Origin of the sequence: Nocardioides fonticola, from assembly GCF_039536805.1 — a bacterium.
In the GTDB taxonomy this organism is placed as follows: Bacteria; Actinomycetota; Actinomycetes; order Propionibacteriales; family Nocardioidaceae; genus Nocardioides; species Nocardioides fonticola.
Map to the genome: position 1 here is coordinate 57,672 of NZ_BAAAZH010000016.1, position 52,633 is coordinate 110,304.

Here is a 52,633-nt window from a genome sequence, read left to right on the forward strand (position 1 = left end):
CGTCGCGTCGCCCGGGCACGATCGCGACGGCCACCGCGGTGGTGAGCGGGACGGCGAGCACGAGGCCGATGCTGGTGACCAGCGTGCGCACGATCTCCTGGGCGATCTCCTCGGTCGTGAGCAGCTCGGCCAGCGGTGGGGCGTAGAGCTGGATGACGAGCAGCACCGTGAGGGCGGCGCCGGCGTAGGCGAAGGCGATCGTGTAGATGGTCGAGGCGATGTGGTCGCGCCCGATCCGCATGCCGGCGTTGAAGAGCCGGAACCGCCCCATCGAGGGGGCGGCCTCGCGCAGCTCCCAGACCGCCGAGGCCTGGGTGATGGTGACGTCGTTGAGCACGCCGAGACCCGCCACCACCATCGCGCAGGCGAGCAGGCCCTGGAAGTCCAGGTCGCCGGCGTAGGAGGAGAGGATGCCGCCGCTCTCGTCGCTGATGCCGGTCAGATGCGTGCCGCCGATGGCGAGGACGGCGAGCCCGGCGGTGGCCAGCAGTCCGGCGAGCGTGCCGAGCAGGGCGGTGCTGGTGCGCAGCGAGACGCCGTGGGTCGTGTAGAGCACCACGAGCATGATCGCGGCCGATCCGGTGAGGCCCACCAGCACCCCGGACTCCCCGACGAGCAGCGCCGGCAGCATGAACCACCAGATCACCGCGCCGCCGAGGGCGAGGCCGCCGATCGCCAACAGTCCCCGCCACCGTGCGACGGCCACGACGACGAGCACAAACAGGCCCCCCAGCAACCACAGCGGCGTGCCGCGTTCGGTGCCGAAGTAGCTGAACCGCACGGGCTGCTGGTCGGTGGCGGGCGTGGCGATGAGCCGGACGCCGTCCCCGCGTCCCAGTCGCGAGGCCGCCACCTCGGGTGGCACGTCGACCTCGACCCGGCGGCCGGCGTAGGCGCCGTCGTCGATGCGCACCGTCAGCCCGGTGTCGCTGGTCGACTCCACGGTGGCGGAGGGGTAGGTGACGCCGGGGGCGGCGAATGAGGTCTGGCTGCGGATCGCGTCGGCGGCGTCCTGATCGGGCCAGAGGGCGACCATGCCGATGCCGGTGAGCACGAAGGAGACGGCGAGCAGACCGAGCAGCACCAGCCGCGGTGCGCGTGCGATCTCGATGTCGGAGCCTGCGCGGTGGCTGCCGTGTCCGTGGCCGTGCCCGTGACCCATGGGGCTCAGTCTGCCGCGCCCCCGGGCATGCTCAGTTGGCGACCCCGGTCGGCACCGTGGGGCCGCACATGTAGTCGCCGGGCGAGACCTGTCGCCAACTGCCGCCGGAGAGCTGGATGACCTTCATGCATTCGCTGGTGCGTTTGGCGCCGACGTGCATGGGAGCGTGCAGGCCGTTGCCGGTCCAGCCGTCGACGCCCTTCAACGCGGCCACCAGGGACGCACGGGTGAGCTTGCCGCCGAGCTTGGTGGCCTCGGCGACGAAGAGGCGCGCGGCCGACCAGGCGAAGAGGCCGTAGTAGTTGGGCACCGCTCCCGGCCGCACCTGGTTGAGCCACTGGCGGTAGAGCACCATCTCGGGGTTCTTGGTGTCGTCGAAGAGGTCGATCATCGAGTAGACGAAGGACTTGTCGCCATCGGCGCCGACGGTGTCGACGTAGTTCTGGTCGTAGATGGTGGGGTCCTCCAGGTACACCGGCACCCGGTAGTTCTGCTGGGCCATCGCCTGCTGGAGGCGGACAGCGAACTGGTAGGGCCCGAAGTACTGCACGAACTTCGTGCCCTTGTCCTTCATCTGCTGCACATAGGGCGCGTAGTTGAACTCCGCGGTGTCGATGCCCTGCACGATGTCGAATCGGAAGCCCTGCTTGGTCATCCCGGCGGCCCAGCTGCGCGCGTTGACCGAGGCCGCCTGCACGTCGACGTAGAACATCGCGGCCTTCTGGGTGGCCTCCCGGTACTGGGCGAGGAAGAACTTGCCGACGACGCCGGGGATGACGTCGGGCTGGATCGTGTAGGCGGCGAAGCAGGTGGTGCAGGCCGCGCGCTGCGGCGTCGTCACGAAGGCGCGGATGTCGGGGATGCCGCACTTCTGAGCGGTGGCGGCGCCGCCCTGGTCCTGGGAGGACACCGACCCCACGACGGCGAAGGCCTGGTCGCAGGCCTCGGAGTAGACCTGCTGGTCGCCGCCGGCGTCGGAGCGGGTGTCGAGCGCGTCGAGGGTCAGGCTGCGCCCGCAGAGCTTCTGGCCGCTGGCGTTGTAGTACGCCACGAACGCCTTGGCGGCGTCCTGTGCGGCCTGGAAGAGGCCGGGCACGGGCCCGGAGATGTCGGCGGTGTTGGCGAGGGTGATGGTGTCGTCGGTGATGCCGGTCTGGTTCGCGAATCCCGCGCAGTTCCCGGCCTTGACGCCGCTCGTCGGCGATTGGGCGCCACCGTCCCTGTCGATGGACGTCGAGGTGCCGTCGTCGCCGCCGGCCGTGTCGTCCTCGCCCTCCTGGACCGCGGGCCCGTCCGCGTCATCGGGTGCCGCGGAGTCGGGGTCGGCCCCGACGTCGGAACCCGCGTCGGCTTGCCCGTCGACCGGCGCGAGGTCGCCGCCGCTCACCGTGCCGGTGCCGTTCGCGCGGGCCACCTCATCGGGCTGCAGCTGGGACCCACAGGCGGCGAGCGAGAGCGCGATCGCAGCGACGGCGGCGGCGAGCAGGGGGCGCGGGGATCGCATCGGAAGGCTCCTGCGGGAGGGGGCGGGAGGCGGTGAGAACGTGTTCTAGGCGGCCCACCCTGATGCGCCGTCTGGCGAATGTCAACGGTCGTCGATCAGGTCGTCCGACCGCCCTGGACCTGGCATGGAACCCCTTGTGCCGCGACGAGAACGTGTTCTAAGTTGGACAGGTGTCCAGTCACGTGTACGGCGAGCGGCGCGACCTCCAGGCGCGCCGTACGGATACCGTCGAGAAGCTCCTCGACGCCGGTCTCGCCGAGCTCGTCGCGGTCGGCCACGAGGCGTTGACGGTGCGCACGGTCGCCACCCGGGCCGGGGTCTCGCCGGCCACCGCCTACACCTACCTCGCCTCGAAGAACCACCTCTTCGCCGAGCTGTTCTGGCAGCACCTCGCCCGCGACGCCGAGCACCGCCCCGAGGGGGACGACACGCTGGCCCGGGTGCGCAGCGTGACCCGTCGCATGGCCACCCAGCTCGCCGCCCACCCCGAGCTCGCCGCCGCCGTCACCCCGGCCCTGCTCAGCTCCGACCCCGACGTCGAGCGGCTGCGACTGCGCATCGGCGGGGAGTTCGTGCGCCGCTTCACCGAGGCGCTCGGCCCCGGCGCCGACCCGGCCGTGCTCGAGACCCTCGTGCTGGCGTTCTCCGGCGCCCTCCTCCAGGCCGGCATGGGCCTGATGACCTACACCGAGATGGGCGAGCGGCTCGACGTCGTCGTCGCCACGATCCTGAGGGGCACGCCATGACCGTCGCCGAGAGCGCCCCGCCGCTCGTCTTCGACCCCTACGACTACGCCTTCCAGGCCGACCCGTACCCCACCTACGCCCGCCTGCGCGCCGAGGCGCCGCTGTTCCACAACGAGGAGCAGGACTTCTGGGCGCTCTCGCGGCATGCCGACATCGCCGCCGCCGTCCGCGACGACGCCACCTTCTCCAACCGCATGGGCGTCTCGATCGACCGCACCGCCTGGACGCCGCACGCCCACCTCGTCACCTCCTTCCTCGCCCTCGACGGTGCCGAGCAGCAGCGGCTGCGCTCGCTGGTCTCGCGTGCCTTCACGCCGCGACGGGTGCGCGAGCTGGCACCCCGGGTGCAGCAGCTCACCGAGAAGTACTTCGACGCCGCCTTCGCCGACGGCGCCACCCACGACTGGATCGGCGAGGTCGCCGGGCGGCTGCCCATGGACGTCATCTCCGAGATGATGGGCGTGCCCGAGGACGACCGCGCCGAGGTGCGCCGCCAGGCCGACCTCGTCGTCCACCGCGAGGACGGCGTCCGCGACGTGCCGCCGCGGGCCATCGAGGCCTCCATGTGGCTGATGGACTACTACGCGGAGATGCTGCGCCAGCGCAAGGCGCACCCGACCGACGACCTCACCTCCGCGCTGCTCGTGGCCGAGATCGACGGCGACCGGCTGCTCGACTCCGAGATCACCGCGTTCCTCTTCCTCATGGTCGTCGCCGGCAACGAGACCACCACCAAGCTGCTCGGCAACGCGCTGTTCCATCTGGCCGCGCATCCCGACCAGCAGGCGCAGGTGCTCGCCGACCCGCAGCAGCTCGACCTCGTCGTGCCGTGGATCGAGGAGACGCTGCGCCACGACACCTCCAGCCAGATGGTGGCCCGGCACCTGCTGCGCGAGGTCACCGTCGAGGGGGTGACGGCACCGGCCGGCGCGAAGCTGGTGCTGGTGCTCGGCTCGGCCAACCGCGACGAACGCGTCTTCACCGATCCCGAGGTCTTCGACCTGCACCGCCCCAAGGCCGAGCTGGCCAAGATCCTCTCCTTCGGCGGCGGCCGGCACTTCTGCCTCGGTGCCAACCTCGCCCGGCTCGAGGCCCGCGTCGTCCTCGAGGAGTTCGTGCGCCGCGTGCGGCACTACGAGGTCGACCGCGACGCCGCCCGCCGCGTGCATTCCGTCAGCGTGCGCGGCTTCGCCAGCCTGCCTGTCCACCTGGAGCTCCGATGAGTGCGGGTCGGTGGTCGAGGTGCGGGGCGCCCCGGCGCCGAGCCGCGAGACCCGGTGAGTCGGATGGCGGCGGTGACCGTGGTCGTGTGGGTGCGGGGGTCTCGTGGCTCCTCGCTGGCGCTCGTCGCACCTCGACCACCGGCTGCCCGGGTGCGGGGGTCTCGCGGCTCCTCGCTGGCGCTCGTCGCACCTCGACCACCGGCTGCGCGGAGGTGACGAGATGACGAAGTACACGCGGCCCGAGCGCCGTCCGGCCGTGGTGACCGGGGCCTCCAGCGGCATCGGCGCCGCCACCGCCGTCCGGCTCGCCGCCGCCGGCTACCCGGTCGCGCTGGGCGCCCGGCGCGTCGATCGGCTCGAGGCGCTCGTGCAGCAGATCCGGGACGCCGGCGGAGAGGCCGTGGCGCATCCGCTCGACGTCACCGACGACGCCTCGGTGGAGGCCTTCGCGGCGAAGGCGAGCGCTGACCTCGGCGACATCGAGGTGGTGGTCTCCAACGCCGGATCGTTGCGGCCGGGGCGCATCGACGAGGCCGCCTCGGAGGTCTTCACCGCCGAGCTCGACGTCAACGTCGTCGGCGCCCAGCGCGTCGTCCGCGCCTTCGTGCCGGGCATGCGCGCACGCCGCCGCGGCGACATCGTCTTCGTCTCCTCCGACGTCGCGGTGCGCGCGCGGCCGTTCATGGCCGCCTACGCCGCCGGCAAGTGGGGCCTGGAGGGCCTCGCCCACGCCCTCCAGATGGAGTTGGAGGGCACCGGCGTGCGGGCCTCGATCGTGCGGCCCGGACCGACCTGGAGCGAGATGGGCATGGACTGGTCGGCCGAGGACACCGAAATGGTGATCGGCGGCTGGATCCGCTTCGGGTTGGCCCGCCACCAGCACTTCATGCAACCCACCGCGCTGGCCGACGCGATCGCGATGATCGTCGACGCCCCGCGCGGCGTCCATCTCAACCTCGTCGAAGTGAACCCCGAAGCCCCCGTGGAGGACGCATGACCACCCGCTCCCTGCCCGGTCTCGTCGACGTGCCCGAGGTCTCCTATGCGGTGCCGGACGACGGCACGCACCACCTGGCGGAGTTGCGGGTCGACCCGATCGGCCTGCTGGAGCGGGTGCGGGCGGAGTGCGGCGACATCGGCAAGTTCCGGCTGGCCGACCGCGAGGTCGTGATGGTGACCGGTGCGGAGGCGAACGAGCAGTTCTTCCGGGCGCCGGACTCGGTGCTCGACCAGGCCGAGGCATACCCGTTCATGACGCCGATCTTCGGCAAGGGCGTCGTCTTCGACGCCTCGCCGGAGCAGCGGCAGCAGATGCTGAAGAACCAGGCGCTGCGCGGCGACATGATGCGCGGGCACGCTTCGACGATCGAGACCGAGATCCGGCGCATGGTGGCCGACTGGGGCGATGAGGGCGAGATCGACCTGCTCGACTTCTTCGCCGAGCTGACGATCTACACCACCTCGGCCTGCCTCATCGGGCGTCCGTTCCGGGAGGAGCTCGACGGCCGGTTTGCCGCGGCGTACCACGATCTGGAGCGCGGTACCGACGCGCTGGCGTACGTCGACCCTTACCTGCCGGGGGTGGAGTCGTTCGAGGTGCGCGACCGGGCGCGGGAGACGCTGGTGGGGTTGGTGCAGGGCATCATCGACGCCCGCAAGGCCCGAGGCACGGTGCCGCGGGAGGAGCGCGACCTGCTGGACGTGCTGATCTCCATCGACATGTCCGCCGACTACATCACCGGCGTCTTCATCTCGATGATGTTCGCCGGCCACCACACCTCCTCGGGCACGAGCGCGTGGACGCTGATCGAGCTGATGCGTCACCCCGACGTGCTGGCTGAGGTGGTCGCGGAACTCGACGAGCTGTACGCCGACGGGTCGGAGGTCTCCTTCCAGGCGCTGCGCTCGATCCCGAGGCTGGAGGCGGTGCTGAAGGAGGCGCTGCGGCTGCATCCGCCGTTGATCATCCTGCTGCGGGTGGCGCAGGAGGACATCGAGCTGGCGGGGCATCTGATCCCGGCCGGGACGATGGTGGGCGCCTCGCCGCGGGTCTCGAACCGGATGGCGGAGTACTTCCCCGATCCGCAGGTCTTCGATCCGGGGCGCTACCTGGACCCGCGGCAGGAAGACAGGCTCAACCAGTGGACCTGGTTGCCGTTCGGTGCCGGCAAGCACCGGTGTGTGGGCAACGCGTTCGCGATGATGCAGATGAAGGCGATCTTCTCGGTGATCCTGCGCGACTTCGAGTTCGAGATGACCCAGCCCGCGGAGGAGTACCGCGACGACGTCTCGAAGATGGTCATCCAGCTCGCCAAGCCGTGTCGCGCCCGCTACCGCCGTCGCGTGCCCGTGAGCGGACGGTGAGCGGCATGGGTTTCCGCGTCGTGGCCGACCTCGGGCTGTGCCAGGGCCATCAGATGTGCCAGGGGGAGGCGCCGGAGGTCTTCGGCTTCGAGCCCGGCCTCGACCAGGTCGTCGTTCTGCAGGAGTACCCCGACCCGATCCAGCGGCCGGCCGTGGAGGCCGCCGTCCAGTACTGCCCGGCGATGGCGCTGCGCCTCGCGTCGGTGGAGGAGTGAGATGACCGGAACGCGCGACTTCACCCGCGACGAGCTCGAGGAGTTCTGGGCGTCGTGGCTGGCGATCAACCGCGAGGCCGAGCGCATCGGCGACTGGCGCATCATGGCCGAGCACTATGCGGAGGACGCCACGTACGGCTGGATGTACAGCCACGACGAGCACTTCATGGCCGTGGGCCGCGACCAGATCCGCGACTGGGCCATCGGCATCGAGATGGACGGTCTCGACGGGTGGCACTACGACTACCAGGCCACGGTGATCGATGAGCGCACCGGCATGATCGTGGGGTTCTGGAAGCAGAAGAGCGGCATCCTGGACGACGCCGGGGAGGAGTTCGAGATCCTCGGCATCGGCGGCTCGTGGTTCGGGGTGGAGCGCCAGAGCGAGGGCGCCGACGCCGGGCAGCTGAAGATCGCCTGGCAGCGCGACTGGTTCGACATGCCCTCGACCGCGCACACGTTCCTGTCGATCATCTCCGCCGGCAAGGCACCCGAGACGCTGCTGAAGCGGATGTCGGTCAGCGGCCTGGGCGTGCCGGGTCACTACCGCTACCGCGAGATGCCCTCGACGGTGTGGCCGCCGCCGGTCGAGGCCGGCGAGTTCCTCGCCCAGGCCCCCGCCCCGGCCCCCGCCCCGGAGGCCTCGGCATGAGCGCGCTCCCGCCCCCGGCGCAGCTGCTCATCGACGGCAAGCTCGCTCCCGCCTCGGACGGCGCGACCTACCCGATCCTCAACCCGGCCACGGGCGAGGTCATCGGTCAGGCGCCCGATGCCACCGCGGACGACGTCGAGGCCGCGATCGCCGCCGCCCGCCGCGCGTTCGACGAGACCGACTGGTCGACCGACCACGCCTTCCGCGAGCACTGCCTGCGCCAGTTGCACGCCGCGCTGCTCGAGGACGCCGAGGCCTTCCGTGCGCTGACGACGGCCGAGGTCGGCATGCCGAGCTTCATGATGGGCGCCGCCGGGTTCGACGTGCCGGTCGAGGGCCTGAAGTGGGTGACGGATCTGCTCGCCGGGTACGCCTTCGAGATCGATCTCGGCGAGGCCGCCCCGATGGGCATCCGCTCGCGGCGCACGGTGCGCCGGGAGGCCGTCGGCGTCGTCGCGGCGATCACGCCGTGGAACGTGCCGACCCAGATCAACCTGGCCAAGATCGGCCCGGCGCTCGCGGCCGGCTGCACGGTCGTGCTCAAGCCGGCCCCCGACACCCCATGGCTCGCCTGCGAGCTGGGGCGGCTGGTGGCCGAGCACACCGACATCCCGCCGGGGGTCTTCAACGTCGTCAGCCCGCGCTCCAACGAGGTGGCTGCGCAGCTGACCAGCGACCCGCGGGTCGACATGGTCTCCTTCACCGGCTCGACCGCCACCGGGCGCGCGATCATGGCGGCCGCGGCGCCCACGCTGAAGAAGGTCTTCCTCGAGCTCGGCGGCAAGTCTGCGGCGATCGCCCTCGACGACGCCGACGTCGCGGCCGTGGCAGGCGGGACGGCGTTCGCCGCCTGCATCCACGCCGGTCAGGGATGCGCCATCACCACGCGGCTCGTCGTCCCGCGCGATCGGTACGAGGAGGCGGTGCAGGTGGCCGCGGCGACGATGGAGTCGATCGGCATCAAGGATCCCGCCGATCCCGGGGCGATCTGCGGGCCGGTGATCTCGGCGGTGCAACGCGACCGCGTGGAGTCCTATCTGCGCCTGGCGATCGAGGAGGGCGGCACGTTCGCCACCGGGGGCTCGGTCGTCGATCAGCCCGGTTACTGGGTGCAGCCCACCGTGGTCGCGGGTCTCGACAACTCCTCGCGTCTGGCGCAGGAGGAGATCTTCGGGCCCGTGCTGGTGGTGATCCCGCACGACGGCGACGACGACGCCGTCCGCATCGCCAACGACTCCGCCTTCGGGCTGTCCGGCTCGGTCGATTCCGCCTCGCTCGAGCGGGCGACCGCGGTCGCGGCGCGCATCCGCACCGGCACCCTCGCCGTCAACGGCGGCGTCTGGTTCAGCCCCGACGCCCCCTTCGGCGGCTACAAGCAGTCCGGCATCGGCCGCGAGATGGGCGTCGCCGGCTTCGAGGAGTACCTCGAGACGAAGACGTTGGCCTTCCCCGCCTGACCCGCCCCCCGAGAAGAAGGAATCCCATGAGTTTCGAGAACAAGGTCGCCGTGGTCACGGGTGCTGCCCAGGGCATCGGCGAGGCCTACGCCAAGGCGCTCGCCGCCCGCGGTGCCGCCGTGGTGATCGCCGACCTCAACGTCGAGGCGGGCGAACAGGTCGCCAAGCAGATCGAGGCCGACGGCGGTCGTGCGCTCTTCGTACGCACCGACGTCAGCGACGCGGCGTCGGCGTCCGCGATGGTGGCCGCCACCGTCGAGGCCTTCGACGGCCTCGACCTGCTGGTCAACAACGCCGCCATCTACGGCGACATGGCCTTCGACCTGCTCATCAGCGTCGACTGGGACTACTACCGCCGGTTCATGAGCGTGAACATGGACGGCGCGCTGGTCATGACCCGCGCCTGCTATCCCGAGATGGTGAAGCGCGGCGGGGGAGCGATCGTCAACCAGAGCTCGACGGCCGCCTACCTGTACTCCGGCTTCTACGGGCTGGCCAAGGTCGGCGTGAACGGCCTGACCCAGCAGCTGGCCCACGAGTTGGGCGGCATGCGGATCCGCGTCAACGCGATCGCACCCGGACCGGTCGACACCGAGGCCACCCGCACCCAGGCCGGCGACGCCGCGAAGGACATCGTGCGCACGAGCCTGGCGATCAAGCGCATGGGCCAGGTCGAGGACATGGTCGGCGCCTGCCTCTTCCTGCTCTCCGATGACGCCGGGTGGATCACCGGCCAGATCCTGGCCGTCGACGGCGGCCAGACCTTCCGGGCCTGAGGAGCGCGCACGATGGGTGACTTCGAGGGACTGCCCGAGCTGCGGCGCCGCGGTCTGGAGAAGATGGAGCAGGTCTACGGCTTCGACATGACCGACGGCACCGGCGACTTCTTCCGCTACACCGCCGACCACCTCTTCGCCGACATCTGGCAGCGCCCCGGGCTCTCCGACCGCGACCGGCGGCTGCTGCTCATCGGCATGCTCACCGGCACGGGCGCCCACGACGTCCTCTCGATCCAGGTGCCGGCCGCCCACGCCGCCGGGGAGCTGGACGACGACGCCCTGCGCGAGATCGTCGTCTTCCTGTGCCATTACGCGGGTTGGCCGAACGGGGCGCGGCTCAACTCCCTGGTGGAGGAGACCATCGCGAAGGCCGCCCGGGCCCGGGCGAAGGCGGCCGCCGCTGCCAGCGCGGAGGACGGCGCTGACGGATCGGTCTAGACCGATCCGATGATGGAGGTTTGGCCCGCAGCCGGCTCGGGCAGATAGGTGTCAGGCACCCACGCATGACGAGCACCGCCCCCGCGCCGCCGCCCTCGAGGCAGGCAGCCGGGGGCGGTCCCCGTTTCCTGCGACGATCGCGCCCGCTCATCCGTTCGGCCGGTGTTCAGCGTGGTTCAGGTCGCTTGCAGGTGCGATGGGCCATAGTCGTGCCATGTTCGACCTCATCAACGGGCTGCCGTGGCACCCTCTCGTCGTCCACGCCGTCGTCGTCCTGCTGCCGCTGGCGATGCTCGGCACCATCGCGATCGTGGTCCGGCCCGCGTGGCGCGTCACCTACGGCCCCCTGGTCGTGGCGTGCGCGGCGGTCGGCACGATCCTCATCCCGGTGGCCACCTCCAGCGGCGAGTCCCTGGAGAAGCGGGTGGGCGATCCCGGTGAGCACGCCGAGCTCGGCGAGCAGCTCATCTGGTTCGCGATCCCGCTGCTGCTGCTCTCCCTGGCCCTCGTCGTCCTCGCGCGGCGTCAGGCGGCCGGTCAGCCGCCGATCGGTCCCTCGGCCCTGCCGACGATCGTCGCGGCGTTGGCGGTGGTGGCGGCGCTCGCCACGACCGTGCAGGTCTACCGCATCGGCGACTCCGGAGCGAAGGCCGCCTGGGGCGACCAGGTCACCTCGACCGTCCAGCCCGGCGCGGGCGACGACGACGACTGACCGCGTTCCACCCGGTCCCGAGGGCCCCGTCCGCAGCTGCGGACGGGGCCCTCGTGCATCCGGGGCCCTCGTGCGCGGGGCTGGGGCGGCAGGGCGCCTCAGGAGTCACCGGGCGCCCGGTGACTCTGTCGTTGGTCAGCTGAAGTTTCGTACGCCAACCGACAGACTCACCTGACCAATTGATGGTCATCCACAGCTGCGGGGTGGCTGATCCGGGCGGGCCGGGTCGCCCGGGGCCACGGGTGTGAGGACAGGGCCCGACCCGCACTCCCGCCCCACTCGCGGTCGTCAGTCCTTCACCAGGCGCAGGGCCAGCTGCGGGCAGGCCGTCGCCGCCCGCTTGAGGTGGACGACGGCGGCGTCCGGCACCTGGCCGCGGCGCACGATCGGGAAGCCGTCCTCGGCCAGCTCGATCATCTCCGGTGCCAGGCGGGCGCACAGCCCGTGGCCGTCGCAGCGGGTCCAGTCGATCTCGACGTGCATGGAGTGCTCCTTCTCGGGGTGGCGCGGGGTGGCTCGGGGTGGCTCAGGTGGCTCAGGTGGCTCGGGTGGCTCGGGTGGGCGGGCCGGTCAGCGGGCCGGCACGGGCAGGACGCCGCGGACGGGTCGGCCGCAGCCGCCGTGCCGATGGGCCTCGAGCTCGTCGGGCAGGGTGCGCAGCGCGGAGGCGACGAAGGCGGCCGAGCCGTCGGGGTGGGCGCAGGCGCCGCGTCCGGGCAGCAGACCGGTCAGTCGCAGTGCGCGGTCGACGCCGGCGGCACCCTCCCGGCCCGTCGCGATCGCCTCGACGACCTCGGCCAGGGCCGGGAGTCCGAAGTGGCAGGGTCCGCACTGGCCGGCCGACTCGCCGGCCAGCCATCGGGTGACGCGGGCGACCTCGCCCAGCGGGCAGGTGTCGGCCGGCAGCCGCACGAGCACCCCGGCGCCGAGCGGCAGGCCGGCGGCCTTCAGGTCGGCGCGGATGAGGCGGAGGTCGCCGAGGTCGGCGCAGGTGGTCCAGGCGCCGTGGTAGCCGCCGACGAGCACGGGGCCGGGGCCGTCGCCGAGCAGGCCGGCGACCGGCAGCCCTGTCGGCACCTCCAGGACGCCGGCCCGCGGCACCTCGCCGAAGACCGTCACCAGGGTCGTGCCGGGTTCGACCGGCGAGCCCACGCCCGCGTACGCGGTGGTGCCGAGGAGGGCGACCAGGGCGATCTGGGCGAAGGTCTCGGCGTTCGAGGCGAAGGTCGGCCGCCCGTCGACGCCGCTGACGGCCGGCAGCACCCGCCGTCCCGGCGGCACGGCGGGTCCGCCGCTGAGCGCGCGGGTCACCGCACGGATCTCCCCGCTGACGAACCCGTGGTCGGCCCCGGTGCGCACGATCGAGAACAGATCGGCGTCGGGCCGCTCCGCGCGCGCCGCCTCCAGGGCCTCGACGGCGTCCGCGTCGTGCACGAGCAGCTGCACCCGTCGGGTGCGCAGCGCGCCGGCGACGACCGCGGCGCCGTCCAGCACGAGGTGCGGGGCCAGGCGCATGAGGGTGCGGTCCTTGAAGCTGGCGGGCTCGCCCTCCGAGCCGTTGACGACGATCTCGGTGCGCGGCCCGGACGGCGTCCCCGCGAGCTTGACGGCCACGGGGAACCCGGCGCCGCCGCGGCCCAGCAGCCGCACCCGTTCGAGGTCGGCGACCAGGGCGGAGTGGTCGAGGCGGCGCGGGTGGCCGTGGATCGCCGTGTGCTCGGCGTGACTGACCGGGTGGTCGCCGCGGGTGCCGGCCAGCAGCCGGGCGCTGCCCAGCGCGATCGCCGGCGGCCGGGTGGCGGGGGCGGGAGGGTGCAGCACGGTCATCGGTCGACTCCGATCGGGACGGACGGACGGGTGGCGGCGAGGCTCTCGCGGCGCTGCTGCGCCAGCGAGGAGCGGCGGGTGTCGCCGGCGGCGAGCACCCGGGCGGCGATCGCCATCGCGACGGCGGCCGCGCAGCCGCCGTAGATGAGCAGGCCCCACCAGGCGCCGGTGTCGGTGCCGGCCATGAGGCCGTGCAGCATCGCGGCGCCCCAGGCGAGGTAGGCGGTCAGGTGGACGGCGCGCCAGGCGCGCTGGCCGCGATCGGCGCTGATGCGCGAGCGCAGGGCGCCGGTGGCAGCGACCACGAGGAAGAGGTAGGCGGCCACCGTGCCGATGCCGAGCGCGATCGCGTCGTAGCCGGCGGTGAAGGGCACCAGCACGCCGGCGACGGTGACCGTCACGTAGCTGTCGATGACGATCAGCGCCGCGTGCAGCACGATCATCGCGAGGGTCACGACGCCGGCCGAGCGGTGCGCGTACTGGCGCAGCAGCCGACGGTCGAGGTCGCGGCCGGAGCGGGTGGCCCCCGGCGCGGGGGAGAGGGACGCCGTGGCGCCGAGCACCACGCTGACGGTCGCGGTCAGCACGGCCATCAGGCCGGAGGCCCGCACGAGCGACCAGATCAGTTCGGCCGAGGTCATCACGCCACCGCCGTCCGGCTCGGGACGCCGGGCCACGACGGCGTGGTCACCACGCGGCCGTCGTCCATGACCAGGCGCGCGGCCTCGCCCTGGAGCCGGTCCCACGCGGCCTCGCCCCACACGATCGCGGCGGTGCTCAACGCGTTGGCCGCAGCGCAGTCGCGCGCCCACACGGTCGCGGTGCGCACCGGACCCGTGGCGGGCAGCCCGGTGGCGGGATCGACGATGTGGTGGCGGGACCCGCCCGCCCAGCGACGCGCGACCGTCGAGGACGTCGCCACGCCGCCGCGGTCGATCGCGACCTGCTGACCGGCGCCGCCGGCCTCCTCGGAGACCAGGATCGGCCACAGCGTGCCGCCGGCCACGGCCAGGTCGCCGCCGATGGAGACCAGCACCCCGGTGCCCAGACGCGCGGCGAGCCGGTGGGCGGCCTCGTCGGCGGTCCAGGCCTTGGCGGTGGCGTTGAGGTCGAGCCGCACGCCGGCCGGCAGGCCGACGCGCCGCAGGTCGTGGTCGAGCAGCACGCGCGACCAGCCGGGCGCGGGAGCGGCGGCCAACGGCGGCACCTCGCGGCGCTCGCGGACGACGGCGATGTCGGCGTCGTAGCCGCATCGGACGACGGCCGCCCCGACCGTCGGGTCGCAGGCGCCGTCGGTGTCGAACGCGGCCCGCAGGCCGGTGTCGATCAGCGCGAAGGCCAGCGGCCCGAGGGGCAGCAGGGCCGGGGCGGCGGCGTTGAGCCGGCTGAGCTCGGAGTCGGTGCGGAAGCGGTCGATCGCGGCGGCGACGTCGTCCATCAGGCCACCGACCACGCGGCGCACCAGCGCCGGGTCGGTGGGCTGGCGGTGGTGGTCGACGCCGTCGGCGAGCACCACCCGCACCTCGCAGGACCAGTCCTGCCACACCAGCGTGCTCATGACGCGTGGGTCCCGGCGACGGGCTGGCTGGACTGGTCGGACTGGCCGGAGCTCGACGAGCCCGAGCTCGAGGAGCTCGAGGACGAGCTGTCGGAGGAGGAGCTGCCCGAGGTGCCCGAGCTGCCCGAGCTGCCCGAGCTGCCCGAGCTGCCCGAGCTGCCCGTCGAGGTGCCCGTCGAGGTGCTCGTCGAACCGGTCGTCCCGGTGGATCCGGTGTCGCTCTGTCCGATCAGGCCGCTGGCGTTGGCGGCGGCGACGGTCAGGGCGCCGGTGCCCAGACCGGCGGCGAGGACGATGCCGAGCGTGGCGGCCCGCGCCCGGCGGAGGAGGCTGTCGCGTGGTGTCATGCCCCGAGGTTCGCCGCGGGCGGTTCAGCCCCCCGCCAACCGACCCTCAAAAGGAGGTCAAATCAGGCTGGGCCGCGGCTGTCAGGCGGGCCCGAGGGTCATCCGGACGACGGTCCAGGAACCGTCGAGACCGGGGAGGCGCCCCTCGCGCTCGACGGCGAAGTCGCCGCCGGTCGCGTGGGCGAGGCTGCGGGCGATGTCGAGGCCGAGCCCGGTCGAGCCGCGGTCGCTGCGGCCGCGCAGCACGACGGCGGGGTCGAAGCCGGGCCCGCGGTCGCCGACCTCGAGCACGACCCGCCCCTGGCCATCGGAGGCGAGCCGCACGGCCAGCCCGACGCCGTCCTCGGTGTGGGCCAGGCAGTTCTCCAGCAGTGCATCGACGGCGGCGCGCAGATCCTCCTCGGTGCACCGCACGGGCGGCACGGAGGCGGCGATCTCCTCGACCAGGTCGCGGCCCTGGTCCTCGGCCAGCGGACGCCAGAAGGCGACGGCCTCGACGACGACCGCGGCGGGCTCGCAGTGCGGTCGCGCCCCTTCGCGCTCGGTGCGCCGGGCCTGGCGGATGACTTCGGTGAGGGTGCGTTCGAGCTGGTCGAGGCGTGCGTTCAGGTCGCCGGCGACCTCGGCGCGTGCCGGGTCGGCCGCCAGCGACTCGACGTCGAGGCGCAGGGCGGCGAGCGGGGTGCGCAGGCGGTGGGAGAGGTCGGCCATCGCCTCGCGCTCGGCGATCAGCAGTTCGTCGATGCGCCCGGCGAGCCGGTTGAGCGCTCCGGCCACGGCCTGCACCTCCGGCGGACCGTCGTCCGGCACCCGCGCGGAGAGGTCGCCCGCGGCCAGGGCGTCGGCGACGTCGGCGGTCACCGCCAACGGCCGGGCGATGCGCCGGCTCACGATCTCCCCGGCGAGTGCGGCCAGGGCGGCGATGGCGAGTCCGGCGAGACCGGCGACGCCGAGTCGGCTGAGCACGGTGGCGCGTACGCGGTCGTCGTCCTCGAACGCCACGACCGTGTCGGCCTCGCGCATCGTCGACGTCGGGTCGCGCACCCCGATCGCGACGAGGGTGCCGCCGTCGACGTCGACGACCCGCACCTGCGAGGTCGGGCGGAAGCGGTCGTCGTCGGGGTCGCCGTACTCCTCGCCCTTCTCGGCGCCGAGCACGTCGTCGTCGGGCAGCGCGGCGCCGAGCACGGTGCCGTCGGAACAGACGATGGTGACCGCGGCGGCGTCCTCACGCTGGTTCGCGCGCTGCACGTAGGCCTTCAGGGCGCTGCGGGTGGGGGAGGTCGACACGTAGTCGGCGACACCTTGCGCGGTGTCGATGGCGTTGCCGCGCACGTCGTCGACGGCGGCGCGGTGCAGCAGCAGGGTGAGCGGGATCGCGGAGAGCAGGAGGACGGCGAGCACCGACCCCAGCACCAGCAGCCGGATGCGGGCCCGCAGCCCGAGGCTGCGCCTCATCGGCTGCCCGGCTCGGCCAGCGTCACGCCCACCCCGCGCACGCTGTGGAGGTAGCGCGGTTCGGCGGCGGTCTCGCCGAGCTTGCGGCGCAGCCAGGAGAGGTGGACGTCGACGGTGCGGTCGGCGCCGCCCCACGGCTGCTGCCACACCTCGGCCAGCAGCTGTCGCTTGCTGAGCACCTCGCCGGGGCGGGAGGCCAGCGCGAGGAGGAGGTCGAACTCCTTGCGGTTGAGGTCGAGCGGCCGGTCGGCCAGGGTCGCCAGGCGACGGGACGGGTCGATGACCAGGTCGCCGACGACGACGCGCGGGTCGGCGTCCGGGGTGGCACCCACCCGGCGCAGCACCGCGCGGATGCGGGCCATCGCCTGGGCAGCGGAGAACGGCTTGACCAGGTAGTCATCGGCGCCGGCGTCGAGCAGCCGGATGACATCGCGTTCGGTGTCGCGGGCGGTGGCGATGACGACCGGCAGGTCGCTGGAGGCGCGGATGAGGGCGAGGACGTCGGAGCCGTCGAGGTCGGGCAGCCCCAGGTCGAGGACGACGACGTCGGGCTGGTCGGCGCTCACCGAGCGGATGCCCTCGACCGCGGTGCCCACGGCGACCACGCTCGCCCCCTGCTCGGTCAGCCCCCGCGCGAGCGAGCGACGGATGTGCTCGTCGTCCTCGACCAGCAGGATGCGGACCATGGCGACACCTTAGGGCGCGCCCGGGAGCCGCGACGGCGCCGCACGCCTCACGGGCGGCGGCGCGCGACCAGGGCGATGACGGCGATGACGATCAGCAGCGCGATCAGCCGCGCCACCGGATGGTGTCCGAAGAGGAAGAGCCCGCGCGGGCGGATGCGGGCGACCTCGAGGAGCAGCGGGACGGGAAGAGCGGCCAGAGCCATGCTCTCCACCGTAGACCGGCGTGCCTGGCGTGGACGGAGGTCGGTCGCCCCGCCCAGCCCTGCGCAGCCGGGCGGAGCGACCAGGAAGCGCAGCCTGTGACTCCCCAGCCGACCCCGCTGCGCTTCCGAGAGGTTGCCCTCTGTGCGGCCTACTTTCTCCGATGCGGGTGGCGAGCGACCTGAGGACTCCGACACGTGTGCACCGGGCCCTTCGTCCCGTCCTCCTGCCGGCGTCCCCATCCAGACGACCCGGGCATCGGCCGGCTCACCGTGGTCGAGGAGGGGAGCGACTGGAGCCGCGATGGGGTCTCCGCCTGCGCCCGATCGGCCTAGTCCTCCTGCCGCAGCGGTGCCTCCCATCACTAGCCTGCGGATATGGCCGAGCTACCTCCGGCGGGCTTCTATGCCGATCCTCACGACGCGACGTTCGAGCGTTGGTGGGACGGCGAGGCGTGGAGCGAGCACCGGCGTCCGGTCGGGCCGCCAGGAGACGCGTATCGCGCCGACTCGCTCCACTCGACTGCGACGAACTCGGCCCTCATGGGTGCGCGAGCCGACAGGGAGCAGGGCAGCCCGGCGTTCGCTCAGGTCTGCCTCGTGCTGCTCGGCGTCCTCGCGTTCGTCGCGGTGCTGCGCTACGTCGCCCGGCTCGGATTCGGCTGGGACGTCTGAGGCCCTGAACCGCCGTTGCTCGCCGCTGCGTGCCCGCGTCGTGCCACTCCGTGGCAGGCATGGCATCGGGCCGGCTCCCGACAGGAAGACCGGCCCGTGACCTGAGGTGAAACGGTGGGCGATACTGGGTTCGAACCAGTGACCTCTTCGGTGTGAACGAAGCGCGCTACCACTGCGCCAATCGCCCCTCCAGCCCCGGGGGGCTGCGGTCGCCGACTGTAGCGCATGAGGTCGGTGGGGTTCACATCGCGGTGCTCCCCGCGGCCCGGATCCGGGCACCAGGACGTCCGCGGAAAAAAAGTTCTGCGGAATCGCGTCATGGTTCGCCGCCTGCGCCCTCTCTCTGCATGAGGGGGCCCGCCAGGGTCCTCGCCCGCCACACGGTCGGGGCGCCAGGAGGGGGGCGCCCCGCCCGCTCGGCGGGACCTCAACGCGCGACGTCCAGCAGTTCGTTCTCTCGCTCCCGCCACATCTGTGCGGTGGCGGCAGTCACCTGACCGGGGGGTAGGTCGACGCCGTCCCAGCGGCGAATGTGCTGGACGTCGCGCGTGGTCGAGGTCAGGAACGCCTCGCTCGCCTCCCGCAGCACCGTCGCGATCGGTTCGTCGACCTCGCGGGCTCCGGTCCAGGCGATCACCAGCGCCCGCGTGACGCCCGGCAGGCACCCCGACGCGAGGGACGGCGTCCGCAGCTCGCCGTCGACGACGTAGAAGACGTTGCTGCTCGCGCCCTCGCACAGATGCCCGGCGAGGTTGGCGAAGACGGCCTCGTCGGCACCGCGCTGCCGCGCCTCGGCCATCGCGACGACCTGTTCGGCGTACGACGTGGTCTTCACCCCCGCCACCGCACTGCGTTCGTTGCGTGGCCACGGCACCGTCGCCACGACCGCGGACGGTGCCGGCGGAGCCAGGGGAGTGGCGATCACCGACAGCGTCCCGGCGCCCTCGCCGCGGGTGTATCCGAGCGGCGAGGGGCCGCCGGTCAGCGTGACCCGCAAGCGCATCATCGGCGCGTCCTGGTCGGCGAGCACCGCCGCGATCCCGTCGCGGACGGCGTCGCGGTCGGGCTCGGGCAGCCCCAGCGTCTGGGCGCCGGCAGCGAGTCGGTCGAGGTGCATCTCCAGCGCGCGGACGCGACCGCCGACGACCTTCAGCGCCTCGAAGACTCCGTCGCCGACGGTGTAGCCGTGGTCGGTGAGGGCGACCGCGGGCCCGGTCGGGGCGTCGAGCAGGCGGCCGTCGATCCATGCGCGCATGGCCTCACGGTAGGGCTCCGGGACCCCGACCGGACCCCGACCGGACCCCGACAGGACGCCGTCCGCAGGTGCCGTTCGCACCGACGAAACGCCGACGTCACCCGGATTTGGCGCCCCTGAGGGCATGGGCTAATGTTCCTGTCGCACGCCGGGCCAAGCCCGGAGCGCAGGCGGACGTAGCTCAGTTGGTAGAGCGCAACCTTGCCAAGGTTGAGGTCGCGAGTTCGAGCCTCGTCGTCCGCTCGGAGAGGTCTCTCTCTTGGTTGGGCCTCCATGGTGGGTTGGCCGAGAGGCGAGGCAACGGACTGCAAATCCGTGTACACGGGTTCAAATCCCGTACCCACCTCCACAGCACCACCTAGGGCGATTGGCGCAGCGGTAGCGCGCTTCCTTGACACGGAAGAGGTCACTGGTTCAAACCCAGTATCGCCCACCAGCAGTCGTCGCAGGTCAGAGCCGGTTTCCGCAGAAGCGGGACACCGGCTCTTCTGCTTCCCGGGCCTCCCGTGAGGACGTCGTGAGGACAGTGGCCGGGACGGAACTGTCGGTGGGGCCTGCGAAGGTTGCTGACATGCTCGACAGCCAAGGGCTCTCCGACCGCGACCGCGCGATGCTCGACCTCGAGCGCCAGTGGTGGAAGTACCCAGCCGCGAAGGAGACGGTCGTGCGCGAGATCTTCGACATCAGCATCACGAAGTACTTCCAGCGCCTCGATGCGCTCCTCGACGACCCGGCAGCGCTCGCGCACGACCCGCAGACCGTGCGCCGTCTGCAACGCCTGCGAGCCGCCCGGGCTGCTCAGCGCCGCGGTCGGCCGGCCTGAGAGGGCTAGAACAGCTTCCGGTCGCCGGCGCCGGCCTCGAAGTGGTTGGCGGTGGCGGGGCCGGCGTGGTCGGCGGCGACGCGGCGCCAGGTCGTGAGGTCCCGCTCGAGGCGGGCGCGTAGGCCGGGGTCGGTGGGTGGGTTCATGAGCTGCATCTCGGTGCGGCGGATCTGGTCGAGTGCGTGCTGGTGCAGGGCCGCTGCCGCGGCGGCGTCGTCGAGGTCGTCGACGTCGTCGACCTGGTCGGCGATCTCGTTGGGCCGGTAGACCAGCTGGTCCCAGCGGGGTCGGACGCTCATCCGAGGACCGCCGCGGCGATGGTGTCCTGGACCTCGGTTGCGGCTGCGGCGTACCCGGCGGTGGTGGAGATCGAGGCGTGGCCCATGGCGTCGCGGACGGCGACGAGGTCGCGGGTGGCTTGGAAGGCGAGGGTGCCGTAGCGGTGGCGCAGCTGGTGGAAGGTGATGTCGACGCCGGCGGCGCGGAAGGCGCGGTTGGCGCGCTGGCGTAGCGCGTCGGGCTCGAGCGGCACCGCGGTGCCGGTCACGATGTTGACCGCAGCGACCGGGCAGCGGTCGTCGGCGGGGAGCAGTTCGTCGAGCATCGAGCGCTGCACCTTCACCCGGCGGCGCTTGCGGCCCTTCCCCACCACGGTGAGGACGCAGAACTCGAGGTCGACGTCGCCCCAGGTCGCTCGGGCGGCTTCGGAGACCCGCAGGCCGCAGTAGGCGCCGAGGATGACGGCGCGGCGGAGCTCGGGCTTGTCGGCGACGTGCTCGCGGATCCGGTCGAGCTCGGTGCGTGCGGCGGGCCGGGGTACCGAGGAGGGGACGGTGGGGGCGAGGAGGCGGGCGGTGGGGTCGTCGGTGCGGTGCTCCCAGATCGAGCACCAGCGGTAGAACGAGCGGAGGACGGCGAGCTCGTTGGCGCGGGAGGAGTCGGCGCGTGGCCGGCCGTCGGGGAAGGTGTCGCGGCTGCGCCACCAGGTCTCCATCTCGAGGCGGCTGATGGTGCCGGGGCGGGGGACGGCGCGTAGGACGGAGCGGCGTCGGCGCACGGTGTTGGCGGGGACGCGTTCGCGCTCGCACCAGTCGAGGTAGGCCTGGGCGATGGGGTCGAGGGTCACGGCTGGTCGTCTTGGGGGTCGACGGTGGCCGCGGCGGCGAGTGCGCCGGCGGCGGCCTGCTGGTCGAGGAGCTCGGCGTGGATCTCGCGGGCGCACCTGCAGCCGCCGATGGCTTGGAGGCAGCTGGTGAGCATGGAGGCGGCGCCGAGGCGGTGGCGGCAGATGCTCACCGGCCGCTCCTTGCTGGGTGGCGACGTCGTGCTCGTCGGCGGCGTTCGGCCTGGAGGTCGATGATCTGGGCGGGGATCTCGGGCTTGCTGCGGGCGGGGCAGGTGGCGAAGTGGGTCATGGCGGAGTACTCGATGGGGCGGTCGACCTGCTCGTCGGCGTGGAGTACTCGCGCGGTGAGCCGGCCGCCGGGGGTGGGGGTGACGGCGACGTTGCCGGCGAGGTCCTCGAGCGGGTCGAGCGGCATGAGCTTGCCGCCGCGGCCGTTGGGGCCGGCGACGGTGATGGCCCAGACGATGTTGCGGTGGCATCCCTCGCAGCGCGATCGCGCGATCGGCGGGGCGGGAAGGAGGCGCGGGTCGGGGGCGTTCATGGCCGGGTCCGGATGGTGACGTCGTCGGGGTGGATGGCCAGGGTGGCGAACTGGCCGCGGCCGCGGCTGGTGATGCGGACGACGCCGGTGCCGTGCATGAAGGCGTGGGCGCGGGCGCGGCGGATCTCCTCGGCGCCGAGCTCGGAGAGCTGGGTCTCGGCGCGGACGGTGCGCTGGCGGAGCTCGCCGACCATGACGGTGGACTCGTGGAGCGCGCGGCGCAGGTTGGAGATCTCCTGGACGGCGTCCTGGTGGTCGCGTTCGAGGTCCTGGAGGCGGTACAGCTCGAGCGCGAGGTCGGGCGCTAGGTGCTCGGCCAGGTCTCGGAGCTCGGCGGCGACGTCGCGGGCCGTCGTCACGATGCACCGCCGGCGGCGAGGAGGCGGTCGAGCAACTGCTGGCCGCGGCCGGACTGGATCGGCGGCGGTCCGACGTCCTCGCCGAGCCAGGCCAGGATGTCGGCCATGCCCTGGCGGACCAGGTGGCGGGCCTGCAGGCCGGCGAACTCGATGTCGGGGATCGGGGCGGTGCCGATCAGCCAGGCGGTGGGGGTGACAGCGACGGTGCCGTCGCGCAGATGCGGGGCGAGGTTGATCGGCCGGTCGGCGATCGAGGCGAAGAGGTCGCGGCCGACGGTGCGGCCGGCCCTCACGGTGAGCTGAGCATGGCTCCATGGTGGAGGTCGGCTCCGACGGTCTGGGGGCCGACACACCGGGCCGTGTCCGATAAGTGTGCTTATCGGACGGTCGCGGGTGGCGGGCCAGACGGGATGGCGGCCGCAAGCTGGGAGCTGGCAGCATCCCGGCCATGCGCATGATGACGAGGCTCGCGATCGTGACCGGCCTGCTGCTCTTCGGCGGCGCGCTCGCGGCGACGTTCCTGCCGACGAGCCCTGACGGTGCAACCTGCGGGACCTGGGTGAGTCCCGAGTACGGCGACGACGACGTCGAGGACCTGTTGGGAGACCTCGAGAGCTCCTACCGCCAGGCGAACAGCCTTGGCGAGAGCGAACTGGCCGGACGGGCCGCTGGGCTCGGAGCTTCCATTGTGCAGGCGAAGCAGGCCTGCGACGACGCCCTCGGTACCCGCCGGACTACGACGATCGTTCTCGTCGTCCTCGCGGCCGCGCTTCCGGTTGGGTTGGTGTTCGTTGGGCGGGGGAGCGACCGCAGTTCCTGAACCGGCCACCGAACCCCCGGGGCGGCATGCCGAGTAGGTCGGTGCTGCCGTACCACTGTGATCAGGAGACGACGTTGAACGAGAACCTGGACCTGCACCTGACCGTGCTCGCTGGATGGATCGTGAAGACCTTCGGGAAGGCGCTTGTGTGGGGGTTTGCGCCGGGACTTGTTGGCCTGCTGCTGTTCTTCTTCAACGGTGACCTCAGCAGCCTCCTCTTCGGCTTGTTCGGGCCCGTGGTCGCTGGCGGCTATCTCGCCACCGCAGATGCGCCGCTTCCGATCGAGACGACCTCGCGGGGTGAGTGAGAGTGTTCTTGGCCGACGGTGTCGGCGGAGGCCCGGCCGGCCTAGGCCAGATGAGCGGGACGTTGCCGGGCAGTCACCGGCGGGAGAGGCTCTGATGCATGGGAAGTTCGAGCCCGCCCGGCGACACTGAGCTGACCGAGCTGACCGAGCTGATCGTCGATGCGCTGCGAGCAGATGGCTACTACACCGAGCGGGTCGTCGACGACGAGGACCGGGTGGCTGCGGTCCGCCGATGCGGACGCCGCGCCGGCAGGCTCCTGGGTCGGTCGGTGCAGACGTTGGCGGTGCGCTCGCCGTCCGGGCGCGTCGCCGAGGTTCACGTCATCGATCGCACCGAGCCCCACCCCGAGGACGAGCTCGCGCACCTCCAGATGCAGCGTCGCATGCGGGCGGCAATCAAGTCCCTGAGCGTGTAGCTGGTCAGCGGTCGAGCCTAACCGCGTCCGCCCGAGGGTTAGGGCGTCCCTCACGGATGCCGAGCCCGGCCTTGCTGCGTGCTGAGCCGGGCGAGCACGACGGCGGCCTCGGCGTCCCGGGCAGCCAGGTCGGCGCCAGCAGCTTCAAGGAGCGCGCCGATGCGCGGCGACCAGGGGTGCGTGATGGGGTCGTGCTGCCAGCCGCCGAGCGCGACGCCGGCGGCGCGGCCGAGCACCGAGGGGACGCGGCCGATGGTGTGGAGTTCGGCGATCGCGACGTCGTCCGGGGTCTTGTCGATCGCGTGCCGGCGGGCGGTGCCGAGCAGGCGGGCGGTCAGCATCTCCACGGAGTCGGCCATGGGCCGGACGGTAGTCCGGGGCGGAGACAGACCAGTGCCTGTCTCCCTCAAACCCTTGTCATTCAGAAACCTTTGAGGTATCCTGTACTTGTCAACGAAAGGAAAGGAGGTGATCATGATGGACAAGGACCTCAAGAAGGTGATCCAGGCCCTCGAAGCTCAGGGCTTCGAGATCCGGCTCACCCGGCGGGGACGCCTCGCCGTGTTCAACGGCGAGGAGTACGTGACGACGTTCTCTGGCAAGCCGGGCGACTGGCGGGCCTTCAAGAACGCGCTCGCCCAGCTCCGCCGAGCAGGGTTCCGCTGGCCGACCTAGGCCAGCAGGGAAGAGGACCGGGGCGCTCATATCGCCCCGGTCCTCGGACCCCGATCGTGACACACCACCACATCAGGGAACGAGGACCGGACCATGACCACCAAGACCAACACCAGCTACAACGCGATCATCGAGGTCGACCGCCGCGACACCACCACCGACGACGTCGACGACATCCTCGACCAGCTCGAGACCTACCACGCCTCGCTGAGCGAGAGCGCCCGCGGCTTCCTCGAGGCCACCATCACCCTCCCGGCCACCAGCCTCGCCCAGGCCTCGGCCACCGCGATCGCCGTCGTCGAGAAGGCCACCGGCGCGCCGGCCATCGCCGCCGAGCTCATGACCACCGCCGAGTTCGACCGCCGGTTCGGGTTCGAGGTCGTCCCCGACCTCGTCTCGGTCACCGAGGCCGCCGAGATCCTCGGCGTCTCCCGGCAGGCGATCGCACAGCGGATCCAGTCCAAGACCCTCGCCGCGGTGCAGATCGGCAGCACCTGGGCCATCGTCCGCTCCTCGCTGCGCCCCGGGCAGCCCGGACGCCGCCCCAGCGCCTGACCCGGAACGCAGGACAGCGCCCACGCCATGTAGGCGAGAGACGTGGGGTTGACCGGGATGGCACCGACCAAGCCGGGGGGAGCCGATCAATGCGGGGGCACGGCTCCTCCCGGCCAGGGGCGAGGTCGGCGTAGAAGGTGCCACTTCCCATCACGCAGTCCACGAGCCATGTAGACCGGCCGACCTTTCCATCAGAGTAGAGACACCGAGTCGCCATTACGAAAGCATCGACACCCCACGGGGTTTCACTGCTCCAGACCATCCTGTTGAAACGGATCACATCCGTGAGAACTGCCGTAACCCTGCTCGTGGCCCGGCCGTTGACGGCGAACGTGGCCTCCCCCTTCGCCGTCCAGATCCGAACCCGAGTCAGCGTGCCGCCTAAGCGGCGACGCACCCGCATTCGCGACTACGTCATCGCCTACACGGCCGTGGCCAGCGTCCTCAGCGCCTGCGTCGCGATGTGGACCGTCCTGCTGCTCGTCCTCATCTAGATAGCTGACAACGCAGAACAGCGCCCCACCCGCCGCGTAGGCGAGTGGGGCGCTGGTGCGAGGTGCCCGTGAGGGCTCCTCATCTCAGGACGATGTGAAGTTGTGCCCGGCTCCTGCCCGGCGAGCGGCCGGGCGAAACCTCAGCTCGACAGATCAACCTTGCCGACGGCGAGCCCGGCTACCCAGGTCTGGGTGGCGATGATCGTGGCTCCGACGTCGCGGGTGACCCACGCGGTGCCGATGACGCCGAGCGCGCCGGACGCCGCGTAGAGGCCGAACCGGACAGGGCCGGACAGGGGGTTGCGGAGACTGCGGCTGTGGGCGGTGGTGGTCATCGCTTCCTCCCGGAGGCGGTCGAGGGCCGGCGTGCGGCCCGGTTCATTGCTCGGCTAGCGGCCAGTACGGCGCCGGCACCGATGAGGAGGCCGCCGGCGATGCCGCCGGCGACACAGAGGAGGGGCTCGACGACCAGGTGGACGCCGCCGCGCTCCTCCTCGAGCGGGTCGACCGCGGGGGCGGTCACTGGTTGCCGTCCTCGTCGAGCATCTCGCGGACCGCTTGGCGTCGGGCGAGCTCGAGCATGCCGATCGTGCTGGCCATGCTCGATCCCTCGCACGAGGCGTAGCCGACCTTGAAGGCCGCGTCTCCGTCCTCCGTGAGGATGGTGGATTCCCAGGTGACGACCGCGCCCCGGATCAGGACCGGAGCTTCGTCGTCGATCGCGTTGACGAACTCTCGGATGGCGTCGGTCAGCTTCTCCAGCGGCGTCCGGTCGTCGAGCGGTTCGGGGTCCGTCTCGCTCACGGCTTCGCCTTCCCGATCGGCGCGTCGCCGGAGAAGTTGGCGAGCGAGCGTAGGCCGAGCGGGTTGCGCCGCTTGCCGCCGTGGTGGTCGTTGGCGGCGGTCTGCTGCTGGATCTGGAAGTCGATCGGGAGGCCGGTGAGGCTGGCGAGGTACTGCCCGACGGCGAGGCCGAGGAATGAGATGCCGTCGGAGCCGATCGCCTTCGTGAGCTTCGCGTGCCGCTTGTCGTCGAGGATCAGGCGGACGTCGACGTCGCGGGGCGCGCGGTCGCCGCGGGGCTCCATCGTCGTGCCGACGAGGTACGGCGTCTCGCCGAACGCCTCACGGAGCGGCGCGCACGCGATGTCGAGGAGGAACATCTGCCGGGGCGAGAGGGTGCTCACGGCCGCGCCTTCCGCTGGCGGGGGAGTCGGAGGGTGGCCAGGACGGCGCGGTGGTCGGAGCCGCCGCGGTCGAGCTCGGTCATCTCGACGTCGACGTCGGGGTCGGTGATCGCTGCGTCGTACCCGGCGCCCGGGTGCGCGGTCCCGCCGAGCTGGCGGGCGAAGCGGAGCAGCTCGAGCGCGCGGATGTTCATGTCCCCGATCCACACCCGGACCCGGCCGGCCGGGATCGAGGCCTCGGCGTCGACGAGCAGCTGGGTCTCGTCCTCGAAGCTAGGGGCGTTGCGCCCGGGAACGGGGATGCGGTGCAGCCCGACCAGGTGGATCCGGTGGCCGGCGAAGTCGAACTCGACCCACGGGAACGAGCGGCCCTTCCGCTGCAGGTCGTGCACAGGCCCGACCCACGGGAACAGGTGCTGGATCCAGCCGCGGCGCACGATCCGTCGGCGAGCACGCACCAGGATGACGACGTCGTCGGCCTCCGGGTGGTTCGAGGGGTCATGGATGACCTGCCAGCCGAGCGGCTCGTAGACGGCGCGCAGGCCGCGGGCGATCGTGTAGCACTCCTGGAGGACGACGACGTGAGGCCGGTGGTCGCGGATCCAGGCGTCGAGCGGGCCACGCACCTGCGCGAGGGGCCGACCGGTCTTGACGTTCCAGGTGAGGATCCGCAGCCGCGGCCGCCGCACCCGGGCCACGACGCGCTCGCCGGCGCCAGCGACCCGCTCCCGGACGCTCACCGGCCCGCCTTGCCGTGCTGGGCCTGCTGGGCGGCGTAGCGCTTGTGGAGCCGCTCCAGCCACGCCTCCAGGCCCGCGATGCGCCAGCCCGGCGCGTCGGCGGCCTTCGCGTCGCGCAGCGCTGCCCGGACGACGCGGATCCGGTCGTCGAGCCCGAACACCTGCTTCGGGGGCCGGGTGGTGTGCGGCCACACGTCGATGCCGTTCAGTTCCTCGGCCCAGCCGACCAGGTGGCCGCGGCACCAGGGCCCGAGCGCGGCGATGGGGGCGAGGTCGACGTAGCCGGGGCGCCGGTAGTCGGTGGACCAGCACATCCCGCCGCCGGCGGAGAGCGCGACGTGGCCGTAGCGGCCGTTGACCCAGTAGACGACGGCGCCGCGGGGGATCGCGGTCGGGTCGGTGGTGGGGTGCTTCCCGTCGGCCTGTTCCCAGGCGGTCTCGGCGTCGGGCCACATCGCGGGGATGAGGAACTCGCGGCCGCGGACGGTGGCCAGGCACTTCCCGACGTCGACGAACACGTCGCCGACCGAGAGGGCGCGGGCGTTGGCCAGTGCCTGGCCGGGGGTGGCGGGGGTGACGCCGGCGCCGTCCTCGCCCAGGTCGTCCTGGGAGGAGCGTGCGGTGATGGCGACGAGGATGTCGTCGTAGTTGGTGGGGGTCGCGGCGTGCGCGGCCTCGTAATCGGCCTCGGTGATGAGGCCGGTGTCGGCGGGCTGGTCGTGCTCGGGCATGGCTGCCTCCTGGGACGTGGGTGGACGTGAACAGGCCCCCGTCGCACGTCCGGTCGACGGGGGCCTGGCTATGGGTGGGCTCAGCGGCTAGGGCTGGACAGGGCAGAACGAGGAGGGCGGGTCGGGCACCGGGTGGGTCTCGCGGACCAGGTCGAGCCGGTCGGCGGCGACGTCGAGGCGGTGGCCGGCTGCGGTGAAGGCCGTGATGGCGGCCATGACGTCGTCGAGGTCAGTGCGCCCGCCGATGAACGCGAGGACGGTGCCGGCCCAACGGTTCAGTGCGGCGTCACGCTTCGCGGTGGCCTCGGACACCGCGACCGAGGCGCGGCGCACGGCCTTGCTGGTGGCCGAGGACGCGGCGGCGTACTCGTCGAAGCACTGCTGGATGCCGGCGATCGCTTGGACGCGGCGGGTCGCTTCCTCGGCCTGGGTGCGGTAGACCGCGAAGGTGCCGATGCTCGAGCAGGTCGCGACGAACACGCACACCCCGGCGATCACGGGGGCGTAGAGCCGGTAGGTCTCGGATTCGCTGATGGCGTGCAGAGCGGCGTTGATCCGCAGCCGCAGACCCGTTCGTCGTGGGCTGGTCATCGGTGTCTCCTCTGTGCGTCGAACAGGTTCGCGGCGCACCCGAGAAGGCCGCCGATGCCGAAGCCGCCGAGCCAGTACCCGAGAAGCCCGGCGGCGGTGGTCAGGACGTCCGCGCTCACCGGTCGTCGTCCTCGTCCCGGTCGTCGCGGCTGCTGCGTCGCAGGCCGCGGGTCATGTCGACGCCGAGGATGCCGCCGATCAGCAGGGACAGCAGGTAGTTGGCCTGCGCCCCTGAGTAGTCCGGGGAGGCGGAGTCGAGCCAGATGTTGAGCGGGATGCAGCAGGTCAGGATGACCGCCATCAGGGCCGCGATCGGTGAGGGCACCAGTGGGGTCGGGGTCTTCGTCACGTCGCCTCCGAGATCGGGCGTCGCGTTGCTGGGGAGGCGTCACGACGATGGGTGGACTCGGGGCCGGTCAGGGCCAGGACGGGTCGGTCGCTTCCGTGGCGACCCACGCCAGGCAGGCAGGGAGGTTCGGCGGGGGCATCAGGCGACCTTCATGTGCACGCGCGGTACGGAACCCACGGACCCGCTTGGCGAGAACGTCGAGGGCATAGTCCCAGTGACGGTGGAGCTGTGCCCGATGCCGACGGCGCCAGCTGCGGCGCCAGGGATCGCAGGCAGGTACATCGGGAGCGTCGACGCCTGACCGACTGTCCGCACCGTGGGCTGTGCGGTGCAGTTCTGCACGGTGACGCTGAACGCCCACCATCCGACCGTCAGCGAGAAGGACGACAGTGCCGCGTCCTTCACGCCGGTCGAGTCGGCCGCGATCGTCACCTCGCTCCCTGAGGCCAGCGAGCCCGGCAGCCCGGTGGTCGCGTCGGGCGTCCACAGGGCGATGCGGAGAACCGCACCCGCATCGGTCGATGCGGCGACGATCTCGGCGCCGATCGCGGAGAGGGTGACCGCGACGTCCTGATACCAGAGGAACGCGCGGACAGTGCCGACTCCGAGCGTGCTGCTGGTACCGGGGTTGACGCCTGTGATGCCAGGGAAGAAGTAGCGCCCCGTGGTAAGTCCGAGGGTGCCAGTGAACGCCGGGCGGGCGCCGAGGGCAGATCGGGCCGCAGCGGCATCGGCGGCGGTGAGCAGCGATCGTCCGAAGCTCGTCGAGGTCGCTCCGCTCAGGTCGTCGTAGGTCGAGGGGAAGTTCCCCACGATGTAGGCGCCCTGTGCTCGCAGCGTGTCGATGCTCGAGGCGGTGAGGCTGTAGGCGACCGCGGTGGTTCCGTCGGTGAGCGTGTAGCGGTTGCCGGTCATCACGAACGAGGCCGTGATGGTGCCGACGATGCTGTTCGCCAGGGTCGCCTTAGCGCTGTTGCGCACGTACTCCTGGCGCCCGGTCGGGGTGACGAGGGTGCGGACGTGGTTGCGGACGTTGCCCCCGTCGATGAGGTGTCGCTCGACGATCAGGTTCCGCGGGGCGGTGGTGTAGAGGTAGACCAAGGTCGACCCGCCGTAGTTCTCCGAGGGCGAGTGCCAGCGGATGTCGCGGGTGATGACGTCGCCCGTGGTCTCGGCGGCGATGTGCTGGGTGGCGCCGTAGACGTCGATGTTCTCGATCGTCACGTCACCGTTCGCCGCGGTGGTGGTGATCGTCGTCCCGAACGGCGCCGAGGTCTCCGACTGGCGCATGTCGAAGAGGCCGTCGGCGGCGGCGAAGGTGGTGGACGCCGCGTTGGTCATCCGGTACCGGCCGCCGCGGACGGTGATCCGGTTGACGCCGACCGAGCAGTAGAACGGCCGTCGGTCGGTGACCACGTCGGCGTCGAGAACTGTGAGGTCGGTCGAGCCGTAGTTCGCGCGGAAAGCCTGGCCGACACCGCGGAACTTCGGTCGGATGATCGTGAAGCCGTAGTCGGCGCCAAAGGTCGGGTTGCCGATGCCCCAGCCGTAGGCGCTCGTCGAGGACTGGTGGACGACGTCATCGATGGAGTAGGCCCGGAAGTTCTGGATGCCGTGCGCGACATAGCTGGAGATGACGGTGTCGACAGCGACGCAGTTGCTGGAGCCGCAGTCGATCGACATCACGTAGTCGGCGGTGTGCCGGACGCCGTAGGAGAACAGGCGCTCGAAGCGTCCGTCGCGGCACACGACCATGCGGCCGACGTAGCCGTGCCCGCCTATCGTAGGCCGGTAGGGCAGCCGGCCAGAGATCTGTCCGTAGGGCTGGTCACAGTAGGAGAAGACGAGCGCCTGCATGTCCCAGGCGACAGCGGAGACGTTCTCGACGCGCGGCCGGATGCAGTACCGGAAGTTGATGAGGTGCGGCGTGTTGGTGTCGACGCCACCGAAGTCGTCGTTGGTGGTCGACCATGCACCGGTGTCGATCTGGGTGATGCTCTCGATGCCGCGCAGCGACGGCTCGAGCAGCGCGTTGATCTTGGCGATCTTCGGGGTCGTGGTGAAGGGCTGCTCCAGCGGCGAGGACAGGCCGACGACGCCGGTGGTGACGTTGACCGAGGAGACGTAGTTCACCTCGCGACGGCCGACCTGGTTGCGGTTGCCGTCCCAGCCGGTGAGCACCTCGTCGCTGGAGATGACCACGAAGTCACCCACGGCGAAGTCGGCAGCCTGCGCCGGCGTCGTGAGCGTCACCGATGTCGCGCCCGCGGCCGGTGAGGTGATTGCACGGGCGGTCGTGGTGCTGCCAGTGACGTGGATCGCGGGCTGCGCGGTTGTGGCGACGCCATCCCAGGGCTTGACGACGAGAGAGGCGCCGTTGAAGTCGAGGTGGACGACCTTTCCCGAGATGAGCAGGTTGTCGAAGCGGTAGGTCTTGTCCGGCTCGAACACCAGGGTGGTGCCGTCCGGAACGGCGTCCGCAAGCGCCTGTAGAGCGGCCGTGTCGTTGGTGCCCGAGCCGCCAACGCCGCCGGTCCAGTCGCCCTTGACGCCGTAGTCGGCGACCCGGACCACGGTCTGGTTGAGCAGCGGCTTGAGAGCGGTACGGGTCGACGATGCCGAATCGTTGATGCGGCCTGCGATGACCGTGTCGTTGGTCGTTCCCACAGCCTCGGCGGCCGTCTGAGCGGCTTGGGCGGCGTCCCGGGCGGACTCGGCCGCGGTCTTGGCGTTGGCAGCTGAGGTGGCTGCGGTGCTCGCCGCAGTGGCCGAGCTGGCGGCGTTCCCGGCCGAAGTCGATGCCGAGCCAGCTGAGCCGGCTGCCGCGGTCGCGGAGCCGGCCGCAGCGGTGGCTGAGGTGGCGGCGTTCCCGGCGGATGTCGACGCCGCAGTCGCCGACCCGGCGGCGGCGGTCGCCGAGCTGGCGGCAGCCGTGGCGGAGTTCGCGGCCGCAGTCGCGTCGGTGTGGACGCCGGCGCCGGCGGTCTCTGCGTCGGCCTTGGCAGCCTCGGCGGCGTCGACATAGGTCTGCAGGGTGGCGATCGCGGTGGTGATCCAGGTCGGCGGGACGAACTGCTCGGCCACGACGTCGCCGAGCAGGCCGTCTGCGGTGACTGAGAACCACCCCGAGTCCCAGTGGCCGACCTCGAGCGTCCCGGGGTCGGTGTACTCGATCACGACCCGGTACTGCAGGGTGGCGGGGTCGGGGTTGACGTCGTCCGTCGTGTTGGCCGCCGAGTCGATGAGGCCGCCGATGGAGAGTGCGCCGTTGGGGGCGACCTTCACGACACCGGTTCCGAGCAGCAGCGCGCCGGTTTCCTGGTCGATGGGGGACTGGCCGGGGTCCATGTTGGTGCGGACGACGACGCGGACACGCTCGGGGTGGTTGATCGGCTGACCCAGGAGGTCCTCGATCGACGCGGTGAGCGTGCGGGTGGTGATGGCCACTTCTACTCCTGAGGTGTCGGCGGGGCGGGTGGCGAGAAGACCGGGTCGGGGAGCGGTCGACCGAGGAGGTAGGCGGCGGCGAGCTCGGCGAGGTTGATGGCCGGGCCGGTGCCGGTGCCGTCGAGGGCGCGGGCGAGGAGGTCGCGGGCGGTGAGGTCGGAGTCGTCGCTCGAGGTGACGAACGCGGCGATCGCCGTGCGCTCGTCGTCGGTGAGATCGCGGGCGAACCACACGCCGGCGGCATCGATCTCGGTCACGGCGGCGTCGGTGAGACCGGTGAAGGAGTCGGGACCGACGGGCCGGCGCAGGGGCCCGGGGATGAGCCGCATGTCGAAGCCAGACTGCGGTTCGTCGACCTGGTCGGCCGGCTCGTCGGTCACCGGGGGGTGCCCTGTAGCTCGTAGGCCGGGCCGGAGGCAGTGGCGACCTGGATGACTTCAGGCAGTGTGCGCGCGGCCTTGCCGAGCGGAGACAGCTTCAACGTCCCGGTCTCCTCGTCGTACTCGCTGGCGCCGAGCACCCACTCGACGGCCTGGCCGGGCACGAGGACTCCTTCGGTGTCGAGGACGCCGTGCTGGCGGATCATCCGCATGTCGCCGCCGACCTGGCCGGCGCACACCAGCCGCGGGTCTATCGGCGCGCCCCCGAGGTTGATGATCTGGCCTCGGCCGAGGTTCGGGAGGTCGGCCGTGTAGGACGGCTTCGACAGCTGGGTGTCGACCATCAGGTTGAGGATGGTGACGGCATCGGGACCCGAGAGGAGTCCACGGTCGGTTAGGTCGACCCATTCCTCCGCGCCGCCCCAGCGGCGTGCGGAGGCGTCCGCGGCCGCGGAGTTCGAGGTCGAGGGGGCATAGGTCGCCGGCGTCGGCGGGGTGCCGGCGACGGTCGCGACCCGGCGGCCGACGAGGCGGGTGGCGTAGTCGTCGTCGGAGACAGGGAGCGCCGGCGTGCCGGGCACGATGCCGGTGTTCGCGGTGGTGGGGACGGTTCGGTAGTAGGGCGCCATGGTGACGGGATCGATGCCCCAGACCTTGGCGTCCTTCTGGGCTCGGTCGCCGAGGAGGTTGGCGATGTACACCGGCTGCGCAGCGGCCTCGAGCGAGGTCGACGTCGACGTCGTAGGGAACGGTCCGCCGGTGGCCGGGTAGACCCACGGGAGCGGCACCGGGCGCCCGGTCGACGTGAGGGTGGCCTGGTAGACGGCGGTGTCAGGGTTGGTCGTCGGCGCGCCGGCGGAGTCCAGGGCAAGTAACCGTTCGGCTCGCCGGAAAAGCCCGTCGGCGCTGAACGTCCATCCGGCGCGGTCGGGTTCGGTGAGGGTGCCGACCCAGATCCGCCAGGTGCCGAGGAGGATCTCCACCAGCGTTCCCCGCCGTAGCAGCGGGTGGGTGAAGCCCCGTGGCAGGGGCATGGTCCACGACGCGGCGAGCGGCCCACCGTTGACGGTGTGGGAGTACTTCAGGCGGGAGTGCGGGGCGATCGCCCGGGCGGGCAGCCCACCGATGCGCAGCTGCAACATCAGACGCCCGTCCAGCCGCTGAGGTCGCGGGCGTGGAAGAGCCACCGTGGCCAGTAGTGCGCGGTGATGCTGGGGTTCGCGGCACCGGTGTTCGCGACGAAGATCGGGGTGTAGCGGGGGACGAGCTGGTGCTCGCCCCAGGCTCCGGCGACGACGCCGGCGTGGTAGGCGTCCGCGCGGGCCGGGTCGGTGCCGAGGAATATCCCGCCGGCGGACCGTTCGGGGGTGGGGGCGTCGATCCAGAGACGGTTGTTCGCGGCCCCGAGGGCCTTCGCGCCAGTGCCGGCAGCAACCGCGGTGATGGCGGCGTCGTCCGAGACGTGGCAGAGCAGGAACTCGTCCCACGACCAGCCTCCGGAGCCGACCTTCGCGATGTCGAGCTCGACGACGCAGTCGGTGCCCTCGGGCAGGTCGACGGTGGGGAGGGTGAGCGCGCCTAGGACGGCGAACGAGGTGGTTCCGGGCAGCACAGCCGGTGTCATCGTGTAGGAGCGGTCCCCGAGCACGGTCCCGGCCGCGGAGCGGACGCGGGCGATGACGGTGACCGTCCCAGTCGGTGCGCCGCCGTTCCCGACGACGTGCAGCAGGTACGAGCCGGATGGCAGCGGTGCGGCGGGGATCTGGAACACCGTGGTGCCGGCACCGGTGGCCAGTGCTCCGGTGCGCCCGGAGATCGTGCCACCACCACCATCGCCGGCGACCGTGGTGGCCCAGCGCCGCAAGTCCGGTGTGTAGCCGGTCACTCCGAGGTAGGGGCTGGTGTAAACGAACACGTCACCGAGGCCGGATGTGGCGTGAGCAATCTCGATCGAGGCCTCGGTGCGGGCAGATCCGGCGATCGGGAAGATCGACGTCGTCTCACGCCCGGTTGCCGAGGCGTTGGCCGGCACGGGGCCGCGGCGGACGTCGTCGAACCGGATCCCCATCAGCGGTGGCCCGGACAGCGTGCCAGTGGGAAAGCTGGGGTCGTAGACGGTGTAGGAGACGCTGATCTGGACCCGCAGCTTCGACACCGACGTGTCGGTGCACCGGAAGCTGTGAATGTAGAACGCGCCCGTCGGACCACCGACATATGTCGACCCGGCGTCCGCGAGCTCGACGCCGTCGGCCCACATCCGCACCGTGCGTGCGGACGCGTAGGTGCCGTCGACCTTCACCGACAGGAACGGCGTCGCCGCCAGCGACAGGGACAGCCCGGTCAGCTCGGCAGCGCCCTCGAGCGTGAACGTGTAGTAGCCGCCACCCAGCGGCGCCTCGCTCGACGACGGCGGGTTGATGCGGATCGATTTCCCGCCCTCGAAGTACCGGTCCGTGTCGATCGACAGGGTCCCAGCACCCCCTGAGGGAAGCGGTGCGACAGCGGTCCACCCGGTCAGGGAGTCGCAGGCGTTGACCTGGGTGTCGGTGCCACCGGTCGCGGCGCCGGCGGTCGCGGTCATCTCTACGTCGGAGCGGCCGAAGGGCCGTGCGCGCAGCTCGATGGTCCACGTGCGCAGCCCATCGAGCTCATCGATGTCCCAGTCGCTGTCGTCGTTGAACGCCAGGCTGCCGTAGTGCAGGTCGTAGACGGTGGTCGCGGAGCCCAGGGCGGACGGGGTCCACCGGAAGGTCCGGGCACGGGCGATCGCCAGCGCGAGCTCTTCCTCCTTCTCGGCGAGCGCGTCAGGGTCGTGCCCTTCGAATGCAGCCAGGAGCACCAGGTCGCGGTTCTTGTGTGCGATGACCGACTCAAGGTCACCGTCGCGGACCATGCTCTCGATGACCTTCACGATCGGCTCGGGCCTACCTCGGCGCAGCCCGTACAGGTGGACCTTGACCTCGCTGTTGCGCTGCGCGGCCGGGGAGAAGTCGAAGTCGTCAATGGAGGCTTCCCACGCCTCTTCGGCGATCATCACCGGGCGCGGCCCTTCACTCCGGTCCACAGGCCATGGTTGATCACGCGTCCCACGTCGTCACCGACTCCCTTCGTGGCCTTCAGCTGCGCGGCCGCGGTCTTGTTGAGCTCGGCCTGCTGACGCTCGAGGGCCCGGATCCGGCGGTTCGTCTCTCGCACCTCAGCGTTCGCCGCCCGGGCTGCGGCTTCCTGGCGGCTGAGCAGCCCCCCGAGCGCACCCATCCCGACGTCGCGGCCGAGCTGGCCGGCGAGCCGGTCGCGCTCGCGGAAGTCCCGCTCGTAACGCTGCGTGAGACGCGGGTCGGCGGCGTACCGCTCAAGCGCGTCGAGGTTGCCGGTCTCGAGGGCCTGCTGGACGAGCTCGCTCAACGCTCGGCCGTTGAGCCCGTTGTCCTTCAGGAGGGCGACCAGGGACCGGAGCTGCTTGGTCTGGAGGATGTCGCCGCGGAGCACGCCCTCAGGGGTCGGTGGCTTCGCACCGTAGCCCAGCCCGACGTTGGCCTGGTACTCCGCCATCGCGGCCTGCCGCAGGAACTGCTGCTGCCGCTCCGGGTCCCAGCTCGAGAAGTCCGCCGGCATCGGCAGGTTGAGCGACCGATAGCCCTGGGAGTTGGACGGGAACAGCTGGCTGGAGAGCGCGGACTTCACGGCGTCCGCGATGCTTGCGATCTCGTCCTTCGTCGCCTGGACGCGGTCCTTGGCAGCGCGGGCCTCGGCCTCGTCGCGCTGCAACTCCCGGTCGAGCAGCCGCTTGCGGTGCTCGAGCTCGCGGCGGGCAGCGGACGTCGCGTCGTCGAGCGCGGCCGCCAGCCGCGTGCTCGCGCGCGCGGCCGGGTCGGTGGAGGCGTAGGTCGACGGCACCAGCCCAACCGTGCCGCCTTCGGCGAGCCGGCCGGCGTTGATGGCCTTCAGCAGCGGGCGGTGCCGGTCGGCCTGGCCGTGTCGGTTCGAGATGACCTCTTCGCCGTCGGCGAGGAGGTAAGGGTGTCGGTCAGCGTAGGGCAGCCCGGTCTTCGGGACGGTACCGCCAGAGGCTGACCCGCGGCCGCCGAACAGTCCGCCGGAGGCGTCGCCGATCGCCGTGGTGATCGTCTTGATGAAGACGGTCGCGGTGTCGCCGTCCAGGTCACGGAGCTTCTGGCGGGTCCGTTCGGCGTCCCGGTCGAATCCCGCGGTGTACAGGTCGACGAACGGGTTGGCGTGGTCCCCGTCGAGTTCCTGGAGGTCGCGGCTCGCCTTGTCGGTCTTCTTGTTGAAGGGGCCGGTGTCGGCGTCGATCGTGGGGTGGGCTGCCTCGCTCGAGAGGCGGCGCAGCTCTCGGATCTGGTCGGCGACCGCGGCGCGGGCGTCCTTGTTCTTCCCGAGGAAGGTGTCCAGATCGGTGAGTGCTCGGTCGAGGATCCGCTGGGCCGCGAGGCCCTTGCCGGCGTCCTTAAGAGTGTTGCTGCGGGTGATCGCGGCAGAGATGACCTGGTTGACAGCGGAGATGTTGGCGCGGCCCTTCTCGCCGGCGACATCCCAGGCGCTCCCGTTGTCCTTGATCGACTTGGCTAGGTCGTCGAGGGCCTGCTCGTAGGCGATCAGGCTCCCGGACCGGTCGAGCACGCTGTTGAGCGACTTGAAGGAGTCTCTGAACTGGTCGGCCGAGGAAGCCGCGGTGCGCAGCGCGCGACCGAGGCCGGTGGTCTCGCCGTACAGCTGCGTGAGCGCGTCGCCGCGGCGTGCGTCACGGATGGCCTCCTGGAGGTGGCGGACCTTCTCCTCAGTGTCGGCGACGTCGCCGTTCATCGTCGCCCAGAGCCGGCGCAGCGGCCCGCGGACGGCGTTGTCGTCGAACCACACCCCTGAGAACTGGCTCTGCAGCTCGGCGAGGGCCTGCTTCATCTCGACGACCCTTCCGGTGTCGAGCGCCGAATCTGCTGCCGCCATCGCGCCCTGAAGGTCCTGCACAGAGGCCGAGAGATCCAGGGTCAGGCCTACGGCGGACCCGACGGCGATGCCGAGGGGGCCGGCGATGCTGCCAGCGAGGCCGAGAGCCGCGGTGTTCGTGAGGCCGAGCTTGTCTCCCAGGCCGCTTGAGGCGATCGCGACGGATCCGATGACCGCTGCGGCCGGGCCGAGCTGGGAGACGTAGGAGCGAACCGACTGGCGGGCAGCCAGGGTCTGCTCGCTGGCGTACTTGTTGGACTGGCCGAGATAGGCCGCGTAGGTGCCGAACTCGCGAAGGGTTGGGACCTCGGTGCGCAACGCACGAAGGGGCTCGACGAGACCCTTCTGGATCGGGACGGTCCTCAGCGCCGACTCCAGACCGCGCGTTGCCAGTGAGAACGCCGACATCGCGGTCAGGCCGGCGAACAGGGGCGTGCCGAAGTCGGAGTCGGCGATCGAACCAACGACGTCGGCGACCAGCTCGAGGGACTTCAGCACCGGGCCGCCGAGAGGCGCTGCGGCCTCGACGATCTTCGCGCCGGCGACGGCGATCGATCCGAGGGTGTCGGCTACCTCGGGGCCCGTGGTGCGGACGTAGTCGACGAAGTCCTCGAAGCCCTGGGTCTGGGCAAGGCCACTGGCCCACCCGTCGAACTGTGCGGCGGAGTCCTGAAGCCAGGTTCCGAAGTCGTCGTTGAGGGGCTGGGTAGCCATCCAGAGCTCGGCCAGTCCATGTGCAACCGAGCCGAGGGTGCCTGCGATCGTCAGCAGGGTAGGCCGCGCCTCCTGCTCGGTGAAGCGGATGAAGTCGCGCCACTCCGGGCCGGCCAGGGACTCCGCGGTGTTGGCGCCGATGTCCCCGATCGCCCCGGCGACCGAGCGGACGACGCCTTCGACGCGGGGGAGGAGACGCTCGACGTCGGTGAGCGACTGTGTCCAGTCCGGGAAGATCTCCTCGGCCGCAGCGTCACGCAGGTCGCGCAGCTCGGGCACCAGATCGGAAAGCGCCATCACGAACGCACGAGCGGGCGGCGACAGCTGCTCCATGGCGGCCTGGACCTTCTCCAGGTTCGCTGTCGTGGGGTCGAGTCCGTACTCGTTCACGGCCTTCAGGGCGTCACCGACGCCCTGGAACGCGCCGACCAGCACACCGACGCCGGCCGCGGCGAAGCCCAGCTGGGAAGCGAGGCCGGTGATCGCGGGGATGGCGACAGCGGTGACGGGGACGATGGCGGGCCCGAACGCGGTAGCGGCCTGGAGGAGCACCGAGAGCCGGCCGGAGTACTGGTCGATCGTCGAGGACCCACGGACCGCGGAGGTGGAGAGGCGGTCGACGTCGTCGGAGGTTCCGCGCACCGAGGTGCTGGCCTGTACGGAGACGCCGTCGAGGCGGTCGAGTTCGCGGTTGAGCAGCGCGGTCGCGGCCGCGTGCTTGGCCATCTTGGTGTCCCATCCGTCGTCCTCGAGGGACAGGAAGACCGACTCGCGGCGTACCGACATGCTCTACCTCCCTTCGACGTCGCTGGGAGCGGACGACGTCGTCGTCGCTCCGGTGCGGGCTGCGCGCTGCCGCTGCCTCTCCTCGTGGGCCTCGACCTCGTCGGCCGTTAGCACCCGGGTGCGGGTGCGTCGGCCGTCTGCCGGGTCAGGTGCTCGTGGGTCCGGGTCGCCGCCCTGGGAGTCGCGGTGCGCCTTGTCGGCAGCGGCTTGGACTCGCCGCCACCGGTCGAGGCCAGCGCAGATCGGGCAGACCTTCGTGTCCGCGGTGACATGGATCTGGTCAGCGAGCTGCTCGTGCCAGCCGCATCCTTCACAGACGCCGGTCTCGTACTCTCCGAGCGCGAGCATCCGTGCCCGCTGGAAGTCGTCCCACTCGGGCTCGACCTGGCGGACGATGGTGTAGCCGGTCAGGGTTCCATCGGCGTCGTAGTGGTCGTGTCGCCAGCTTGGTTCCCATCCGAGGAGCCGTCGCTCGGAGATGCCGAGCTGTCGGGCGAGGACGAGCCGGGCCCGGGACGCAGGGTCGCCGACAAGTCCCTCCGCAATTTTGGGAGGTCGGTCTCCTCGTTCTCGTACAGTCCGACGACGGTCCTGGCCAGGCGCTTCATGTCGGGGCGACCAAGGACGATCGTGCTGCCCCAGTCGCCGGGCTTGAGCTCGTCGCCGTCCCAGGCGACCGCGTAGGTGCCGAGGTCCTCGATGAGGGCCTCGGAGTTGCAGTAGCCGAGGGTGATCTGCTGATCGGCCTGCCATCCGGCCTCGCCGTCGGTGACGATCTCCCCGGTCCTCGGGTTGCGCACGGGTGCCCGGCGGGCCGGGTGCAGCTGGCACCAGGTCACCCACTCGCCGTCCGGCCGCCGTGCCTCGAGCGTCAGGTCGCCCTCGAAGTCGGTCATCTCGGCCGCGATCGCCTCGATGTCGGCTTCGATCTCGCGGCGCCGCATGATCGTGCGGTCGGCGAGCCGCTGGGGCTTGGCCGGCCCATCAGGATCGCTGCTGCGCTGCGCGGCCAGGTCCTCGAGCTCGTTGACCAGGGTCTGGAGCTTCGCGACCAGGTCGGGGCGCAGCGAGACTCGTTCGACGGCGCTTCGGCGCACCACCGGCGGATTCGCGCGCAGCTCGGAGAGGGACTTGCCCATCGGGATCTCCTTCGGTGTCGGGATGCCGGGATGCGGTGGTGCTCGGGGGTCCTCGCCCGCCGGCTCCCGACGAACCGGCGGGCGAGGAGTACGCGGATCCCGCTGCGGCGTTCCTGTGGTCAGGCGACGAACGCGCCGTCGACCGGCGCGCTGATCGGCAGCAGGAACTGCTGGATCTCGAACTCGGCGAGGTCGTCGCCGTCGGAGATGACCTTGTTCTGGCGGGTCGCGCGCACCCGCCAGGCCTCGTACTTCTCGGTGGCGGCGAAGTCGTTCTCGAACGGCAGGCCCTTGCGGACCACCGCGATGAAGATCGACCCGCGGGTCAGCTTGGTCTTCGCCTTGTTGGCGTCGACCGAGCCGCTGCCCTGCGGGTCGTAGGGGTAGCGGATCTCGATCGGCCCGAACGTGGTTCGGCCCTCGGAGGGGTACAGGTCGCGGGTCCCGAGCCGCTGGGGCCGGTTGCCGGTGTTGGTGGTGATCGGGGCGGTGAAGCCCCGGAAGAAGCCGGACACGTCAAGCGTGCCGGCGGCGCCGATCTCGCTGGACAGGTCGATCGCGGTCAGATCGGCTGCCGCGTCGAGGATCGCGATCTTGATGTTGCCGAGGACCGGGGTCGCATCGGGGAACACGAACGTCATGGTGGGTTGCCTCCTAGGGCGTCGCGGCGGGTACGGATGCCGTGGGGTCCGTCAGGGGCGGGTGCGCCTGCCGGGGCGTCGGGATGGGAGCCGGGCGCGCCGGCTCAGCCGCCGTGGGCGGCGTCGTCGGCGACCAGAGCGTCGACGAGGACGGGGATCGGGCCACGGTCCGCGATCGCGGCCTCGGCGGGTCGGTCGGTGTTCCGCTTGGAGATCTCCTCCAGCAGCTGCGCGCGGGTCCAGCCGGTGTAGCGCGGGTCGACCGCGTCGCCGCCCGCCTCGGTGGCGGCGGCGAGCTGCTCCGCGGTGGCGGGCACCGCCGGGCGCAACGCCCCGTTCTCGTAGAGCGGGTCGCTCGTGAGGATGACAAGGCCCTCCTCGAGCGCGGTCTCCTCCTCGACGGTCACGACCAGGGATCCGCGCACCGCGCGGACGGGCTTCAGCATGGAGATCTCCTCGATGACGATGGGTGGGCGTCAGCGCCCGGGGCGGGTTGCTGGTTCAGAGGACGTAGGTCCAGGAGCGGAGACCGGAGAACCGGCCGTCATCGGGCCGGACAGACCTGCTGTCGTCCAGCTGCAGAGGCGTGGTCCGGCGACCGTCGACGCTGAGCCGGGTCTCCTCGAGAGCGACGGTGGCGCGGGTGAGGATCCACTCGGCTTCCGCGACGGTGCCTCCGACGCCGCGTACCGACAGCACCCACCGCGACCGGCCTGCGCCGCCGGTGAGCCGGCGCGCTGTCACCGGGTCGCGCTGGATGTCGATGAGCGCGTACATGGCTGGTGTCTCGACCACGTCCACTTCAGAGGGCGTGCCGTCGGCACCGGGCACCTCGCCGAACCGGAACACCTTCCAGGGCGCCAGCTGCTCGGACAGGGCCTGCTCGGCGTCGAGGTAGTGCTCGAGGACGTCGGTCCCGGGCGCGGTGACCATCACACGCCCCAATCGGCGAACAGCTCGTCGACGACAGCTCGGGTTCGGTCCAGGAGGACGTCGGCAGCGAAGCCGGAGGAGCGGGCGAGGTCGCGGTGCGGCGGCTGGTTGCGGGAGCCCTCCTCGAAGCTCATGTCACCCTGCTTGGCAGCGGCCAGAGGGCCGTACTCAGCGGCGAACCGGTTGGCGACCGACAACCGCACAGCGGGGAGTGCCCGGGAGGCGAAGGCCCTCGGGTAGTGGACGCCGTGAGCACCAGCGGACTTCTCGGCGTAGCGACGCGCGATCCGGTTGCCGACCTGGGCGGAGGCGTTGACCGCCTTCTGTGCGCGCTTCGGGTAGCTGCGGCCGATCTCGCGGAGGTCCTGCTCAAGGAAGCCCAGGTAGCTGCTCACGGATGCCCTCATCGCGCTACTCCTGGTCCCACTCGGCGGGGCGGGCGACCTGGGTGACGGGGATGCGGCGTGCGATCGCGCCGTCCTGGCCGATGGCTTCGCCGAGCCGCCAGACGGTGCCCACCCACTCGCCGTCCACGACCTCTACCAGGTCCCCGGATCGGAGGTCGCGCAGATCGTGGCGGAACTTGCCGACGCGCCTGGCGAGGGTTGTGGTCCCGTCGGCGATGTTGAGGGTCTCGCTGGTCGCAGCACCCCTGGACGGTCCAGCCAGACGGAACGGCTCAGCCTCGTGGACCACGGTCCAGGTGGGCAGCTCGCGGCCCGTGACGGGGTGGCGTTCCTTGCGGCCGGTGGCGCGCCGGATCCTTACCACGCTGTTCAGAGTGCGGAGCTGGAACGCGCGACCTCGGGCGAGCACGTCGGTCGGATCCATGCCGGGCGCCTCCTCAGGTGTAGCGGATCGAGCCGGAGATGCCGCCGGTGGGGGACACCGGAGTCGGCGTGAGGCGGCGGAGCTCGGCGGCCGTGAAGTAGACGTCGATCGAGGCGTCCGTTCGCTTCGCGGTCTCGGAGTAGTCATCGGTGCTGTTGGAGGTCTCGGAAAGCCCTTCAGGGTTCCGTAGGACGCGAAGAGTGGCGCTGCAGACGACGTCGATGACGTCGTCTCGGCTGAGCCGGCCGCTCTCCAGCGACGCGACGACATCGGGGATGTCGCGCTGTCGCTGGAGAGCTCGCCAGGCGACCCCGAGCCACGTCTGGGCTGCGGCGCTACCGACTCGCGGGACCACGCCGTTGAGGTCGCGAGCGGTGAGATCGGAGACCTGTGCGGGGTTGTCCACGGATCAGCTCCGGCGCGTGCGGGTCCGTGTGCGCACGGTCGCCGTGCCGCTCAGGTCGTCGACCGTGAGTAGTCCGTCGGGCGTCGGCTCGGGCGTCGGCTCGGGCGTCGGCTCGGGCGTCGGCTCGGGCGTCGGCTCGGGCGTCGGCTCGGGCGTCGGCTCGGGCGTCGGCTCGGGCTCAGCGTCGCCGGTCCAGTGACGGGCGTGGATGCGCTTCTCCAGGTCGGGAGTCGCCGCCGTGCCGGCGGGGTACACGACCCCGCCGGCGACGACGGTGCGGGAGAGCACCCGCATCAGACCAGTCCGTCCAGGATCGTGATGTCCTGGTTGTCCCGGAGCACCGGCATGCCGATCGCGGCGCCCTTGACCGAGCGCTGGACCGGGTTGTCCTGGCCGAGCGTCACGATGGTGAGGCCGGCGACCTGCTCGCGGGAGAGGACCTGCTTCTGGACCTGCTGCACGGCCTCCTGGGTGACGCCGAGCTCGGTGGAGCCGACCGGGTCCTCGTTGGAGGGCAGGAAGGTCATCGTGCCCTCCGGGTAGACCCGGGTGCGGTTGCCGGCCTCGTCGACGAGCGATCGGTCGTAGGTCACGACCGGCGGCAGGTCGCGGTTCGCGAGGTAGGCGTTGAGCTGGTCCGAGCCGACCGGGGCCTGGGGGTAGAGCTTCTGGACGGCGTCGACCATCATCGCCCGCATCTTCGCGGTGGTGAGGACGACACCGGCCGGGGCCCCCGACCCGTCGAGGTGGGTCTCGTGGGCGGCCTGGTAGTCGGCGAACACCGCGGCCGGGTCCTCGAAGTCCCAGGGCGCGTTGGCGGTGATCTTGCGGTCGGACGGGATCGCGAAGTCGACCTCGTGGATCACGCCGCCGTCGGTCTCCAGGGACACGGTGCCGGTGGAGAGGAGCTGGCCTCGCATCAGCTCGAGGGTGTTGTCGACGGTGAGCGCCACGGTCGCGGCGGCCGAGACCACCCAGTCCGTGTAGTCGACGTCGAGGCCCGCGAGCTGCTGGGCGAGGATCATCTCCTTGGTGAGGTCTTCCTCGGTGAGGTCGACGATCGGTGTGATCGCCGGGAGGTCGCCCTTCACGTCGAGGACGCCGGGGCGCCGGATGGGCACCGCGGGCGCGTCGATCGCGCGGATCGGGACCGTCTGGTCCAGCCGCTTGCGGCGGCCGAGCCGGTAGGACACGGCCATGACGTTCTTGGCCGGGAGGAACCGGGCCAGTGTGTTGCGCTCGTCGCGGATCTGACGCGCCGCGAGGATCACGGGGCGCAGGTCGGGGACGAGGTCGACGTAGTACTGCGACATGGGTCGTCGGTGTCCTCTCGGCTCAGTTGATGTACGTCAGGGCGGTGAGGTCCGCCTCGGCGTCGACGTCGTGGGTGTTGGCGGGCAGGTAGCGGCGGTCGATCTGGCTGCCGCCGTTGATCACCGCGACCAGGTGCTTCTCGCCGGGCTTGACCAGCAGGTCGTTGACCAGGTGGCCGACGGACTCACCGAGACCCGCGGGGGAGTTGACGGCGGCGCCGCCGGCGGTGGTGGTCGCGATGGTGACCGTGCCGCTGCCGCCGGTCGGGGTGGCGGTCATCTGCGCGACGTTGGTGTTGGCCAGGCCGCCGATGAACTTCACGGTGTAGGGGCCGCCGGCGGAGCCGGTCACCACGACGTTGCCGGCGCCGATGGTGGAGAGCGCCTCGAGGGCGGACTGGACCGTCGCGGCGGTCGCGGCCGCGGCGATCGCGACCGTGGTCTGGCCGGAGAACGTCAGGGTGAACGAGGTGAGACCGGAGCCGCCCTCGGTGACCGTCTGGACCTCCTCGGACAGCCCGTTGTAGGGGCCGCCGAGGTTGTCGGCCGTGGTGAGGCCGATGTGGGTGCCGGACTTGATCAGCAGGCCGGCCGCGTCGCTGGTGAAGAGGCTGCCGCTGATGGTGACGGTGCGGTAGGTGGCCTTCAGGGGGTCTCGCAGCCACCGGCGGTCGCCGGTGTCGTAGTCGGTGCGCTTGGGCGCGAAGTTGGACACGGTGTGCTCCTTCGTGTTGGTGGTGTCCGGGTGGTCCGGGTCGCGGCCTCGCGCCTACGTCCGGTGGTGCGTGTGGGGTCAGGAACCCTTGGTGGTGACGCGGAGCCCCGCGCCCTCCTGCATGCGGCGCAGGGTGGCCTGGACGCGCTGCTCGAGCGGAGCTGTCGAGCCGCCGGCGCCGAACCCGGGCTGGCCGTAGCGGCGGCCGTCGGTCTTGGCCAGGTGCGGCTTGGCCTCGATCAGCTTCTTCAGGGCGTCCTGGATCTTCGCGGGGTCCGCCTGGCCCTGGCCGTCGGTGACGGTGGTGAGGTCGATGTGCGCGGCCGCATCGGTCGGGTCGTGCAGGAGGTCCTTGGCTGCGTCGACGGTGGCGCTGCGGATCCGAGCGGCAGCCTCCTCGGCGTCGCGCTGCTCCTCGCGCTCCTGGAACGGCTTGACCGCGGCCGCGACGGCGGTGGTGACGGCGTCCTGCACGATCTTGGTGATGTCCGGCTGGTCACCCGGCTGCACAGCAGGGGCCGCGGGGGCAGCCGGCGCCGGCGCGGTCGTCGGCGGGGACTTCGGCGGGGCGGGCCGGGCCCGGGCCGCGGCGAGCTCGCGTTCGGCCTTGGTGCGGGCCTCGCGTTCGCGGACGAGTGCTCGCTGGCCGGGGTCGCCGAGTGCCGCCCACTCCTCCTCGGGGATGTCGTCGGGCCGCACCGGTTCCCGCGGGTCGACCATCCGCCAGCCGCCGAAGATCGCCCGGTGGTGGGCGAAGAGCTGGGGGAGGGTGTCGAGGGTGATGACCGTGGGCTTCTCGGGGGCGCTGCGGAACGGGTTGTGGGACATCGCGTCCTCCTGATGTGTGGCGCGCTTGCTGCGCGGCGCCGGGCGCCTTCCGCTCATCGCGAGACGGGAAGTCAGAGGATGTAGCCGTACAGCTTCAGCAGCCGCTGAGCGTCGGCCCGGGACTCGGCGAACCGGTAGATCGACTCGGGGCGCAGCCGCACCAGGCGTGTCGGGTTCTTTCGTCGCCACGCAGCGCGCTTGGTGGTGCCATCGGTGGTGGCCTTGACGCGGCGTCCGAACACCTCAGTGGTGATCGCAGCGGTGATGCCCGGCTGCGAGAGGCCGCGAGTGGCGTTGATGACCTGGCTGGTGTCGGCTCCGTCGAGGATCGCCTGCCTGTCCGCGACCGATAGGTCCCTGACTAGGCCCCCCTCGATGAGGATCATCGGGTCGACGACCAGGCCTTCCTCCAGCGCGGCGTCGAGGGAGTCGACCGGAACGTTCTGGCAGTCGCAGCCGGGATGTCGATCGAAGGCCTCGAGGTCGCGGTAGATCCGGCCGGCGAGGACGACGCACCGTTTGCAGGAGGGTGGCTGCAGGACGCGCACGTACTTCTGGGGACGCGGCCAGGTCACCATCTCCACCGAGGCGGCGGTGCGGCCGGCGTCCTGGACCTCGGCTGCGATCAGCTGTTCGACAGAGGCGAGGAACACGGCGGCGTCGTCCCACCATGCCTGAGGCAGCGGCTCGGCGGGGGCCGGGGCGACGCGGTCGATCGTGGCGATCAGCGGCTCGGCGATCGGGAACCCCAGCGAGGAGACGCCGGCGAGCGCTGCAGGGTTCGCGGTCGCGGGGCGGCCGGACCAGGCCTCCATGGTCTGGACGGCGGCCCGGGCGGCAGCGAGCTGGTAGGAGGCCCAGAGGGTGAGGATCTCGCTCCAGGACCGCCTCGCGGCGATCCGCTGGGACACCTCGCGTGCGGCCGCGCCGGCGATCGCGGCCTGGGTGGCGCGGTGGCTACGCGCCTGCTGCAGGGAGGGTTGTGCCACTGGACGGGACCAGCTTCAGGGCCGCTCGGGTGGCGGGGTCGAGGAGGCTGAACGGGTCGGTGGTCTGCGCAGCAGCGTCCGCGGCCGCGAGCTCCTTGAGGTGCTCCTGCCAGGCGGCTTCAGCGACCTCGCGCGGCCAGCCGAGGAACCGCTCGGCGGCGGTGACGACCCCGATGCCGCCGTTGACGGCCTTGTTGAATGCGTCGACCGCCTGAGCCTCCAGTCGGGTGTTCGGGTCTTCCCACACCGGCCTGACGCGGCCCTTGTGACCCTCGAGCTCGACCAGCATCTGCAGGCCGCGGCCCCAGGCGTGGTTCAGGCTGCCCTTCCGGCCGATTCGGTTGATGCGGCGCACCATCGGCGCCTCGTCGACCTTCAGGAGCTCCGAGGACATGTGGGTCTTCAGGTCGATCGCGTAGTCCGAGGACGTGACCTTGGTCTTCGCGCGGAGGTTGGAGCGGGCGTGGTTGGCCCAGGCGATGAACGTGTCGAGGGTCGCTGGCGTGAGCTGCCCGAAGCGGCCGTCCTTGTCGGTGGTGAACCAGAAGTGGTCGGCTCGAGGCTTGAATCCCATCAGCGGGCGCCCGTCTGGGCCGAGCAGGGGCTTGGTGGGGTCCTTGGGGTCCCGCAGGACGTCAACGCCGGTCCCGTAGCGGATCGGTACGGCTCCGAAGTGCCCGGCGAACACCATCAGCCCCTCGATGAGGTCGACCTGGTCGACGAGCGTCGTGATCGGCTCGATCTCGCTCATGGGGTCGCGGAGTAGTTGCGGGTGGTGGGGGAACTCGACGACCTGGACGTAGGAGACCTTCGTGTCGACGGTCTCCAGGAGCTCCCAGCGGCCGGCGGCGGACTGCCCACCTTCACCTGGTCCGATCTCGGTGCGGCCCTCCCGCACCGGGATGTCGCGGCCGGGGAGGCGCAGGAGGCCCTGCATCTTGCCGGTCCATTCGTCGGTCCACCGCTTGAAGTAGGCGTCGACGTCGTAGGGAGGTGCCTGCATGCGGTGCACGGCCGCCTGCGCGGACGACTCGATGGTGAAGATCCCGCGGGCGCCGTCCGTGGCCCTCGACACCACGCCGAATGATCGTCCTCGGAGCACGGCCTCGTGGTTGGCCATGCGGTGCATCACATCGAGCGCGTTGTCATCCCAGGCGGCGGTGAGGGCGGTGAGGGTTTTCGGGTCGTCCGAGGTCGCTCCCTCCAGGCCCAGGCGCTCGACGAGGGCATCGACCGTGATGGCCGCCGCGCCCGCCCTCGGCGCGGAGATCATGGCGTCCATCAGGCCGTCGACGCGGGCGCCGTACACGTCGCGGTACTCGGCGGCGATGAACGGCAGGACGTACTCATTGCGGTAGCGGCACTCGAAGGCCTTGGCGTACTTCTCCTGCCGCTCGATCTGCTCTTCGAGGTACTGGATCCACTCGAGCTCGGTGGGCATGCGCACCTCCCTTCGAGGGCTGGGGTTCAGACGCTGAAGACGACCGGCGGGAGGTTCATGGGCCGGTCGGTCCAGCCTGCGGCGAGAGCGTCGGCACGGGCTTCGAGGGCCAAAGCGTCGCCGACGACGACGTCGATCTTGCGGCTGGAGTTCGGGTTCTGCTTCCGGACCAGCCGCAGCCGGCCCTTCCACCAGACGTAGGCGTTGCCGTAGTGGTCGCTGGCCTCGGAGTCGAGGTCGTGGAACACCTCGCCGTTCGTGAGGTCGGTATGGAGCCGGTCGAGCGCGGCTGCCATGGCGATGTCGCGGTTCGTCGGCCAGCCGATCACTCGCGGGGTCTCCAGCACGGGATCTTCTCCGAGCTCACCTTGCAGGGTCTCGATGTCCGATCGCCACTCGTGGGGGTCGTAGTAGCCCCGGACGACCCGGTACTCCTTGTGGACCTGCCGGATGCGCTGCAGCACCTCACCGCGCGGGACCTGCCAGTCGGGGCCGGCGGTCGTGGGTCGGGGCCAGGACCCGAGCTTGAACAGGAACCCGTCGGACATCCGGCAGCCGCGCAGCACGGTCGTGTCGTTGTTGATCGAGCCGTCGAACCCCACGGTGATCGGCTCCCCGAACGTGACCTCGTCGGCGCGGCCCTGGCGCTCGTGCACGGCCTTCGAGATCCAGGCGTCCGAGCCAGCCATGGAGACGTTGAGGAAGTACCGGGCGGCCTCAGCCTCGTCGCGACACACGGTGGGGTCGTGCATGTCGGAGTAGACGTCCTCAGCGACCATCCACCCGAGCTCGGGGTCCATGGCCACGCCGTAGACGTCGCGGAGCTGGGCGAGCGTGTGCTCGCGGTCGTTGATGTCGATCCGGCCCTTGGCCTGGCGGTGGAAGACCAGCCACTCGGGTCCGAGCTCCCCGCGACGGAACCGCCGCTCGAGGACCTCCCACACCGAGTTCTCACCGACGCGACAGGCGGTGGTCGTCAGCAGGGCCCAAGGCTCGGCGTGCTTGCGCTTGCCCGTGTTGCGCAGCGCGGTCGCGTACATGTCGCGGAGCTCGTCTGTGGTGTAGAGATGGATCTCGTCGGGGACGAGGAACGTCTCCTTGCCGCCATCCTTCGACGCGGCGCCGGCGGTCGACAGGACGGCCTGCCCGCCGCCGGGCAGCGAGAGCGCGGTCGCGCGCTGGTAGTCCCTGACGCCGGTGATGCCGCCGTAGATCTCGGGGTGTGTGTCGCGGCCCCACTCGCCCATGATGTAGGCGATGTTCTGGAACGTGTTGCCGGCCTGCTTCTCCTCGGTGGCCAGGCACCGCACGAACGGCGACACCACCGGGCGGCCCACCGGTTGCCCGTTGGCGTCCCAGCCGTCGAACCGCACGGGCCCCACGCACTCGGCGACGCCGATCAGGCCTGCCTTCTCGGACTTGGCCCTCCCCTTGGGGGCTGAGAGAACGCCGCGGCGGATCTTGCGGCGCCCGGTCGCCGGGTCGAGCTCGTAGGCCCGGATGATGAAGTCCTCGATCTCCGGGTCCTTGTAGAACTCCAGAGGCTGCCCCATGACGTCGCCGGGGCCGTGGCAGGCGTACTCCTCGAGCCAGTCGACGACCTCGTAGCCCAGGGAGCAGATCTGGCCGTCGAACGTGGGCCCTGCCCACGGCATGGGCTATGACCCGGTGCTGCTGCGCTGTTCGGCGCGCTGGCGGGCTCGGTCCATCGAGGTGACCTTGCCGGTCGGAGCGCCGCCGGGCTGGCTGGGCGCCTGGGCGCCTCGCGGGCCGCGGCGTTGGGCGACCTTCCCGGTCTGCTTGTCGGGCAACCGCATCGCGGCGATGAGCTGCTTCATCGCGTTGGCCGTCTCGTTGGCCTTCGACAGCGCGCCGGCGACCTGCAGGCGGAACTCCTGGCCGTCGAGGTCGTCGGGGATGAGGGTCATCCACGCCTCCGCATCTCCGCGGAGGACGGCGTCGAGCTTGTCGAGGCGGTCCTTCATCCGGCACACCTCGAGGAGGTGGACCTTCTGGATCGCGTCGAGTTCGTGCTCGGTGGCGATCTCGCGCCAGAGGCGCTTGCCGGCCGGGCCGAGCTCGCTGGGAGTGCGGGGTGCAGCTGCCATGTGTGGTCACCTCTCGGGCATCGCGCCACTGGCGGGAGCATCGCGCTACCCGCCTGGTGATATGTCGGTGGTCGGGGCGTGGGAAAACTCAGGTCTGGGAACTGCGAGGCACCTCCCCCGCGGTCCCTCTGGCACGGGCCCCGGCGGGGTTGCCCCCACCCCTTATGCGTCTGGTGATATGTCCAGGAAGCGAGGCGGGCCGCTGGTCGCGAGGTTGCTGGCGGCGCACTGTGGCCCTCGGATGACCAACTGATTGCCGGGCTCGTGACCGAGGTGCCACTCGGATGTCGCGCCGATCATGTGCGGACGGCCTAGCTCAGCGCACCGCCAGCAGACCACCGTCTCTCCAGCATCGAGACGCCGCTGCCAGGCCCGCTTGAGCTGGTCGTAGGCGGTGTCGTACCCGCGCTGTTGTCGTGTCCCTCGCGCCCGTTCCCTGGCTCGTCGATGGGCCCGGCAACGTGCTTCCGCCTGGACTTCAGGGCAGCCAGGCTCGGCGCACACTCTCACGCCTGGTCACCGTCCCATAGCAACGGCTCGACGGGCACGCGCGGATGCAGGTACTTCGCGGCTGGAGCGAAGCCCAACGGAAACGAGGGCGGGAGGGGATCGGTGGAGGAGCAGTTCTCGACGCGGATCGGTCCGTCGATGTGGGTGATCTCGACCCAAGCGTCGAGCCAGGCGTCGTCATCGACCACGGCGCCTCCCGGTGCCTGAGTGAAGAGCGGGCAGGCTCCAGAGACACCCCAGCCCCGGAGTCCTGAGAGGCCCGGGGCTGGATTTGGATACACGTGATCCGCTGGCACAGATGTTAGAAGACGCCCCCTGCGGCGTCACGCATCCCCGTCCGACACAGCGTGTCGGGCACCCTTGCGGGCCTTGTACGCGGTGGCCAGCGGCTCGAGTTCGCTGAGTCGCCATAGAAGCTGAAGGCCCCCGGGAACCGGCGCCGGTACGCCGCCGGCGGGGAGTGCTCTGCGGGTGTGGCGCCAGCTGCGGATGACGCCGGCCGGCACGCCGAGCACCTCGGCGGCCTGGTCGGTGGTGTGGAGCCCGTCGGGCGGGTGAACCGTCACGGTCCGATTGTCCCTGCATTCTCACTCGTCGTCTCCCTTCTGGTGGCGATCGGGGACGCCGCTGGTGGAGTGGTGGACGCAGCCGCGGGGTGCGTCGTGGGGTGTGGTGTTGAGGCAGGGGCCGGGGCCGCTGGTCGACGGGCAGGAGCGGGCGCTTTGATGGCCGGCCTGGAGCCGCTCGACCTGGTTGCGGAGATCGAGCGCGGCGTCGACGGCGACGCGGCCGGTGATGCGTTGGCCGAGCGCGAGTCCGAGCGCCTGGCCGACTTCCTGGAGTCCGGCCATGACTTCGAGAGCCTCGGCCTTCCATGTCCGCGCCCGCTCGAGCTCGGCCTCAGCGGCGAGGGCTCGGTTCCGCCACTGGTCCAGCGTGGACTCGGCGTACTCGCCGCGGCCGAGGATGTCGTCCCGCTCACCCACGGTCGCCGTCCTCGGCGCCCATCACCACAGGGCGAGCCGCCTGCGCTGCTCGGAGGAACGCGCCGACCATCGGCGGTGGGAGCGGCAGCGGCCGAGGGTTGAGAGGGGCGGGGACGACCACTCGGAGCGTGTGCGGTCCGTGGGGCACCATGAGCCCCCACCCGGCCGGAAGGTCGTCGCGGACGATCGATGCGTCGGCGGCGACCAGCCACCACCCGTGGACGTAGGGCCGGAACGCGTCTGCCTTGCTGGGGTCGCGCAGCTCGGTGAGCCAGTCAGACCGGGAGACCTTGACCTCGTGGCCGTGGAACACCGGCGGGGCGATCGGGGATCGCCCGGGTCCGTAGGTGCCGTGCATGTCGGCGGCGAGGAAGTCGCAGATCCGGTGCCGGCGAGCCTCAGCCCGACCGGCACGTGTTCCGCGGTGACGTACTTCCGGCCGCGCCACTGGCCGTTCTGGATCACCTTTCCGTACCTGACGCCGAGCCGGTCAAGGAGCGTGCGTTCGGTCTCGCGGTGCTCACCCAA

General features: G+C 71.4%; 69 protein-coding genes and 4 tRNA genes (1 of these 73 running past the window's edge). 21 read left to right on the plus strand and 52 right to left on the minus strand.

Going from position 1 to position 52,633, the window contains the following annotated elements:
• Together ABD671_RS11925 and ABD671_RS11930 are read right to left on the minus strand one after the other, a co-directional pair.
• A protein-coding gene (locus ABD671_RS11925) for a YibE/F family protein (RefSeq protein ID WP_344733597.1) crosses the window boundary here: on the minus strand, positions 1-1,162 show its 5' portion. 23 nt of this gene lie to the left of the window's left edge; 1,162 of the gene's 1,185 nt are visible here — the first part of the coding sequence; the start codon lies at positions 1,160-1,162; its stop codon lies beyond the left edge, outside the window.
• Between the two features lie 31 nt (positions 1,163-1,193).
• Positions 1,194-2,666, minus strand: a complete 1,473-nt coding sequence (locus ABD671_RS11930) for an ABC transporter substrate-binding protein (RefSeq protein WP_344733598.1) — start codon at positions 2,664-2,666, stop codon at positions 1,194-1,196.
• Positions 2,667-2,836: 170 nt separating this feature from the next.
• On the opposite strand from ABD671_RS11930, the gene ABD671_RS11935 reads away from it, so the two are divergent.
• The 10 genes from ABD671_RS11935 to ABD671_RS11980 all read left to right on the plus strand — a co-directional run bounded on the left by ABD671_RS11935 (position 2,837) and on the right by ABD671_RS11980 (position 11,252).
• Positions 2,837-3,412 (plus strand): TetR/AcrR family transcriptional regulator, encoded by a 576-nt coding sequence (locus ABD671_RS11935; RefSeq protein WP_344733599.1) that lies wholly within the window; start codon positions 2,837-2,839, stop codon positions 3,410-3,412.
• Positions 3,409-4,635, plus strand: a complete 1,227-nt coding sequence (locus tag ABD671_RS11940; RefSeq protein ID WP_344733600.1) for a cytochrome P450 — start codon at positions 3,409-3,411, stop codon at positions 4,633-4,635. Before ABD671_RS11935 ends, ABD671_RS11940 begins: the two co-directional genes overlap by 4 nt.
• Before the next feature lie 220 nt (positions 4,636-4,855).
• On the plus strand, positions 4,856-5,632 hold the full coding sequence (locus tag ABD671_RS11945; protein WP_344733601.1) for an SDR family oxidoreductase: 777 nt from the start codon (positions 4,856-4,858) through the stop codon (positions 5,630-5,632).
• Positions 5,629-6,999 (plus strand): cytochrome P450, encoded by a 1,371-nt coding sequence (locus tag ABD671_RS11950; protein ID WP_344733602.1) that lies wholly within the window; start codon positions 5,629-5,631, stop codon positions 6,997-6,999. The genes ABD671_RS11945 and ABD671_RS11950 overlap by 4 nt, the downstream gene beginning before the upstream one ends.
• A gap of 5 nt (positions 7,000-7,004) precedes the next feature.
• Positions 7,005-7,214 carry a ferredoxin gene (locus tag ABD671_RS11955; RefSeq protein ID WP_344733603.1) on the plus strand — a complete coding sequence of 70 codons (210 nt, stop codon included), beginning with the start codon at positions 7,005-7,007 and terminating at the stop codon, positions 7,212-7,214.
• Between the two features lies 1 nt (position 7,215).
• Positions 7,216-7,866, plus strand: coding sequence for a hypothetical protein (locus ABD671_RS11960; protein WP_344733604.1), 651 nt, complete (start codon positions 7,216-7,218; stop codon positions 7,864-7,866).
• Positions 7,863-9,323 (plus strand): aldehyde dehydrogenase, encoded by a 1,461-nt coding sequence (locus ABD671_RS11965; RefSeq protein ID WP_344733605.1) that lies wholly within the window; start codon positions 7,863-7,865, stop codon positions 9,321-9,323. Before ABD671_RS11960 ends, ABD671_RS11965 begins: the two co-directional genes overlap by 4 nt.
• A gap of 26 nt (positions 9,324-9,349) precedes the next feature.
• Positions 9,350-10,099: an SDR family oxidoreductase gene (locus tag ABD671_RS11970; RefSeq protein WP_344733606.1), complete on the plus strand. Its 750-nt coding sequence runs from the start codon at positions 9,350-9,352 to the stop codon at positions 10,097-10,099.
• Between the two features lie 12 nt (positions 10,100-10,111).
• Entirely contained in the window at positions 10,112-10,540 is a 429-nt protein-coding gene (locus ABD671_RS11975) for a carboxymuconolactone decarboxylase family protein (RefSeq protein ID WP_344733607.1), read from the plus strand.
• Between the two features lie 214 nt (positions 10,541-10,754).
• On the plus strand, positions 10,755-11,252 hold the full coding sequence (locus tag ABD671_RS11980) for a DUF2231 domain-containing protein (RefSeq protein ID WP_344733608.1): 498 nt from the start codon (positions 10,755-10,757) through the stop codon (positions 11,250-11,252).
• Positions 11,253-11,540: 288 nt separating this feature from the next.
• Here ABD671_RS11980 and ABD671_RS11985 read toward each other — a convergent pair whose 3' ends face one another.
• The 8 genes from ABD671_RS11985 to ABD671_RS12020 form a co-directional block, all read right to left on the minus strand.
• Complete coding sequence (locus tag ABD671_RS11985; protein ID WP_344733609.1) at positions 11,541-11,735, minus strand: ferredoxin; 195 nt, start codon at positions 11,733-11,735, stop codon at positions 11,541-11,543.
• 87 nt (positions 11,736-11,822) lie between these two features.
• On the minus strand, positions 11,823-13,079 hold the full coding sequence (locus tag ABD671_RS11990) for an NADH-ubiquinone oxidoreductase-F iron-sulfur binding region domain-containing protein (RefSeq protein WP_344733610.1): 1,257 nt from the start codon (positions 13,077-13,079) through the stop codon (positions 11,823-11,825).
• Positions 13,076-13,720: a ferric reductase-like transmembrane domain-containing protein gene (locus tag ABD671_RS11995; protein WP_344733611.1), complete on the minus strand. Its 645-nt coding sequence runs from the start codon at positions 13,718-13,720 to the stop codon at positions 13,076-13,078. The genes ABD671_RS11990 and ABD671_RS11995 overlap by 4 nt, the downstream gene beginning before the upstream one ends.
• The gene (locus ABD671_RS12000) at positions 13,720-14,637 is read right to left on the minus strand and encodes an FAD:protein FMN transferase (protein WP_344733612.1); all 918 of its coding nucleotides are present in this window, start codon (positions 14,635-14,637) and stop codon (positions 13,720-13,722) included. Before ABD671_RS12000 ends, ABD671_RS11995 begins: the two co-directional genes overlap by 1 nt.
• A complete protein-coding gene (locus tag ABD671_RS12005) occupies positions 14,634-14,984 on the minus strand; it encodes a hypothetical protein (protein ID WP_344733613.1) in 351 nt (116 codons plus the stop codon). Before ABD671_RS12005 ends, ABD671_RS12000 begins: the two co-directional genes overlap by 4 nt.
• 81 nt (positions 14,985-15,065) lie before the next feature.
• Positions 15,066-16,442: a sensor histidine kinase gene (locus tag ABD671_RS12010; RefSeq protein WP_344733614.1), complete on the minus strand. Its 1,377-nt coding sequence runs from the start codon at positions 16,440-16,442 to the stop codon at positions 15,066-15,068.
• Entirely contained in the window at positions 16,439-17,128 is a 690-nt protein-coding gene (locus ABD671_RS12015; protein ID WP_344733615.1) for a response regulator transcription factor, read from the minus strand. The genes ABD671_RS12010 and ABD671_RS12015 overlap by 4 nt, the downstream gene beginning before the upstream one ends.
• A 47-nt stretch (positions 17,129-17,175) precedes the next feature.
• Entirely contained in the window at positions 17,176-17,331 is a 156-nt protein-coding gene (locus tag ABD671_RS12020; RefSeq protein WP_344733616.1) for a hypothetical protein, read from the minus strand.
• Between the two features lie 375 nt (positions 17,332-17,706).
• On the opposite strand from ABD671_RS12020, the gene ABD671_RS12025 reads away from it, so the two are divergent.
• Positions 17,707-18,003: a DUF2510 domain-containing protein gene (locus tag ABD671_RS12025; RefSeq protein ID WP_344733617.1), complete on the plus strand. Its 297-nt coding sequence runs from the start codon at positions 17,707-17,709 to the stop codon at positions 18,001-18,003.
• A gap of 115 nt (positions 18,004-18,118) precedes the next feature.
• On the opposite strand, the gene ABD671_RS12030 is transcribed toward ABD671_RS12025, so the two are convergent.
• A tRNA-Val gene (locus ABD671_RS12030) sits at positions 18,119-18,190 on the minus strand.
• 240 nt (positions 18,191-18,430) lie between these two features.
• Positions 18,431-19,258, minus strand: coding sequence for an aminotransferase class IV (locus tag ABD671_RS12035; RefSeq protein ID WP_344733618.1), 828 nt, complete (start codon positions 19,256-19,258; stop codon positions 18,431-18,433).
• A gap of 170 nt (positions 19,259-19,428) precedes the next feature.
• On the opposite strand from ABD671_RS12035, the gene ABD671_RS12040 reads away from it, so the two are divergent.
• From ABD671_RS12040 to ABD671_RS12055, 4 genes are all read left to right on the plus strand, one after another.
• Positions 19,429-19,501: transfer RNA gene (locus ABD671_RS12040), tRNA-Gly, on the plus strand.
• 32 nt (positions 19,502-19,533) lie between these two features.
• A tRNA-Cys gene (locus tag ABD671_RS12045) sits at positions 19,534-19,607 on the plus strand.
• A 12-nt stretch (positions 19,608-19,619) separates the two neighbouring features.
• Positions 19,620-19,694: transfer RNA gene (locus tag ABD671_RS12050), tRNA-Val, on the plus strand.
• 135 nt (positions 19,695-19,829) lie between these two features.
• Positions 19,830-20,081, plus strand: a complete 252-nt coding sequence (locus tag ABD671_RS12055; RefSeq protein WP_344733619.1) for a DUF3263 domain-containing protein — start codon at positions 19,830-19,832, stop codon at positions 20,079-20,081.
• A 5-nt stretch (positions 20,082-20,086) separates the two neighbouring features.
• On the opposite strand, the gene ABD671_RS12060 is transcribed toward ABD671_RS12055, so the two are convergent.
• The 6 genes from ABD671_RS12060 to ABD671_RS12085 are packed head-to-tail and all read right to left on the minus strand — an operon-like array spanning position 20,087 to position 22,400.
• Positions 20,087-20,380, minus strand: a complete 294-nt coding sequence (locus ABD671_RS12060; protein ID WP_344733620.1) for a hypothetical protein — start codon at positions 20,378-20,380, stop codon at positions 20,087-20,089.
• Positions 20,377-21,207 carry a tyrosine-type recombinase/integrase gene (locus ABD671_RS12065; protein ID WP_344733621.1) on the minus strand — a complete coding sequence of 277 codons (831 nt, stop codon included), beginning with the start codon at positions 21,205-21,207 and terminating at the stop codon, positions 20,377-20,379. The genes ABD671_RS12060 and ABD671_RS12065 overlap by 4 nt, the downstream gene beginning before the upstream one ends.
• A complete protein-coding gene (locus tag ABD671_RS12070) occupies positions 21,204-21,377 on the minus strand; it encodes a hypothetical protein (RefSeq protein WP_344733622.1) in 174 nt (57 codons plus the stop codon). The genes ABD671_RS12065 and ABD671_RS12070 overlap by 4 nt, the downstream gene beginning before the upstream one ends.
• Complete coding sequence (locus tag ABD671_RS12075) at positions 21,374-21,748, minus strand: hypothetical protein (RefSeq protein WP_344733623.1); 375 nt, start codon at positions 21,746-21,748, stop codon at positions 21,374-21,376. The genes ABD671_RS12070 and ABD671_RS12075 overlap by 4 nt, the downstream gene beginning before the upstream one ends.
• Positions 21,745-22,107: a hypothetical protein gene (locus tag ABD671_RS12080; RefSeq protein WP_344733624.1), complete on the minus strand. Its 363-nt coding sequence runs from the start codon at positions 22,105-22,107 to the stop codon at positions 21,745-21,747. The genes ABD671_RS12075 and ABD671_RS12080 overlap by 4 nt, the downstream gene beginning before the upstream one ends.
• Positions 22,104-22,400, minus strand: a complete 297-nt coding sequence (locus ABD671_RS12085) for a hypothetical protein (protein ID WP_344733625.1) — start codon at positions 22,398-22,400, stop codon at positions 22,104-22,106. The genes ABD671_RS12080 and ABD671_RS12085 overlap by 4 nt, the downstream gene beginning before the upstream one ends.
• 155 nt (positions 22,401-22,555) lie before the next feature.
• Between ABD671_RS12085 and ABD671_RS12090 the strand changes: the two genes are divergently transcribed.
• From ABD671_RS12090 to ABD671_RS12100, 3 genes are all read left to right on the plus strand, one after another.
• Positions 22,556-22,927, plus strand: coding sequence for a hypothetical protein (locus tag ABD671_RS12090; RefSeq protein WP_344733626.1), 372 nt, complete (start codon positions 22,556-22,558; stop codon positions 22,925-22,927).
• Between the two features lie 74 nt (positions 22,928-23,001).
• A complete protein-coding gene (locus tag ABD671_RS12095) occupies positions 23,002-23,235 on the plus strand; it encodes a hypothetical protein (protein ID WP_344733627.1) in 234 nt (77 codons plus the stop codon).
• 98 nt (positions 23,236-23,333) lie between these two features.
• Positions 23,334-23,651 (plus strand): hypothetical protein, encoded by a 318-nt coding sequence (locus tag ABD671_RS12100; RefSeq protein ID WP_344733628.1) that lies wholly within the window; start codon positions 23,334-23,336, stop codon positions 23,649-23,651.
• A gap of 50 nt (positions 23,652-23,701) precedes the next feature.
• On the opposite strand, the gene ABD671_RS12105 is transcribed toward ABD671_RS12100, so the two are convergent.
• A complete protein-coding gene (locus ABD671_RS12105; protein WP_344733629.1) occupies positions 23,702-24,010 on the minus strand; it encodes a hypothetical protein in 309 nt (102 codons plus the stop codon).
• Between the two features lie 115 nt (positions 24,011-24,125).
• On the opposite strand from ABD671_RS12105, the gene ABD671_RS12110 reads away from it, so the two are divergent.
• From ABD671_RS12110 to ABD671_RS12120, 3 genes are all read left to right on the plus strand, one after another.
• Positions 24,126-24,326, plus strand: coding sequence for a hypothetical protein (locus ABD671_RS12110; protein WP_344733630.1), 201 nt, complete (start codon positions 24,126-24,128; stop codon positions 24,324-24,326).
• A 93-nt stretch (positions 24,327-24,419) separates the two neighbouring features.
• Complete coding sequence (locus ABD671_RS12115) at positions 24,420-24,881, plus strand: helix-turn-helix domain-containing protein (RefSeq protein WP_344733631.1); 462 nt, start codon at positions 24,420-24,422, stop codon at positions 24,879-24,881.
• A 284-nt stretch (positions 24,882-25,165) separates the two neighbouring features.
• Positions 25,166-25,375, plus strand: a complete 210-nt coding sequence (locus ABD671_RS12120) for a hypothetical protein (RefSeq protein WP_344733632.1) — start codon at positions 25,166-25,168, stop codon at positions 25,373-25,375.
• 140 nt (positions 25,376-25,515) lie between these two features.
• Here ABD671_RS12120 and ABD671_RS12125 read toward each other — a convergent pair whose 3' ends face one another.
• From ABD671_RS12125 to ABD671_RS12285, 33 genes are all read right to left on the minus strand, one after another.
• A complete protein-coding gene (locus tag ABD671_RS12125) occupies positions 25,516-25,710 on the minus strand; it encodes a hypothetical protein (RefSeq protein WP_344733633.1) in 195 nt (64 codons plus the stop codon).
• Positions 25,707-25,898, minus strand: a complete 192-nt coding sequence (locus ABD671_RS12130; protein WP_344733634.1) for a hypothetical protein — start codon at positions 25,896-25,898, stop codon at positions 25,707-25,709. The genes ABD671_RS12125 and ABD671_RS12130 overlap by 4 nt, the downstream gene beginning before the upstream one ends.
• A complete protein-coding gene (locus ABD671_RS12135) occupies positions 25,895-26,179 on the minus strand; it encodes a hypothetical protein (RefSeq protein ID WP_344733635.1) in 285 nt (94 codons plus the stop codon). The genes ABD671_RS12130 and ABD671_RS12135 overlap by 4 nt, the downstream gene beginning before the upstream one ends.
• Positions 26,176-26,562, minus strand: coding sequence for a hypothetical protein (locus ABD671_RS12140; RefSeq protein ID WP_344733636.1), 387 nt, complete (start codon positions 26,560-26,562; stop codon positions 26,176-26,178). The genes ABD671_RS12135 and ABD671_RS12140 overlap by 4 nt, the downstream gene beginning before the upstream one ends.
• The gene (locus ABD671_RS12145) at positions 26,559-27,302 is read right to left on the minus strand and encodes an endonuclease/exonuclease/phosphatase family protein (RefSeq protein ID WP_344733637.1); all 744 of its coding nucleotides are present in this window, start codon (positions 27,300-27,302) and stop codon (positions 26,559-26,561) included. Before ABD671_RS12145 ends, ABD671_RS12140 begins: the two co-directional genes overlap by 4 nt.
• A complete protein-coding gene (locus ABD671_RS12150) occupies positions 27,299-28,033 on the minus strand; it encodes a hypothetical protein (RefSeq protein ID WP_344733638.1) in 735 nt (244 codons plus the stop codon). The genes ABD671_RS12145 and ABD671_RS12150 overlap by 4 nt, the downstream gene beginning before the upstream one ends.
• An 87-nt stretch (positions 28,034-28,120) precedes the next feature.
• The gene (locus ABD671_RS12155) at positions 28,121-28,624 is read right to left on the minus strand and encodes a hypothetical protein (RefSeq protein WP_344733639.1); all 504 of its coding nucleotides are present in this window, start codon (positions 28,622-28,624) and stop codon (positions 28,121-28,123) included.
• Positions 28,621-28,743 (minus strand): hypothetical protein, encoded by a 123-nt coding sequence (locus tag ABD671_RS12160; RefSeq protein ID WP_344733640.1) that lies wholly within the window; start codon positions 28,741-28,743, stop codon positions 28,621-28,623. The genes ABD671_RS12155 and ABD671_RS12160 overlap by 4 nt, the downstream gene beginning before the upstream one ends.
• Positions 28,740-28,973 (minus strand): hypothetical protein, encoded by a 234-nt coding sequence (locus ABD671_RS12165; RefSeq protein WP_344733641.1) that lies wholly within the window; start codon positions 28,971-28,973, stop codon positions 28,740-28,742. Before ABD671_RS12165 ends, ABD671_RS12160 begins: the two co-directional genes overlap by 4 nt.
• Before the next feature lie 138 nt (positions 28,974-29,111).
• Positions 29,112-32,420, minus strand: a complete 3,309-nt coding sequence (locus ABD671_RS12170; RefSeq protein WP_344733643.1) for a hypothetical protein — start codon at positions 32,418-32,420, stop codon at positions 29,112-29,114.
• Positions 32,421-32,422: 2 nt separating this feature from the next.
• Positions 32,423-32,800 (minus strand): hypothetical protein, encoded by a 378-nt coding sequence (locus tag ABD671_RS12175; RefSeq protein WP_344733644.1) that lies wholly within the window; start codon positions 32,798-32,800, stop codon positions 32,423-32,425.
• On the minus strand, positions 32,797-33,942 hold the full coding sequence (locus ABD671_RS12180) for a hypothetical protein (protein WP_344733645.1): 1,146 nt from the start codon (positions 33,940-33,942) through the stop codon (positions 32,797-32,799). Before ABD671_RS12180 ends, ABD671_RS12175 begins: the two co-directional genes overlap by 4 nt.
• Positions 33,942-35,837 (minus strand): hypothetical protein, encoded by a 1,896-nt coding sequence (locus ABD671_RS12185; RefSeq protein WP_344733646.1) that lies wholly within the window; start codon positions 35,835-35,837, stop codon positions 33,942-33,944. The genes ABD671_RS12180 and ABD671_RS12185 overlap by 1 nt, the downstream gene beginning before the upstream one ends.
• Positions 35,834-39,265 (minus strand): hypothetical protein, encoded by a 3,432-nt coding sequence (locus ABD671_RS12190; RefSeq protein WP_344733647.1) that lies wholly within the window; start codon positions 39,263-39,265, stop codon positions 35,834-35,836. The genes ABD671_RS12185 and ABD671_RS12190 overlap by 4 nt, the downstream gene beginning before the upstream one ends.
• A 407-nt stretch (positions 39,266-39,672) precedes the next feature.
• Entirely contained in the window at positions 39,673-40,404 is a 732-nt protein-coding gene (locus tag ABD671_RS12195; protein ID WP_344733648.1) for an HU family DNA-binding protein, read from the minus strand.
• A gap of 119 nt (positions 40,405-40,523) precedes the next feature.
• Entirely contained in the window at positions 40,524-41,045 is a 522-nt protein-coding gene (locus tag ABD671_RS12200; RefSeq protein ID WP_344733649.1) for a phage tail tube protein, read from the minus strand.
• Positions 41,046-41,149: 104 nt separating this feature from the next.
• On the minus strand, positions 41,150-41,491 hold the full coding sequence (locus ABD671_RS12205) for a hypothetical protein (RefSeq protein WP_344733650.1): 342 nt from the start codon (positions 41,489-41,491) through the stop codon (positions 41,150-41,152).
• Positions 41,492-41,546: 55 nt separating this feature from the next.
• Entirely contained in the window at positions 41,547-41,978 is a 432-nt protein-coding gene (locus ABD671_RS12210) for a hypothetical protein (protein WP_344733651.1), read from the minus strand.
• Positions 41,978-42,385 carry a hypothetical protein gene (locus ABD671_RS12215; RefSeq protein ID WP_344733652.1) on the minus strand — a complete coding sequence of 136 codons (408 nt, stop codon included), beginning with the start codon at positions 42,383-42,385 and terminating at the stop codon, positions 41,978-41,980. Before ABD671_RS12215 ends, ABD671_RS12210 begins: the two co-directional genes overlap by 1 nt.
• A gap of 4 nt (positions 42,386-42,389) precedes the next feature.
• A complete protein-coding gene (locus ABD671_RS12220; protein ID WP_344733653.1) occupies positions 42,390-42,809 on the minus strand; it encodes a DUF6093 family protein in 420 nt (139 codons plus the stop codon).
• 13 nt (positions 42,810-42,822) lie between these two features.
• The gene (locus tag ABD671_RS12225) at positions 42,823-43,215 is read right to left on the minus strand and encodes a hypothetical protein (protein ID WP_344733654.1); all 393 of its coding nucleotides are present in this window, start codon (positions 43,213-43,215) and stop codon (positions 42,823-42,825) included.
• A gap of 3 nt (positions 43,216-43,218) precedes the next feature.
• A complete protein-coding gene (locus ABD671_RS12230; protein WP_344733656.1) occupies positions 43,219-43,509 on the minus strand; it encodes a hypothetical protein in 291 nt (96 codons plus the stop codon).
• A complete protein-coding gene (locus ABD671_RS12235) occupies positions 43,509-44,528 on the minus strand; it encodes a major capsid protein (protein WP_344733657.1) in 1,020 nt (339 codons plus the stop codon). Before ABD671_RS12235 ends, ABD671_RS12230 begins: the two co-directional genes overlap by 1 nt.
• Before the next feature lie 22 nt (positions 44,529-44,550).
• Entirely contained in the window at positions 44,551-45,243 is a 693-nt protein-coding gene (locus ABD671_RS12240) for a hypothetical protein (protein WP_344733658.1), read from the minus strand.
• 78 nt (positions 45,244-45,321) lie between these two features.
• On the minus strand, positions 45,322-46,071 hold the full coding sequence (locus tag ABD671_RS12245; protein ID WP_344733659.1) for a hypothetical protein: 750 nt from the start codon (positions 46,069-46,071) through the stop codon (positions 45,322-45,324).
• 71 nt (positions 46,072-46,142) lie between these two features.
• Positions 46,143-47,060 (minus strand): VG15 protein, encoded by a 918-nt coding sequence (locus tag ABD671_RS12250; protein WP_344733660.1) that lies wholly within the window; start codon positions 47,058-47,060, stop codon positions 46,143-46,145.
• Positions 47,029-48,501: a hypothetical protein gene (locus tag ABD671_RS12255; protein ID WP_344733661.1), complete on the minus strand. Its 1,473-nt coding sequence runs from the start codon at positions 48,499-48,501 to the stop codon at positions 47,029-47,031. Before ABD671_RS12255 ends, ABD671_RS12250 begins: the two co-directional genes overlap by 32 nt.
• Positions 48,502-48,527: 26 nt before the next feature.
• Positions 48,528-50,156 carry a hypothetical protein gene (locus tag ABD671_RS12260; protein ID WP_344733662.1) on the minus strand — a complete coding sequence of 543 codons (1,629 nt, stop codon included), beginning with the start codon at positions 50,154-50,156 and terminating at the stop codon, positions 48,528-48,530.
• A gap of 3 nt (positions 50,157-50,159) precedes the next feature.
• Positions 50,160-50,609, minus strand: coding sequence for a hypothetical protein (locus ABD671_RS12265; protein WP_344733664.1), 450 nt, complete (start codon positions 50,607-50,609; stop codon positions 50,160-50,162).
• A 506-nt stretch (positions 50,610-51,115) separates the two neighbouring features.
• Positions 51,116-51,307 (minus strand): hypothetical protein, encoded by a 192-nt coding sequence (locus tag ABD671_RS12270; RefSeq protein ID WP_344733665.1) that lies wholly within the window; start codon positions 51,305-51,307, stop codon positions 51,116-51,118.
• A gap of 135 nt (positions 51,308-51,442) precedes the next feature.
• Complete coding sequence (locus tag ABD671_RS12275) at positions 51,443-51,685, minus strand: hypothetical protein (RefSeq protein ID WP_344733666.1); 243 nt, start codon at positions 51,683-51,685, stop codon at positions 51,443-51,445.
• A gap of 21 nt (positions 51,686-51,706) precedes the next feature.
• Positions 51,707-52,105 (minus strand): hypothetical protein, encoded by a 399-nt coding sequence (locus tag ABD671_RS12280; protein ID WP_344733667.1) that lies wholly within the window; start codon positions 52,103-52,105, stop codon positions 51,707-51,709.
• A complete protein-coding gene (locus tag ABD671_RS12285; RefSeq protein WP_344733668.1) occupies positions 52,098-52,463 on the minus strand; it encodes a hypothetical protein in 366 nt (121 codons plus the stop codon). The genes ABD671_RS12280 and ABD671_RS12285 overlap by 8 nt, the downstream gene beginning before the upstream one ends.
• Positions 52,464-52,633: the final 170 nt, after the last annotated feature.

Bases quoted from the DNA above. Each gene is read 5' to 3' on its own strand.
- ABD671_RS11930 (WP_344733598.1), bottom strand. From the start codon at position 2,666: ATGCGATCCCCGCGCCCCCTGCTCGCCGCCGCCGTCGCTGCGATCGCG.
- ABD671_RS11940 (WP_344733600.1), top strand. From the start codon at position 3,409: ATGACCGTCGCCGAGAGCGCCCCGCCGCTCGTCTTCGACCCCTACGAC.
- ABD671_RS11945 (WP_344733601.1), top strand. From the start codon at position 4,856: ATGACGAAGTACACGCGGCCCGAGCGCCGTCCGGCCGTGGTGACCGGG.
- ABD671_RS11950 (WP_344733602.1), top strand. From the start codon at position 5,629: ATGACCACCCGCTCCCTGCCCGGTCTCGTCGACGTGCCCGAGGTCTCC.
- ABD671_RS11955 (WP_344733603.1), top strand. From the start codon at position 7,005: ATGGGTTTCCGCGTCGTGGCCGACCTCGGGCTGTGCCAGGGCCATCAG.
- ABD671_RS11960 (WP_344733604.1), top strand. From the start codon at position 7,216: ATGACCGGAACGCGCGACTTCACCCGCGACGAGCTCGAGGAGTTCTGG.
- ABD671_RS11965 (WP_344733605.1), top strand. From the start codon at position 7,863: ATGAGCGCGCTCCCGCCCCCGGCGCAGCTGCTCATCGACGGCAAGCTC.
- ABD671_RS11970 (WP_344733606.1), top strand. From the start codon at position 9,350: ATGAGTTTCGAGAACAAGGTCGCCGTGGTCACGGGTGCTGCCCAGGGC.
- ABD671_RS11975 (WP_344733607.1), top strand. From the start codon at position 10,112: ATGGGTGACTTCGAGGGACTGCCCGAGCTGCGGCGCCGCGGTCTGGAG.
- ABD671_RS11980 (WP_344733608.1), top strand. From the start codon at position 10,755: ATGTTCGACCTCATCAACGGGCTGCCGTGGCACCCTCTCGTCGTCCAC.
- ABD671_RS11985 (WP_344733609.1), bottom strand. From the start codon at position 11,735: ATGCACGTCGAGATCGACTGGACCCGCTGCGACGGCCACGGGCTGTGC.
- ABD671_RS11990 (WP_344733610.1), bottom strand. From the start codon at position 13,079: ATGACCGTGCTGCACCCTCCCGCCCCCGCCACCCGGCCGCCGGCGATC.
- ABD671_RS11995 (WP_344733611.1), bottom strand. From the start codon at position 13,720: ATGACCTCGGCCGAACTGATCTGGTCGCTCGTGCGGGCCTCCGGCCTG.
- ABD671_RS12000 (WP_344733612.1), bottom strand. From the start codon at position 14,637: ATGAGCACGCTGGTGTGGCAGGACTGGTCCTGCGAGGTGCGGGTGGTG.
- ABD671_RS12005 (WP_344733613.1), bottom strand. From the start codon at position 14,984: ATGACACCACGCGACAGCCTCCTCCGCCGGGCGCGGGCCGCCACGCTC.
- ABD671_RS12010 (WP_344733614.1), bottom strand. From the start codon at position 16,442: ATGAGGCGCAGCCTCGGGCTGCGGGCCCGCATCCGGCTGCTGGTGCTG.
- ABD671_RS12015 (WP_344733615.1), bottom strand. From the start codon at position 17,128: ATGGTCCGCATCCTGCTGGTCGAGGACGACGAGCACATCCGTCGCTCG.
- ABD671_RS12020 (WP_344733616.1), bottom strand. From the start codon at position 17,331: ATGGCTCTGGCCGCTCTTCCCGTCCCGCTGCTCCTCGAGGTCGCCCGC.
- ABD671_RS12025 (WP_344733617.1), top strand. From the start codon at position 17,707: ATGGCCGAGCTACCTCCGGCGGGCTTCTATGCCGATCCTCACGACGCG.
- ABD671_RS12035 (WP_344733618.1), bottom strand. From the start codon at position 19,258: ATGCGCGCATGGATCGACGGCCGCCTGCTCGACGCCCCGACCGGGCCC.
- ABD671_RS12055 (WP_344733619.1), top strand. From the start codon at position 19,830: ATGCTCGACAGCCAAGGGCTCTCCGACCGCGACCGCGCGATGCTCGAC.
- ABD671_RS12060 (WP_344733620.1), bottom strand. From the start codon at position 20,380: ATGAGCGTCCGACCCCGCTGGGACCAGCTGGTCTACCGGCCCAACGAG.
- ABD671_RS12075 (WP_344733623.1), bottom strand. From the start codon at position 21,748: ATGAACGCCCCCGACCCGCGCCTCCTTCCCGCCCCGCCGATCGCGCGA.
- ABD671_RS12090 (WP_344733626.1), top strand. From the start codon at position 22,556: ATGCGCATGATGACGAGGCTCGCGATCGTGACCGGCCTGCTGCTCTTC.
- ABD671_RS12100 (WP_344733628.1), top strand. From the start codon at position 23,334: ATGGGAAGTTCGAGCCCGCCCGGCGACACTGAGCTGACCGAGCTGACC.
- ABD671_RS12105 (WP_344733629.1), bottom strand. From the start codon at position 24,010: ATGGCCGACTCCGTGGAGATGCTGACCGCCCGCCTGCTCGGCACCGCC.
- ABD671_RS12110 (WP_344733630.1), top strand. From the start codon at position 24,126: ATGATGGACAAGGACCTCAAGAAGGTGATCCAGGCCCTCGAAGCTCAG.
- ABD671_RS12115 (WP_344733631.1), top strand. From the start codon at position 24,420: ATGACCACCAAGACCAACACCAGCTACAACGCGATCATCGAGGTCGAC.
- ABD671_RS12125 (WP_344733633.1), bottom strand. From the start codon at position 25,710: ATGACCACCACCGCCCACAGCCGCAGTCTCCGCAACCCCCTGTCCGGC.
- ABD671_RS12150 (WP_344733638.1), bottom strand. From the start codon at position 28,033: ATGCCCGAGCACGACCAGCCCGCCGACACCGGCCTCATCACCGAGGCC.
- ABD671_RS12155 (WP_344733639.1), bottom strand. From the start codon at position 28,624: ATGACCAGCCCACGACGAACGGGTCTGCGGCTGCGGATCAACGCCGCT.
- ABD671_RS12180 (WP_344733645.1), bottom strand. From the start codon at position 33,942: ATGTTGCAGCTGCGCATCGGTGGGCTGCCCGCCCGGGCGATCGCCCCG.
- ABD671_RS12190 (WP_344733647.1), bottom strand. From the start codon at position 39,265: ATGTCGGTACGCCGCGAGTCGGTCTTCCTGTCCCTCGAGGACGACGGA.
- ABD671_RS12195 (WP_344733648.1), bottom strand. From the start codon at position 40,404: ATGGGCAAGTCCCTCTCCGAGCTGCGCGCGAATCCGCCGGTGGTGCGC.
- ABD671_RS12200 (WP_344733649.1), bottom strand. From the start codon at position 41,045: ATGACGTTCGTGTTCCCCGATGCGACCCCGGTCCTCGGCAACATCAAG.
- ABD671_RS12205 (WP_344733650.1), bottom strand. From the start codon at position 41,491: ATGCTGAAGCCCGTCCGCGCGGTGCGCGGATCCCTGGTCGTGACCGTC.
- ABD671_RS12210 (WP_344733651.1), bottom strand. From the start codon at position 41,978: ATGGTCACCGCGCCCGGGACCGACGTCCTCGAGCACTACCTCGACGCC.
- ABD671_RS12215 (WP_344733652.1), bottom strand. From the start codon at position 42,385: ATGAGGGCATCCGTGAGCAGCTACCTGGGCTTCCTTGAGCAGGACCTC.
- ABD671_RS12220 (WP_344733653.1), bottom strand. From the start codon at position 42,809: ATGGATCCGACCGACGTGCTCGCCCGAGGTCGCGCGTTCCAGCTCCGC.
- ABD671_RS12230 (WP_344733656.1), bottom strand. From the start codon at position 43,509: ATGCGGGTGCTCTCCCGCACCGTCGTCGCCGGCGGGGTCGTGTACCCC.
- ABD671_RS12235 (WP_344733657.1), bottom strand. From the start codon at position 44,528: ATGTCGCAGTACTACGTCGACCTCGTCCCCGACCTGCGCCCCGTGATC.
- ABD671_RS12245 (WP_344733659.1), bottom strand. From the start codon at position 46,071: ATGTCCCACAACCCGTTCCGCAGCGCCCCCGAGAAGCCCACGGTCATC.
- ABD671_RS12255 (WP_344733661.1), bottom strand. From the start codon at position 48,501: ATGCCCACCGAGCTCGAGTGGATCCAGTACCTCGAAGAGCAGATCGAG.
- ABD671_RS12260 (WP_344733662.1), bottom strand. From the start codon at position 50,156: ATGCCGTGGGCAGGGCCCACGTTCGACGGCCAGATCTGCTCCCTGGGC.
- ABD671_RS12265 (WP_344733664.1), bottom strand. From the start codon at position 50,609: ATGGCAGCTGCACCCCGCACTCCCAGCGAGCTCGGCCCGGCCGGCAAG.
- ABD671_RS12285 (WP_344733668.1), bottom strand. From the start codon at position 52,463: ATGCACGGCACCTACGGACCCGGGCGATCCCCGATCGCCCCGCCGGTG.